General features: G+C 72.3%; 47 protein-coding genes and 1 tRNA gene (1 of these 48 running past the window's edge). 33 read left to right on the top strand and 15 right to left on the bottom strand.

Annotation, left to right across the window (positions count from 1 at the left end; genetic code table 11):
• The 7 genes from AB0I91_RS29565 to AB0I91_RS29535 all read right to left on the bottom strand — a co-directional run.
• On the bottom strand, positions 1 to 166 hold the start of the coding sequence (locus AB0I91_RS29565; RefSeq protein WP_498780867.1) for a class I SAM-dependent methyltransferase. The gene continues 569 nt to the left of window position 1, outside the view; 166 of the gene's 735 nt are visible here — the first part of the coding sequence; its start codon is at positions 164 to 166; its stop codon lies beyond the left edge, outside the window.
• A 56-nt stretch (positions 167 to 222) separates the two neighbouring features.
• Positions 223 to 861, bottom strand: coding sequence for an alpha/beta fold hydrolase (locus tag AB0I91_RS29560; protein ID WP_499639858.1), 639 nt, complete (start codon positions 859 to 861; stop codon positions 223 to 225).
• Positions 858 to 1,814, bottom strand: a complete 957-nt coding sequence (locus tag AB0I91_RS29555) for a phosphotransferase family protein (RefSeq protein ID WP_499608711.1) — start codon at positions 1,812 to 1,814, stop codon at positions 858 to 860. Before AB0I91_RS29555 ends, AB0I91_RS29560 begins: the two co-directional genes overlap by 4 nt.
• A 112-nt stretch (positions 1,815 to 1,926) precedes the next feature.
• Positions 1,927 to 2,505 (bottom strand): ClpP family protease, encoded by a 579-nt coding sequence (locus AB0I91_RS29550; RefSeq protein ID WP_499639856.1) that lies wholly within the window; start codon positions 2,503 to 2,505, stop codon positions 1,927 to 1,929.
• A gap of 130 nt (positions 2,506 to 2,635) precedes the next feature.
• A complete protein-coding gene (locus tag AB0I91_RS29545; RefSeq protein ID WP_499639854.1) occupies positions 2,636 to 5,818 on the bottom strand; it encodes a LamG-like jellyroll fold domain-containing protein in 3,183 nt (1,060 codons plus the stop codon).
• Positions 5,819 to 6,057: 239 nt separating this feature from the next.
• On the bottom strand, positions 6,058 to 6,489 hold the full coding sequence (locus AB0I91_RS29540) for a hypothetical protein (protein ID WP_498780860.1): 432 nt from the start codon (positions 6,487 to 6,489) through the stop codon (positions 6,058 to 6,060).
• A gap of 117 nt (positions 6,490 to 6,606) precedes the next feature.
• Entirely contained in the window at positions 6,607 to 8,301 is a 1,695-nt protein-coding gene (locus AB0I91_RS29535; RefSeq protein WP_499639852.1) for an HAL/PAL/TAL family ammonia-lyase, read from the bottom strand.
• Positions 8,302 to 8,561: 260 nt separating this feature from the next.
• Between AB0I91_RS29535 and AB0I91_RS29530 the strand changes: the two genes are divergently transcribed.
• Both AB0I91_RS29530 and AB0I91_RS29525 read left to right on the top strand, forming a co-directional pair.
• Positions 8,562 to 9,029 (top strand): nitroreductase family deazaflavin-dependent oxidoreductase, encoded by a 468-nt coding sequence (locus AB0I91_RS29530; RefSeq protein ID WP_499639850.1) that lies wholly within the window; start codon positions 8,562 to 8,564, stop codon positions 9,027 to 9,029.
• A 121-nt stretch (positions 9,030 to 9,150) separates the two neighbouring features.
• A complete protein-coding gene (locus AB0I91_RS29525; protein ID WP_499608728.1) occupies positions 9,151 to 10,620 on the top strand; it encodes a cellulose binding domain-containing protein in 1,470 nt (489 codons plus the stop codon).
• Positions 10,621 to 10,629: 9 nt separating this feature from the next.
• Here AB0I91_RS29525 and AB0I91_RS29520 read toward each other — a convergent pair whose 3' ends face one another.
• A complete protein-coding gene (locus AB0I91_RS29520; RefSeq protein WP_498780853.1) occupies positions 10,630 to 11,154 on the bottom strand; it encodes a hypothetical protein in 525 nt (174 codons plus the stop codon).
• A 23-nt stretch (positions 11,155 to 11,177) separates the two neighbouring features.
• Entirely contained in the window at positions 11,178 to 12,080 is a 903-nt protein-coding gene (locus tag AB0I91_RS29515; RefSeq protein WP_499639848.1) for a hypothetical protein, read from the bottom strand.
• Between the two features lie 200 nt (positions 12,081 to 12,280).
• Here AB0I91_RS29515 and AB0I91_RS29510 point away from each other — a divergent pair, with 200 nt between their 5' ends.
• The 17 genes from AB0I91_RS29510 to AB0I91_RS29430 all read left to right on the top strand — a co-directional run bounded on the left by AB0I91_RS29510 (position 12,281) and on the right by AB0I91_RS29430 (position 29,777).
• The gene (locus AB0I91_RS29510) at positions 12,281 to 13,099 is read left to right on the top strand and encodes a cupredoxin domain-containing protein (RefSeq protein ID WP_499639846.1); all 819 of its coding nucleotides are present in this window, start codon (positions 12,281 to 12,283) and stop codon (positions 13,097 to 13,099) included.
• Complete coding sequence (locus AB0I91_RS29505) at positions 13,092 to 14,438, top strand: multicopper oxidase family protein (protein ID WP_499639844.1); 1,347 nt, start codon at positions 13,092 to 13,094, stop codon at positions 14,436 to 14,438. Before AB0I91_RS29510 ends, AB0I91_RS29505 begins: the two co-directional genes overlap by 8 nt.
• Positions 14,439 to 14,549: 111 nt before the next feature.
• Positions 14,550 to 16,043 (top strand): discoidin domain-containing protein, encoded by a 1,494-nt coding sequence (locus tag AB0I91_RS29500; RefSeq protein WP_499639842.1) that lies wholly within the window; start codon positions 14,550 to 14,552, stop codon positions 16,041 to 16,043.
• 63 nt (positions 16,044 to 16,106) lie between these two features.
• Entirely contained in the window at positions 16,107 to 16,883 is a 777-nt protein-coding gene (locus AB0I91_RS29495) for a DeoR/GlpR family DNA-binding transcription regulator (protein ID WP_499639840.1), read from the top strand.
• Positions 16,880 to 18,061 (top strand): MFS transporter, encoded by a 1,182-nt coding sequence (locus AB0I91_RS29490; RefSeq protein ID WP_499608739.1) that lies wholly within the window; start codon positions 16,880 to 16,882, stop codon positions 18,059 to 18,061. Before AB0I91_RS29495 ends, AB0I91_RS29490 begins: the two co-directional genes overlap by 4 nt.
• 161 nt (positions 18,062 to 18,222) lie before the next feature.
• Positions 18,223 to 18,873 carry a response regulator transcription factor gene (locus AB0I91_RS29485; RefSeq protein ID WP_498780843.1) on the top strand — a complete coding sequence of 217 codons (651 nt, stop codon included), beginning with the start codon at positions 18,223 to 18,225 and terminating at the stop codon, positions 18,871 to 18,873.
• 82 nt (positions 18,874 to 18,955) lie between these two features.
• Complete coding sequence (locus AB0I91_RS29480; RefSeq protein ID WP_499639838.1) at positions 18,956 to 19,336, top strand: ATP-binding protein; 381 nt, start codon at positions 18,956 to 18,958, stop codon at positions 19,334 to 19,336.
• A 54-nt stretch (positions 19,337 to 19,390) separates the two neighbouring features.
• Positions 19,391 to 20,872: a PAS domain-containing sensor histidine kinase gene (locus AB0I91_RS29475; protein ID WP_498780841.1), complete on the top strand. Its 1,482-nt coding sequence runs from the start codon at positions 19,391 to 19,393 to the stop codon at positions 20,870 to 20,872.
• A complete protein-coding gene (locus AB0I91_RS29470) occupies positions 20,869 to 21,288 on the top strand; it encodes a response regulator (protein ID WP_498780839.1) in 420 nt (139 codons plus the stop codon). Before AB0I91_RS29475 ends, AB0I91_RS29470 begins: the two co-directional genes overlap by 4 nt.
• Before the next feature lie 52 nt (positions 21,289 to 21,340).
• A complete protein-coding gene (locus AB0I91_RS29465) occupies positions 21,341 to 21,721 on the top strand; it encodes an STAS domain-containing protein (RefSeq protein ID WP_499608748.1) in 381 nt (126 codons plus the stop codon).
• A 306-nt stretch (positions 21,722 to 22,027) separates the two neighbouring features.
• The gene (locus AB0I91_RS29460) at positions 22,028 to 22,141 is read left to right on the top strand and encodes a keywimysin-related RiPP (RefSeq protein WP_498780837.1); all 114 of its coding nucleotides are present in this window, start codon (positions 22,028 to 22,030) and stop codon (positions 22,139 to 22,141) included.
• 16 nt (positions 22,142 to 22,157) lie between these two features.
• Positions 22,158 to 23,990 (top strand): asparagine synthase-related protein, encoded by a 1,833-nt coding sequence (locus AB0I91_RS29455; RefSeq protein ID WP_499639835.1) that lies wholly within the window; start codon positions 22,158 to 22,160, stop codon positions 23,988 to 23,990.
• A gap of 12 nt (positions 23,991 to 24,002) precedes the next feature.
• The gene (locus AB0I91_RS29450; protein WP_498780835.1) at positions 24,003 to 24,260 is read left to right on the top strand and encodes a lasso peptide biosynthesis PqqD family chaperone; all 258 of its coding nucleotides are present in this window, start codon (positions 24,003 to 24,005) and stop codon (positions 24,258 to 24,260) included.
• Positions 24,257 to 24,703, top strand: a complete 447-nt coding sequence (locus AB0I91_RS29445; protein WP_498780834.1) for a lasso peptide biosynthesis B2 protein — start codon at positions 24,257 to 24,259, stop codon at positions 24,701 to 24,703. Before AB0I91_RS29450 ends, AB0I91_RS29445 begins: the two co-directional genes overlap by 4 nt.
• Positions 24,700 to 26,415 (top strand): ABC transporter ATP-binding protein, encoded by a 1,716-nt coding sequence (locus AB0I91_RS29440; RefSeq protein WP_499639833.1) that lies wholly within the window; start codon positions 24,700 to 24,702, stop codon positions 26,413 to 26,415. The genes AB0I91_RS29445 and AB0I91_RS29440 overlap by 4 nt, the downstream gene beginning before the upstream one ends.
• A 202-nt stretch (positions 26,416 to 26,617) precedes the next feature.
• Positions 26,618 to 28,486: a hypothetical protein gene (locus tag AB0I91_RS29435; protein ID WP_499639831.1), complete on the top strand. Its 1,869-nt coding sequence runs from the start codon at positions 26,618 to 26,620 to the stop codon at positions 28,484 to 28,486.
• Between the two features lie 160 nt (positions 28,487 to 28,646).
• Positions 28,647 to 29,777 carry an NHL repeat-containing protein gene (locus tag AB0I91_RS29430; protein ID WP_499639829.1) on the top strand — a complete coding sequence of 377 codons (1,131 nt, stop codon included), beginning with the start codon at positions 28,647 to 28,649 and terminating at the stop codon, positions 29,775 to 29,777.
• A 4-nt stretch (positions 29,778 to 29,781) separates the two neighbouring features.
• Here AB0I91_RS29430 and AB0I91_RS29425 read toward each other — a convergent pair whose 3' ends face one another.
• A complete protein-coding gene (locus tag AB0I91_RS29425; RefSeq protein WP_499639827.1) occupies positions 29,782 to 33,771 on the bottom strand; it encodes an nSTAND1 domain-containing NTPase in 3,990 nt (1,329 codons plus the stop codon).
• 518 nt (positions 33,772 to 34,289) lie between these two features.
• Between AB0I91_RS29425 and xynA the strand changes: the two genes are divergently transcribed.
• The 5 genes from xynA (at position 34,290) to AB0I91_RS29400 (ending at position 37,610) form a co-directional block, all read left to right on the top strand.
• Entirely contained in the window at positions 34,290 to 34,967 is a 678-nt protein-coding gene (gene xynA, locus AB0I91_RS29420; RefSeq protein WP_498780826.1) for an endo-1,4-beta-xylanase XynA, read from the top strand.
• Between the two features lie 106 nt (positions 34,968 to 35,073).
• Positions 35,074 to 35,544: a YbaB/EbfC family nucleoid-associated protein gene (locus AB0I91_RS29415; RefSeq protein ID WP_499639825.1), complete on the top strand. Its 471-nt coding sequence runs from the start codon at positions 35,074 to 35,076 to the stop codon at positions 35,542 to 35,544.
• A gap of 13 nt (positions 35,545 to 35,557) precedes the next feature.
• A complete protein-coding gene (locus AB0I91_RS29410; RefSeq protein ID WP_498782383.1) occupies positions 35,558 to 35,869 on the top strand; it encodes a type VII secretion target in 312 nt (103 codons plus the stop codon).
• Positions 35,866 to 37,110: a CdiA C-terminal domain-containing protein gene (locus AB0I91_RS29405; protein ID WP_498782381.1), complete on the top strand. Its 1,245-nt coding sequence runs from the start codon at positions 35,866 to 35,868 to the stop codon at positions 37,108 to 37,110. Before AB0I91_RS29410 ends, AB0I91_RS29405 begins: the two co-directional genes overlap by 4 nt.
• A 20-nt stretch (positions 37,111 to 37,130) precedes the next feature.
• Positions 37,131 to 37,610 (top strand): SitI3 family protein, encoded by a 480-nt coding sequence (locus tag AB0I91_RS29400; protein WP_499608765.1) that lies wholly within the window; start codon positions 37,131 to 37,133, stop codon positions 37,608 to 37,610.
• Positions 37,611 to 37,830: 220 nt separating this feature from the next.
• Here the strand turns inward: AB0I91_RS29400 and AB0I91_RS29395 are convergent, their stop codons facing one another.
• Complete coding sequence (locus tag AB0I91_RS29395; protein WP_499639823.1) at positions 37,831 to 38,847, bottom strand: alpha/beta fold hydrolase; 1,017 nt, start codon at positions 38,845 to 38,847, stop codon at positions 37,831 to 37,833.
• 67 nt (positions 38,848 to 38,914) lie between these two features.
• On the opposite strand from AB0I91_RS29395, the gene AB0I91_RS29390 reads away from it, so the two are divergent.
• The 7 genes from AB0I91_RS29390 to AB0I91_RS29360 all read left to right on the top strand — a co-directional run bounded on the left by AB0I91_RS29390 (position 38,915) and on the right by AB0I91_RS29360 (position 48,892).
• On the top strand, positions 38,915 to 40,696 hold the full coding sequence (locus AB0I91_RS29390) for a glycosyltransferase (protein WP_498782395.1): 1,782 nt from the start codon (positions 38,915 to 38,917) through the stop codon (positions 40,694 to 40,696).
• 42 nt (positions 40,697 to 40,738) lie between these two features.
• Positions 40,739 to 42,184, top strand: coding sequence for a class I adenylate-forming enzyme family protein (locus AB0I91_RS29385; protein ID WP_498782374.1), 1,446 nt, complete (start codon positions 40,739 to 40,741; stop codon positions 42,182 to 42,184).
• Positions 42,185 to 42,262: 78 nt separating this feature from the next.
• Positions 42,263 to 43,444, top strand: coding sequence for a hypothetical protein (locus AB0I91_RS29380; RefSeq protein ID WP_498782372.1), 1,182 nt, complete (start codon positions 42,263 to 42,265; stop codon positions 43,442 to 43,444).
• Positions 43,445 to 43,532: 88 nt separating this feature from the next.
• A complete protein-coding gene (locus AB0I91_RS29375; protein WP_499639821.1) occupies positions 43,533 to 44,492 on the top strand; it encodes a calcium/sodium antiporter in 960 nt (319 codons plus the stop codon).
• Between the two features lie 195 nt (positions 44,493 to 44,687).
• Entirely contained in the window at positions 44,688 to 46,172 is a 1,485-nt protein-coding gene (gene nhaC / locus AB0I91_RS29370; protein WP_499639819.1) for a Na+/H+ antiporter NhaC, read from the top strand.
• Between the two features lie 13 nt (positions 46,173 to 46,185).
• Complete coding sequence (locus AB0I91_RS29365) at positions 46,186 to 47,625, top strand: basic amino acid/polyamine antiporter (protein WP_498782366.1); 1,440 nt, start codon at positions 46,186 to 46,188, stop codon at positions 47,623 to 47,625.
• A gap of 16 nt (positions 47,626 to 47,641) precedes the next feature.
• Entirely contained in the window at positions 47,642 to 48,892 is a 1,251-nt protein-coding gene (locus AB0I91_RS29360; protein ID WP_499639817.1) for an arginine deiminase, read from the top strand.
• Between the two features lie 911 nt (positions 48,893 to 49,803).
• Here AB0I91_RS29360 and AB0I91_RS29355 read toward each other — a convergent pair.
• On the bottom strand, positions 49,804 to 50,046 hold the full coding sequence (locus AB0I91_RS29355; protein WP_499639815.1) for a hypothetical protein: 243 nt from the start codon (positions 50,044 to 50,046) through the stop codon (positions 49,804 to 49,806).
• 348 nt (positions 50,047 to 50,394) lie between these two features.
• Between AB0I91_RS29355 and AB0I91_RS29350 the strand changes: the two genes are divergently transcribed.
• Positions 50,395 to 50,477: transfer RNA gene (locus AB0I91_RS29350), tRNA-Leu, on the top strand.
• 29 nt (positions 50,478 to 50,506) lie between these two features.
• On the opposite strand, the gene AB0I91_RS29345 is transcribed toward AB0I91_RS29350, so the two are convergent.
• The 3 genes from AB0I91_RS29345 to AB0I91_RS29335 all read right to left on the bottom strand — a co-directional run bounded on the left by AB0I91_RS29345 (position 50,507) and on the right by AB0I91_RS29335 (position 55,947).
• Positions 50,507 to 52,390, bottom strand: coding sequence for a recombinase family protein (locus AB0I91_RS29345; RefSeq protein WP_499639812.1), 1,884 nt, complete (start codon positions 52,388 to 52,390; stop codon positions 50,507 to 50,509).
• 278 nt (positions 52,391 to 52,668) lie between these two features.
• Positions 52,669 to 54,609: an ATP-binding protein gene (locus AB0I91_RS29340; RefSeq protein WP_499639810.1), complete on the bottom strand. Its 1,941-nt coding sequence runs from the start codon at positions 54,607 to 54,609 to the stop codon at positions 52,669 to 52,671.
• A 360-nt stretch (positions 54,610 to 54,969) separates the two neighbouring features.
• The gene (locus tag AB0I91_RS29335; RefSeq protein ID WP_499639808.1) at positions 54,970 to 55,947 is read right to left on the bottom strand and encodes an AfsR/SARP family transcriptional regulator; all 978 of its coding nucleotides are present in this window, start codon (positions 55,945 to 55,947) and stop codon (positions 54,970 to 54,972) included.
• Between the two features lie 541 nt (positions 55,948 to 56,488).
• Between AB0I91_RS29335 and AB0I91_RS29330 the strand changes: the two genes are divergently transcribed.
• Complete coding sequence (locus AB0I91_RS29330; RefSeq protein WP_499639806.1) at positions 56,489 to 57,595, top strand: HesA/MoeB/ThiF family protein; 1,107 nt, start codon at positions 56,489 to 56,491, stop codon at positions 57,593 to 57,595.
• Positions 57,596 to 57,671 lie beyond the last annotated feature (76 nt).

Genomic DNA, 57,671 nt, shown 5'->3' with positions numbered 1-57,671 from the left:
CGAGGATCCGCCGCCCGGCCACGTCCCCGACCAGGTCGAGGACCGCGGGCAGGGTGTAGTAGGCGTTGAGGAGGCTGGTCTCGTTCTCCGCCGCGTACGCCTCGGCGAAGCCGTCGTAGTCGTTCTCCACGGCCACGCCGGCGGAGCTCTCGAGATTGGCAGGCATGGACCCATACTGCCGGCGGTTCCCGACGACCCGCTCCACCCGGGACACCGCGCCGGCTAGAGGTACGAGACGAGCCTCTCGGCCAGCTCCACCGGGTGGCTGACCGGGACGCAGTGCGGCCCGTCGATCTCGTCCGGCTCCAGGCCGAGCCGCTCGCGCGCGACCCGCCGTTGGAACTCCGGCGGGAAGAACCGGTCGTCCCGGCACAGCAGCACGCGGGTGGGCACGTCCGGCAGCGCGTCGAGCGGCCACGGCTCGGAGGACTCCGCGCTGACCTGCGATCGGCCGTGCGCCTGGGCCCGCGCCACGACGTCGGCCGGGACGCCGTTGAAGAACACCTCGGTGTCGTCGAGGCCCTCGGGGTGCTCGAAGCCGGTGTTGTCCCACCAGTCGCCCGGCTTCTCCCCCGGCGCGGGCACCATCCCGGCGAGGAACACCAGGAGCCGCACGGGCAGCCGTGCGCACACCAGCGGTGCGGTGAAGCCACCGTAGGAGTGCCCCACCACCACGAGGTCCCGGCGGTCGCCGATGGCGTCCACGACGGTCTCGGTGAACTCGGCGAGCCCGGCCGCCGGGTCGTCGATGGGCAGGTCGGGGGCCACGACGTCGTGGCCGCGCACGCGCAGCTCGGGTTCGAGGCGCTCGAAGTCCCGACCGCTGCCGCCCCCGCCGTGGACCAACACGAAGGTGCTCATGGCCACACCCTGCCACCCCGGGTCGCCCCGCTCCGGAGAAGGGCGGCGCACCAGTGGAAGTGGCCGTCGCCGCCATCGGCGGAGAACAGGTCGTAGGTGGTGAGGGCGTACACGGCCTGGTAGAGCGCGAGGGTCTTGACGGGGTGGCCGAGCTCGTCGGCGAACAGGCGGGTGAGGGTCGCGGTGTGGTGGTCGGCGTGGGGTCCGTACATGTCCCAGACGGCGGCGGTGACGGCGGCGTCGAACGCGGGATCGCCGGCGGTGGTGAAGAAGCCGAAGTCGAGCACGGCGGTGGGGCGGCCGGTGTCGTCCACGTGGATGTTGGGCGGGACGAGGTCGCCGTGGACGACGCTGACGGGCGGGTCGGGCAGGGCCGTGAGGGCGGCGAGGACCCGTGCCACCGTGGCGTGCAGGTCCGGGACGTGGGAGGCGAGCAGGTCGCCGTGGCGGCGGGCGGCACGGCGGACGAGGGCGGCGAGCGCGTCGGGGAACCGCGCGTGCCCGTGCCAGAGGGGGCGGTCGTCGCCCTGGACGGTGAGTTCGCGCATGGCCTCGGTGCCGGGCACGGTGGCGAGGCCGCGCAGGACCGTCAGCAGCGCGGTGGTCTCGGTGGCGGGCAGGTCGCGTTCGGCGGAGGTCATGACCGGGTCGGCGCGGAAGGGTGTCCCGGTCAGCTCCCGTTCGTAGGTGACGAGAACGCCGTCGTGGACCTCGGTGTCGAGGATCTCCGGCGTGGCGAAGGGCAGCCGGTGCCGGGCGACGTCGACGTAGACCCGACGCGTGAGGTCGAGGTCCGCCGGCGGCCGGCCGCTCCACACCTTGGCGACCAGACCCGCGTCGAGCCGGTAGACCGCGCCCTCGACCCCGGCGGCCAGCGGGCGCGGCGCGCGGTGGCCCCGGCGGACGAAGTGCGCGACCCACTCGTCGGTGTGACGCTGACGGTGTTCGACCATGACGGGAGTACACCCGCCCTCCCCCGTGCCCGCACCCGGATTTCACGGCCGACCAGTCGAGCCGCGGCAGCGCGAAGCCTCCCCACGCCGAGCCGCCCACGACCCCGGCGGATCACTGCGGGTTGCGGCCCAGCCGGTCGCGGATCCCGTCGACCAGGCCGTAGGCGAGGGCCTCCTCCGCGGTGAACCACCTGCCCGCGGCGGCATCCGCGGCGACCTGCTCGACGGGCTGACCGGTCTGCGTCGCGACGATGGCCGTCATCTCGTCGGTGGTCCGGGCGAGCATGTCGAGCTGCGCCGGGGTCGGGTCGGCCGGCCACGACGGCTTCATCATCATGATCTTGGCGTGCGGCAGCGCGTACCTCTTGCCCGGCGCGCCGTTCGACAGCAGGACCGCGGCGATGCCGGCGGCCAGTCCGGCGGCCCAGGTGACCACGTCGGGGCGGATGTGCCGCATCGTGTCGAAGATCGCCATGCCCGCGGTGACCCCGCCGCCCGGCGAGTTGAGGTAGAAGTGGATGTCCGCGGTCGGATCGGCCTGTTCCATGAGCAGGAGTTGGCCGACGACCTGGTCGGCGGCCGCGTCGTCGACCTCGGAGGTCAGCAGGACTATCCGTTCCCGCAGCAGTCGCTGAGCGCGGTCGACCACGCCGTGCCCGCTCACCACGGCTTCAAGGGGAAGATCATTCACCCACCTTAGGGAGCGACGGGCAACCGGCAGGACCTGTGACCTGAAGCTGTCACGCCCGGCAGAACACGCTGGTCGAGCACGGAGGGCTGCGGGACCGTCATCCCGCAGCCCTCCGTCCTCACGTGCCCGGTCAGCGCGCCGCGTGCTGCTCGGCCACCTCCGCGTCGGTCAGGGCGCGGTCCACGGCGCGGACCTCGTCGACCGCGCCGTGCCAGAAGTCGCCGCGGACGCCCGCGTACTTGGCGCGGCCGACGGCCAACGGCCCGGTGCTCACCTCGTCCGGCCCGATCGGGATCGCGGCCGCACGCACGCCGTCGACGTACAGGCGCGTCTCGCCCGCCGCCTCGTCACGCACGCCGACCAGGTGGTACCAGCGGCCGAGCTCCGGTGTGGCGGCCAGCGTGGCCCGCCGGCCGCCGGGCACGCTGAACGCCCACCGGCCCTGCCCGTACTGGAGGTAGAACGGGTTCTCCACGCGCCGGCCGTCCTGGCTGACGGCGGTGGCGTAGTTGCCGGGCAGCGAGTCCATCCGCACCCACGCCGACACCGAGTACGAGCCGGTGGTGTCGAGCACCGGTCCGGTGGTCTGGGCGTAGTCGCCGTTCCCGTCGAACGTCAGCGCCTGCCCGCGCACGCCGGCCGTCCACGCCGCGTCCCCGGTGAGGGACAACGGGTTCGGCGCGCCGCTCGTGTCGTCGCCGTTGCCGTCCAAGGACCAGGAGCCCTTGCCGTCGTACGTGCGCTCGGCCGCCGCGGCGCCGGCCGCGACCACCCGCCTGTTGATCTCACGCACCGGCCCCGGGTCGACCTTGATCTCCCGCCGGTCGTAGGTCCACAGGCCGTTCAGCTCGGTCTCCACGTCGGTGATCTGCGTGTAGACCGACCCGGACAGCTCCGCGCCGGCCGCGTCGAGGTAGAACGTCTCGGTGTTCGACACGTACTTCGCGGTCAACGCGGCCTTGTCGGGCACGCCGCTGTAGATCACGGCCGGCGCGCCGGGCCACTGGTGGCCGGGCGTGCGCAGGGTGAACCCGCCGTGCTCGCCGTCCATCGCGACGCGGGTGGCGTCCGGCCAGGCCGGGTCGGTGTTGTTGTAGTCGTGGTGGTCGATCACGTCACCCTTGCCCGAGTCGCCCTTCGACGCGCAGCAGTTGACGCCGCTGTGCGCGTTGACGACCCGGGACGGGTCCGCGGCCTTGACCGACTCGGTGATGCGGCCGGTCTCCTCCCGGTTCCACTCGCCCCAGCCCTCGTTGAACACGACCCAGCCGATGATGGCGGGCGAGTCGTGCAGCTGCTCCATCGCGCGCCTGCCCTCGGTCAGGAACGCCTGCTGCCCGGTCTCGTCGGTGACGTTGACGTTCACGAAGTCCTGCCACACCAACATGCCGAGCTGGTCGGCGTGGTAGTACCAGCGGGCGGGCTCGACCTTGATGTGCTTGCGCAGCGCGTTGAACCCGAGGTCCTTCTGGGCCTTGATGTCCCACGCCAGCGCCTCGTCGCTGGGCGCGGTGTTGAGGCCGTCGGGCCAGAAGCCCTGGTCCAGCATGGCCAGCGAGAACACCGGCTCGCCGTTGAGGACGAGCTTCGGGAAGCCGGCCACGGTGCGCACACCGATGGAACGCATGCCGAAGTAGCTCTCGACCTCGTCCTTGCTGCGACCGTCCTCCAGGGTCACGTCCAGGTCGTACAGGTACGGGTCGTCCGGGCTCCACAGGCGCGGGTTCGGCACCGGCAGGGTCAGGTCGGTGTTCGGCGCGCCGGTGACCGTGCCGACCTTCGTGCCCCGCTTGTCTCGGGCGGTGGCGGTGACCCTGGCGTTCGCCGAGGCCGTCGAGGACGACACGTGGACGGTGAGCGTGCCCTTGGTGATGTCCGGCGTGGTCTTCACGTCGTCGATCGCCTTGTCCGGCACGGGCTCCAGCCACACGGTCTGCCAGATGCCCGAGGACGGCGTGTAGACGATGCCGCCGGGGTTGCGGGACTGCTTGCCGATGGGCTGGTTGTCGCCGGTGGTGTCGGTGACGGCGACGATCAGCTCGTGCCTGCCGCCGCCGCGCAGGGCGTCGGTGATGTCGGCGGTGAACGCGGTGTAGCCGCCGGTGTGCTCGGCGACGAGCGTGCCGTCCACCCACACCCTGGCGTGGTGGTCGACCGCGCCGAAGTTGAGCTTGAGCCGCTGGCCGCGGCCGACGCGCCAGTCGCGCGGCACCTCGAACTGGCGGCGGTAGAACATGTGGTCCTCGTGGCGTTCCAGCCCGGAGAGCTGGGACTCCACCGGGAACGGCACGGTGATCCGCTCGGGCAGCGCGCGGCCGAACGCGGGCTGCTGCCCGGCGGTGGCGGCGGAGAACTCCCACCGGCCGTTGAGGTTGAGCCACTCGTCGCGCTCCTGCTGGGGGCGCGGGTACTCGGGCAGCGGGTGGTCCTCGTCGAGTTCCTCGCCCCAGTCGGTCAGCAGGCGTTGGGTGGAGGTGTTGGTCGCGCTGCGGATGATCCGCGGCACCGTTTCCGCGCCCACGACCAGGCCGCCGCTGCCGTCGTAGGTGACGCGCACGCGTTGCGGCTTCTGGATGGTCGCGCCGAGCTTCACGATCACCTTGGTGCGGTCGCGCCGGTCGACGGCGGCGGACTCGATCGGGAACGGCACGGTGTCGACCTCGACCTTGAGGTGCGACTTCAGGTCGCCGAGGGCGGTCACCGGCTGGTCGAAGGCCGCCTCCAGCCGCCGGCCGTCCGGTGACACGGTCAGGCCGACCGGGTAGACCGGGAAGTCGGCGGGCGGGAGGAACGCCGTTTCCGGCACCGGCTGCTTGGCCAGCGTCGGCGTCGACCAGCGCAGGCGCAGGTTCGCGCCGCCGACGTCCTGGAACAGCTCCATCCGGAAGTCGTGCCGCTCGCCCGCGACGAGGTGGACCGGCGCGCTGTGCTGCTCGACGTCCCAGTCGCCGACCCAGTGGTCGATGACCGGCGCGCCGTCGAGGAACAGGCGGAAGCCGTTGTCGCCGATGGCGTGGAAGGTGTAGTCGCCGGTGGCGGGCGCGGTGAGGCTGCCGGTCCAGCGGGCCGTGGTGTGCTCGGTGCGGCCGGTGAGCTGCTGGAACGTGCCGGTCAGGTCGGCGAAGTCGACGTTCGGGTCGAGGGTGGCGCCGCCGGACTCGGCGAAGTCGCGGGCGCCGGGAGCGGACATCCGGAAGTACTCGCCCTTGAGGCCGTGCGCGGGCGGCGCGGCGGCGGTCGCGGTACCGGCGAGGACGGGGGTGAGCAGGAGTGCCAAGAACAGGGCGGACAGCCGTCTGGCGGCACGGGGCATGGAACTCTCCTCGGGGCTCGACTATGAGGCCCATCACAAACGCCGTTCATCTATCCACAAACCCCCGCAGAAGACAACAAGAAGCCTCACAGTTGGGAGCGCTCCCACAGCGTCACCGCTCAATCCCGCACAAAGGTCCGAACCATCGCGGACCTCCCGAGCCGGCTGGAGGCCGGCGTTCGGCGGCACTCCCTGTTATCCGAGGCGGCCTCGGTCCGGCTCCGAGCGGAAGGCCTGTCCTAGTAGTCCAGTTCGAAGTCGCGGTGGTCGTCGGGGTCGACCGCCGCGACGAGCTTGTTCCCGGGCCTGAGGCTGGGGTGGTACCCGGCGTCGTGCTCGATCTCGAACTCGGGCACGTCCGGGCCGCTGATCCGCAGCCGGACGCGAATCGTGGAGTCCTCGCTGATCGGCTCCATCGACAGGACCTCGGCGGTCGCGGGCAGACCTACCTCGTCCAGGCGCAGCAGCCGCCGCTTGGCGCGTGCGATACCGCGCCACACGGCGATGCCCAGCGGCAGCAGCACCACGGTGAGCACGATGCCGACGGTGCCGCCGTCGTTGGCCGCGTAGACGATCGGTCCGGTGACCATCAACGCCAGGGCGAAGAGGTGCAGGATCACGTTGTTGCCCCGGTTGGCCCCGCGTACCTCGACGAACCCGTCCTCCGCCATCCCCGCACCTTAAGCGGGCCGTGCGGCGCGGTGGGCCGGGTTGGGGCGAGTGCGGCCGGACGGCGGAGGGCGCGAGGGGACCAACACCGGTCGGCTAAGCCACCGCAGAAACCCTTCCTACGCCGCGCACTTCTCCTGCCCCGGCGAGAGAGCAGCCCGCACCTCCCGGCTCAGTTCGCCGCTGCGCACGAGTTCCGTCGCCTTCTCCAGGTCCGGGGTCAGGTAGCGGTCGTCGACCAAGGGCGCGATGTGCCGCCGCACGGCTTGGTGCAGCCGGTCCGTGCCCCGGCCCAACGGGAACGCGGCCATCTTGTCCTTGATCAGGTCGATCCCCTGGGCCGCCATCAGCACGTGCACCGCCAGCACCGTCTCCAGGCGGTCGAGGTTGGCGTGCAGGGCGCGGACCGAGGCCATCGCCATCGTGTTGTGGTCCTCCTGCCCGAACTTCGCCGGCCGGGACAGCGTGCCGGCGGGCGTGGCCAGCTGCTGCATCTCCGGCACCAGCGCCACCGCGACGGTCTGCGCCTGCACCATGCCGGAGTTCAGCCCGATCTCGCCGCCGGCGAGGTTGGCCGGCAGGTGGTAGCTCCACTTCTCGGACAGCAGCCGCGCGGACAGCTCCTGCGACAGCACGCCGAGGTCGGCGATCTGGGCGTTGAGCGAGTCGATCTCGTGGCCGAGCAGCGCGGCGTCCCAGTTGCCGCCCATGACGAACTCGTGGCCGCCGCCCGGCTTGGCGAACACCAGCGGGTTGGACGTGGACGCGTTCGCCTCGCGTTCGACGTGAACGCGGGCGTCGGTCAGCCGTTGCCGCAGCGCCCCGACGATGTGCGGGGTGGCGCGCACCGACACGGCGTCCTGGATGCGCGGACCCTCGTCGCTGATCGCCTTGCGCCCCTCCTCGGTCATCCACCCCGTGCCGCAGATCAACGCCCTGGTGACGCGGGCGGCCTCGACCTCGGCGGGGATGCGCCGCTCGTCGTGGGTGCGGGCGTCGAACGCGCCCTGTTCGGCCCTGGTCGCCTCCAGGAACAACGCGAACGCGCCGTCATAGGTGTCGAGCAGCCGTTCCGCGCGCACGACCGCGTCGACGTACCGCGCGGTGACCACGCTGCTCCCGCTGATCAGCGGCAACGCCTCGCCCTGCGCCAGCTGGAACGTCGGCGCGACGCCGGCCGCGGCGAGGATCTCCGGCGCGGGCGCTTCCCGGCCCTGGAAGCGGGCGGGCGCGGGCTCGCCGGTGAGCACCAGGCCCGCCGCCGCCATCGGCTGGAGGTCGCCGGTGCCCAACGACCCGATCTCCGGCATCCGCGGCGTGACGCCGGCGTTGACCAGTTCCAGGATCCGGTCGACGAACTCCGGCCGCACCCCCATCGTGCCGCGCGCCATCGTGTTGGCCCGCAGCACCAACGCCAACCGCGCCACCCGGTCGTCCAGCGCGGGACCGACACCGGCGGCGTGCGAGCGCAGCACCCGGCGCTGGAACTCCACCCGGTCCGCCTCGGGCAGCGGCTGGTCCTTCAACGGGCCCAACGCCTGGTTCCACCCGTACACGCGCTGCCCGGCCGCGAGCGCCGCCTCGGCGCCCTGCCGGGTCTTGACCATCTCCTGGCGGGACTTCAGGCCGAGGCGGACGGTGACGCGGTCGGCTTCGAGCACCTCCACCAACCGCGACCAGGTCAACGAGTCGCCGTCCAGCTCCAGCGCGGGCGCGTGCTGCCGGGTCGCCACGTCGGCCGGCGCGGCGGCCGTGCTCGACACCGTGACGGCGCCGACGGCGAGGACGACCAGGAACCGCCACGGGACCTGCATTCGCGCTCCTACCTCGTTCGAGGACCGGGTTCTCGCCCGGGATCCTGGCACCGGAGGCGTTCCTCGGCCGGGCGTGCGCGCACGAACCGAACGATCGGGTGATGCCCACGACGTGCACCGCTGATCACCCGGCACCTCACAGCAGACGGGTGCGGACGCTGGTGTCCCGGCATATCTTCGGGACGGGGAACCCGGCGCGGAACCGGCAGTCCGCGCCACGACCGGGTCCTGCGGCACGAGCAATCAGCTAAGGAGCACGGGTGAGCATTAAGGCCAGCGAGAAGGTTCCGGCACCGGACGCGTCCCGCGAGGAGGTCTTCGCGTGGAACGCGGCCGTCCTGGAGGAGTACCGCGCCAACGGCGGCCAGGTCGGCGGCGCGATGGCCGGCATGGACCTGCTGCTGCTGACCACGACCGGTGCGCGGTCGGGCAAGCCGAGGAGCATCCTCACGCTCCACCACCGCGACGGCGACCGCTACCTGGTGGTGGCCAGCAACTTCGGCAAGCCGCGCCACCCGGACTGGTACCACAACCTGGTGTCCACCCCCGAGGTCACCGTCGAGGTGGAAGGCGAGCGGTTCGCCGCCGACGCGGTCGTCCTCGACGGCGCGGAGCGTGATCGGGCGTTCGAGACCGTGGCCCGTCGGTACCCGTTCTACGCGGGCTACCAGGCCGGCGTGACCCGCACGATCCCGGTGGTCGCGCTGACGCGAGCCGATCGGGCCTGACACCAATCGATACGCTCCCCGGCCCGATCCGCGCCAGACCTTCTCGCTGCGCAACTTCTTCGCTACGGTCGCCCGGGAGCGTTCCCAGGCCCAGCGTCGGACCCGGATCGTGGAGGAACAGGTGCACACCACCCGCTATCGGTCGGCGATCGCCGGCGTGGCCGTCGTCGGCGTGACCGCGGCCTTGACCGCCGTCGCCGTCACCGCACCGGCCCAAGCGGCCGTCGGCTGCAAGGTCACCTACCAGGTGACCAACCAGTGGTCGGGTGGTTTCGGCGCGAACGCGAGCGTCACCAACCTCGGCGACCCGGTCGCGAGCTGGCGGCTGACGTGGTCGTTCGCCGCCGGCCAGAAGGTCACCCAGCTCTGGAACGGCACGGTGAGCCAGTCCGGCGCGCGGGTCCAGGTCGACAGCGTGAGCTGGAACGGCCGCCTCGGCACCGGCGCGAGCGCCGGGTTCGGCTTCAACGGCTCGTGGACCGGCTCGAACCCGGCGCCCACCGACTTCGCGCTCAACGGCACCCCGTGCACCGGGACCACCGTCACGTCGACCACCACCACCACGACGACGTCCACGCCGCCGGTGTCCGACATCCTCGGCCGGACGCACACCGTCGGCCGGGTCCGGGCCACCGCGGACACCGCGCGGTACACGTGGCCCGGCATCTACTTCGAGAGCCGCTTCCGCGGCACCGGTGTCGGCATCGTGCTCAACGACGCCGTCAACGACTACGACGTCCAGGTCGACGGCCGGACCGTCGCCACGCTGGTCACGCCCGGCCGGGTCACCCGGTGGATCAACGGCCTGACCGACGCCGAGCACACCGTCCGGTTGGTCAAGCGCACCGAGAGCACCTGGGCCAGCGGCGAGTTCGGCGGGTTCCTGCCCGCCGCCGGCGGCGAGATCCTCGCCAAGCCCGCCGCGCGCACCCGCCAGATCGAGTTCATCGGCGACTCGCTGACCGCGGGCTACGGCAACACCTCCACCACCCGTGACTGCTCGGCCAACGGCGGCGTCGACCGCAACACCAACACCGACCTCGCGTTCGGCCCCCTCACCGCCCGCGCCCTCGGCGCCGACTACCAGGTCAACGCCCACTCCGGCCGCGGCATGGTCCGCAACTACAACGGCGGCGACCCGGACACCACGTTCCGCACCTACTACGACCGCGGCCTGCAGAACGTGGCCGGCGACGTGTGGCGCAACCCGGACACGTGGCGGCCCCAGCTCGTGGTCGTCGGCCTGGGCACCAACGACTTCTCCACCGCGATCAACCCCGGCGAGCCGTGGACCCCCGACAGCCTGACCGCCGCCTACCGGACCGCGTACCTGGGCTTCCTCGACAAGCTCCGCGCCCAGTACGGCCCCGACACCGTCATCGTGGTCAGCGCCACGGACCTGTTCGCCGAGGCCGCCCGGCAGGTCGTCACCACCCGCAACGCGGGCGGCGACGACCTCGTGCGCTTCTGGAACTACGAGGACCCGAGGCTCGACCGGCTCGGCTGCGACTGGCACTTCTCCCTCAACGACCACCGGCTCATCACCGGCCTGCTCACCGACTACGTCGCCACCCTCCCGCTCGACTGGTGACCGGCGCGGCTACGGGCGGAAGACGGTCAGCGTGGTCGGGCCGGTGAGGCTGGAGATCCCGGCGCCGGCGCACTGCAGGACGTCCGGGGTCACCAGCACGGCCACCTGTTCCGCGCTCGCGCCCGCGAACGTGCCGCTGGTGATCAAGCCGGTGTTGGTGATCACGGCCTGGCCGGCGACGTCGCTGACCGTCCAGTTGTAGGTGAACGTCGTCGGCGCGGCCAGCGGGTTGGTCCACGTGTACGTGCGCGACGCCGCGCCCGCGGTGAGCAGCGTCGCGCACGACACCGTGTCGGTGAACTCCTGGCCGTAGAACCCGCTGGGCGCGGCCGGGTTCGTGCACGTGGGGAAGACCCCGGTGAGGTTGCCGCGCACGACCTGCGGCGTGTTGGTGATGGGCGGGTCGTAGGTGACCGCCCACGTGCCGGCGCAGACCTGCTCCACCGTCACCGCGTTGGCCGCGCCGGCCGTGGCCGCCACAGCGCCCGCCACGACCACCACCAACGCCAATAACGAACCGAACCTCCGTGACATGACACCTCTCCCTTTCCGGACGCCTACTCGCAGCCGACGCCGTCGTGGTCGGCGTCCAACTGGTACTCGTCGGGACCGATGACCTTGATCGGGCCGGTCACGTACGCGGGGCCATTGCCCTTGCCGGGCTTGCAGTCGACGTCGCTCGCGATGGGCACGCACGGCTCGTAGCTCGGGTGGCAGCCCTGGTTCGGCGCGGGCGGTGGCGGGGCCAGGGTTTCCGGCTGCGGCTGAGGTTGCGGCTCCGGATTAGGCTGGGGCTTCGGGGCCGGCTCGGCAACGGTCGTCGTCGTCGTCGTGGTCGTCGTGGTCGTGGTGGTCGTGGTGGTGGTCGTGGTGGTCGTGGTCGGCACGGTTGTCGTCGTGGTCGTGGTCGGCACGGTTGTCGTCGCGCCGGTCGCGGTCGTGCTCAGCGTGGCGGCTGAGTCCGTTGTGGACGGTTGCTCGTCGGCGAGAGTCCCGATGACGACGAACAGGAGCACCACCGCCCCGGCGGCGATCCACATCGGACGGCGGGACTTCCGCTTCACCGGCGGGGCGAAGGCCCCTGTCGGGACGACCACGGCCGACGGGTCGCGCGGCAGCTGGACCACGATCTCGTGACCGCGCTCGCCGACCCGGATCACCGCCTCGCAGCCCGGCCTTCCGCCGGCGTCGATCACCTGGCCCATGATGTCCGCGTACCGCCGTGACATCAGGTACGTCAGCTCACCGACCCGCTGCCCGTCCAACCGGACCTCGATGGCGTACTGGCCCAGGTACTTGCCGGAGTTGATCGTGCACCACGCCAGGGCGACCACGACGCGCCAGCTCCCGCCCGGCGCGACGGGGTACCTCGCCAGCCAAGCCTGGTGGTCCTCCTCGCCGGTGACGACGACCGGAACCTCGGCCTTCAGCATGAACAGACCTGCCGCAGGGTCCTCCATGAGGCACCCCCTCTAACACCGAACGTATGTACGCAGGTCATCGACGCGGTTCTCGACGCCGTTACCAGATCCACAAGAGTGACTGAACACTCACCAGTCGAAACCGACCACACTCTCAGCATCGCTTGACAGAAGACCGGCCCGCGCGGTGAGCTGTAGACGTAGTGAGTGACTAACCAATCACACGCCCGGGAGTTGTCATGACCGCCCCTGCCCTCGACCGCCGAACGCCCTCGCCGACCACCGCCCTCACAGCCTCCGCAGTGCTGGCCGTGGCGAACGCGATCGCCTTCCTGGTCCTCGCCGGCCAACCCAACCCGGGCATGGCCGCCCTCTCCGCCCTCCCCCTGGCCGCCGCCGCACTGCTGTGGCGACGGGTCCGGGTCGCGCCGGTCGTGACCATCGCCGTGGCGGCCCTGGTCGTGTTCATCCGGCCGGTGGACCTGGCGTTCGACCTGGTCCGCCCCGGTGACGTGCCGCCGTTCGCGGTCGCGGCGGTGCTCGTGGTGGCCGCCGGGGTCGCGATCGTCTCGTCGCTGGTGCTGATGCTGCGACCGGGCACCGGCCACGGTGAGCGGCTCGTCGGGCTCGGCGGTGGCGCGGCCGTCGGGGTGGCGTTGGCGGCGACCTTGATCGTCGCGTGGCCGCAGTCCGACGACACCGGGTCCCTCACCGACGAGCAGCTCGCCGCGCTGCCGACCGTGGACCTGACGAACTTCAAGTTCTCCCCCGCCCAGCTGCGCGTCGGTCGCGGTCAGCCGGTGGCGTTCAAGTTCACCAACGACACCGACGACAACCACACGTTCACGATCACCGAGCTGGGAGTGGACGTCGAGGTGCCCAGCGGCCGGACCCGGATCGCCGTGGTGAACGCCCGACCTGGCCAGTACGCGGTGCACTGCGCGGCCGGTGACCACCAGGAGAAGGGCATGATCGGCCGGTTGACCGTCACCGAGGGCGCGTTGACCCCCACCACGACCGCGACCGAGACGCCCTCCGGAGCGCACCACCATGGCTGAGCGGAAGATGTCCCGGCGGAGCGCGCTGATCGCGGGCAGTCTGACCGCCGGGGCGTTCGTCGCCGGCGGTGTGCCGCTCCTGCGCGCCACCCTCGCCGCGCCAGGGCCGGCCGACGGCCCGCCACTCCCCGAGCACACCACCCTGTCGCTGCACGCGGGCGCGGACGGCGTGCTGCGCGGCGAACTGGTCGCCGCCGCGTCCGGGGACTCCCTGCGCTACAACGGTTCCGCGCCCGGTCCGCTGGTCAAGCTCCGCGAGGGCGACCGGGTCCGACTCGGTTTCCGCAACGACCTCGACGCCGACAGCAGCCTCCACCTGCACGGCCTCCCGCTCGCACCCGCCGTGGACGCGCCGCTGACCCACCTGCCGCCCGGCGCGACGGGCACGCAGGAGTTCGCCGTGCCCGAGGGCGTGGCCGGCACCTACTGGTACCACCCGCACGCGCACGGCGACGTCGAACGACAGCTGCTCGCGGGCCTGGCCGGACCGATCGTCGTCACCGGCGCGACCGACGAACTGCTGAAGTCGTGCGACGACCGGCTGCTCGTGTTCACCCGCACCGGCCAGGACATCAGCGTCAACGGCGCCGTGCGGCCCGTGCTCGCGCCCACCAGCGGCCGGACCCGCCTGCGCCTGCTCAACGCCACCGCCGGCGACCACCTGCTGGTCGGCGTGCTGCGCTCGGGTGAGCGCACGCCCCTGCACCTGGTCGCGACCGACGGCGGTTTCGTGGCCGAGCCGGTCGAGCTGACGGAGGTCCTGCTGGCGCCCGGTGAACGCGGCGAGGTGCTGGTGGACACCACCGTCGCCGGTCGCCTGGAACTCACCGCGCTGCCGTACTCGGTCTACGGCGAGGGCGGTGCGGCGAGCGCCGCGTTCCGCCTGGCCGCGCTGGACGTGCCACCGGGCCTGCCTCCCGTCGCCCTGCCCGCACGGCTGCGCGACGTGGAGGCGCTCGACGAGGCGAACGCCGTGCGCCGCCGCCGGATCGCGTTCGACGGCACGGGAACCGACCACTTCACGCTGGACGGCAAGACCTTCGACCACCACCGCGTGGATCTCCAGGCGCGCCTGGGCACGCTGGAGGTCTGGGACGTCGTCAACGACCACACCACCGACCACCCGTTCCACCTGCACAGCTACTCGTTCCAGGTGCTGTCCCGCAACGGCGCTCCCGAACCGCTGCGGGCGTGGCGCGACACCGTCAACGTCCCACCGGGCGGCACCGTCACGATCGCCGTCCCGTTCCGCGGCGAACCGGGCCGCACGGTCTACCACTGCCACATCGCCTCCCACGAGGACCTGGGCATGATGGGCGTGCTGGAGGTCGTTCGGTGACCGCCCCCGGGCGGTAGCGGTGGGGCGAGCGGATGACCGGGTCGGCGGATGGTGGGCGCGCGGTGCGAACGGGAGCGTTGCGGTAGCGCAAACCTGGGGAGGTTCTCGTCCATGAGACGCACAAGATCCATCGCCGCCACGCTCGCCGCCCTGCTCGTCGGCGCCGCGCTCGCGGCCGTCGCACCACTGCCCGCCGCCGCGGCGCCCACCGACGACACCGTGATCAACCAGAAGCTGCAAGCCCTGGTCCAGCCGGTGCTGACCGCCTCGGCCGACAGCCGGCTCCGCGCGCTCGTGCGCTACCTCGCGAGCACCCGGTCCCACGGCGACACCGACGCGTTGTTGCGGGAGGTCGTCGAAGCCGCCGAGGACTCCTACGTCGTCAACCCGTACGAGCCGTGGTGGGTCGAGCTCAAGACCGCCGTCGCGGGCTTGCGGAGCGTCAACGGCTTCGCCTACGACGCGCAGATCCACATCCCCGATGCCGACGAAGGGGTCACCACCGGTGACGACGTCGTGCTGACCGTCGCGCCCGCCGACGAACGGGCCACCAGCGCTCTCGGCTACGTCCTCTCGCCCACCGGCGGCGTCCGACCACTGCCGAACGCGATCGACGAGGGCTACGCCGCCGTCAACGAGGTGTGGGTGCTGTCGGTCCACGAACCGACCTCCGCCCTGCCGGCCCTCCAGGCGGAGGAGGTGAGCGGGCAGGCGGTGTGCGACCCGACCGGGTCGCGCCGCGACAACGGCTTGGAGCACCTGCACCAGTGGCGCGTGCCCGACCGCGCCGCGTTCGGCAGCTGGTTCGAGGGCGAGCGGGAGATGCGGGTGCTGGTCGTCACCACCACGGGAACCGTCCTGCGCCGGATCGCGCTGCCCGGCGTGGCGCAGGACGACATCGGCTCGTGGCAGTCGTCCGGGGTCTTCGTCACCGCGTGGGACCGCTCGGCGCTCGGTGACGTGCTCGCCTACCAGTGGTACGAGGAGGACGGCGGTCCGCTGGTCGACGTGCCCCTGTCCCTCCCGACCCCCGGCGGCACGATCGACGCGAACGTCACCTGGCACCGGCGCGACGACGACGCCGGCCACGCCGTGGTGCGGTTCGCCGACTCCGCGCACCGCGAGTACGACACCGGCTCGGTCCGGTTCACCTCGTGCAGCCAGGGCGGCGACGGCACGACCGGCAACCTGGCGTGCGCGAGCACCGCGTCGGCGTCCAGCACGCACCTCGGCTACTCCCCCGACCGCGTCAACGACTGCGTCCGCGACACCCGGCCGGGCGGCGCGCACAGCTGGGCCAACGCGCCCGGCACCTGGCCGCCGGGCAGCCCGGAGTGGGTGCAGGTCGACTTCGGCAGCGCGAAAACGGTCCGCCGGGTCGTCGTCCACACCAGCGAGGGCTATCCGATCCGCGCGTTCCAGGTGCAGGTCTGGGACGGCGCGGCGTTCGCGACCGTCGCGGAGGTCGCGGACAACGCGTCGCTGAGCGTCTCCCTCACCTTCCCCGCCCGGACCTCGCGGCTGGTCCGGATCAGCGCCTCGCAGGGCCCCGCGCACCAGCCCGGCTACGTGCGGGTGAACGAGCTGGAGGTCTACTCGACCTGACCGACTGCGATCGTAAGCACAATTCACTTGTTCGAACGCACATGATTTGCGACGGTTGCTCATGTGAAGAGCGCCGACCGCCACCGGGTGATCGTCGAACGGCTCCGCTCCGGCGCGCAGGTCGCCGTGGCGGAGCTGGCGGCGGCCACCGGCGCGTCGGAGATGACCATCCGCCGTGACCTGGACCTGCTCGCGGCGGGCGGCGTGCTGCGCCGGGTGCACGGCGGCGCGGTGCCGCTCAGCCCGGCGGGCGTCGAGCCCCCGTTCACCGCGCGCACGGCGACCGCGAACGGCGCGAAGCGCGCCATCGCCGCGGCGGCCGTCGAGCTGATCCGCGACGGCGAGACGATCGTGCTGGACAGCGGCACGACGGCGGTCGAGGTGGCCAAGCTGCTGCGCGGCCGCCCGGTCACCGTCATGCCGCTGTCCCTGCACGCGGTGCGCGAGCTGCTCGACGCGCCCGAGGTGCGGCTCCTGTTGCCCGGAGGCGAGCCGAGGCCCGGTGAGCTGGCCATGGTCGGCCCGCTGGCGCTGGCGTCGCTGCGCGCCCTGCGGTTCGACGTCGCCGTGCTCAGCCCGTGCGCGTTCGACCTGGACGCCGGGCTCACCGCGCACAACCTGGCCGACGCCGAGGTCAAGCAGCAGGCGATGGCCGTGTCCGGCCGCACGATCGTGCTCGCCGACGCCACGAAGTTCGACCGCACCGCGCTCGCCCACGTCTGCCCGGCCGACCGGCCGGACGTGCTGGTCACCGACTCGGACACCCCCACCGACGTGCGCCACGAGCTGGCCGCGCGCGGGGTGCTCGTGCACGTAGCCGAACGACTGGAGAACCTGTGACGACCCCCCTGCCGCGCGCCGCACGCGTCGCGACGTGGATCTACTTCACCATCAACGGGTTCGCCGTGGGCCTGTGGGTGGTGCACATCCCGAACGTCGAACGCGCGACCGGCATCTCGCACAGCACCCTCGGCGGGTTGCTGCTCGTGCTCGGCGCGGCGGCGTTCCTCGGCATGCAGGTCGCCGGTCCGCTCGCCGACCGGCTCGGCCAGCGCAAGCTGCTGCCCGCGGCCGGGGTGCTCCTCGGCGTCGCCCTGTTCTTCCCGGGCCTGGCCACGTCGTGGTGGACGCTGGGCCTGGCCCTGGCGTGCTTCGGCTTCGGCAACGGCACGATCGACGTGGCGATGAACTCGCACGCCGTGGTCGTCGAACGGGCCTACCCGCGGCCCATCATGGCGTCGTTCCACGCGATGTGGTCGATCGGCGGCGCGATCGCGGCGGTCGTCGGCGCGGTGACGTTGAACGCCGACGTGCCCACGACGGTGACGTTGAGCGCGTGCGGCGTGTTCACCATCGTGGTGTCGCTGGTGACCGGCCGGTTCCTGATGGACGGCCGTCCCGAGCCGGCAGAGGCCTCGTCGGCCGCGCCGTCGGCCAAGCCGTCGACCAAGCTGGTGTGGCTGCTGGGCGCGATCGCGTTCGCCATGATGCTCGCCGAGGGCGTCGCCAACGACTGGGCCGCGCTGCACGCCGAGGACGTCCTCGGCACCTCCACCAGCACGGCGGCGTTCGCCTACGGGTCGTTCGCGGTGGCGATGACCGTGGGCCGGTTCGCCACCGACCGGGTCGCCGCGCTCGTCGGGCCCGTCGCGATCGTGCGGTACGGGGCGGCGCTGGCCGCGTTCGGGCTCCTGCTCGTGGTGCTCTCGCCGTGGGTGTGGGCGGCGTTCGCGGGCTGGGCGCTGTTCGGCCTGGGCTTGTCGGGCAGCGTGCCGCAGCTCTTCTCGGCCGCGGGCAACCTGGACAAGCGGTCGTCGGGCGCGTTGATGGCCCGGGTCGTCGGCCTCGGCTACGTGGGGCTGCTCGCGGGTCCTGCGCTGATCGGCGGTCTGGCCCACTGGATCCCGCTGAACGTGGCGTTCCTCGTGCCGGTGGCGTTGTGCCTGCTGGCGGTGGGTTTCGCGGGCGTCCTCGCCCCGCGTCCGGCACCGGCGGAGGAGCAGGTCGGGTCGCGCTGACCACCGTCGCCTGAACGCCGCCAGCCACCCGGTCCCCGCGATGCCGCTCGCCGCGGCCCCGCGTGCGATCACGGTGCCGATCTTCGAGCGTGGTGATCGGACCGGGTGGTACCGGAAGGTCTAGGGTGGGTGACCGGACCAGCGACGAGGATCTGCACAGCATGGCGCACTCACCCCACCCGTCCCGACCCGTCCGCGCGGTCCTGGTGGAGGACCACCACTTGGTGGCCGAGGCGATCCGGCTGGCCTGGGCGGACTCGGGCGAGGTCGAGGTCGTGGCCACGGTCGGCTCCGTGGCCGACGCGGTGGCCGAGGTCCGCAGGCACCGGCCCGACGTGGTGCTGCTGGACCGCCGGCTGCCCGACGGCGACGGCCTGGACGCGATCCCCGGCTTCGAGGAGTGGGGCGCACGCGTGCTGGTGCTGACCGGCGAGGCGACCGTGTCCGTCGCCGCCCGCGCCGCGGAGTCCGGCGCCGCGGGCCTCGTGCTCAAGTCCGCCCGACTGGAGGACCTGACCGACGCCGTGCTGCGGGTGGCGGCCGGCGAGGTCGTGTTCGACGGCGGGCTGCTCGCGGGCGTGCTGGACAAGCTCACCGGCCGCGCCAAGGACAACGGGGTGCCGCTCACGGTCCGTGAGCGCGAGGCGCTGCTGCTCATGGCCGAGGGCGCGAGCACGGAGGAGATCGGCGAGCGCATGGGCGTCGCCCGCAACACCGTGCGCAACCACGTTCAACGGGTGCTGGAGAAGCTCGGCGCCAGGTCGAAGCTGGAGGCGGTGGCGATCGCCCGCCGCGACGGCCTGCTCGACTAGTGCAGCTGCACTAGACGCGACGGTGACGGTGCGTCTGGGCACCGACCGCTCGATACCGCAGAGTACGACCGTGGACGTCTCGGTGTCTGGCCCGGTCGCTGAGTTCAGCGCGCCGATCGACCGGGGAGCGGCGGGCCTGGCCCGCGATTTCGTCCGCAAGACCCTCACCGACCTCGGCTACCTGGGCGACCACGGCGACGTCGTGCTCGTCGCCTCCGAACTGGTCTCCAACGCCCTGCGGCACACCGCCACCATCCCCGTCATCCGGCTGGCGGGCGACGCGCGCCGGCTCCGGGTCGAGGTCGAGGACGGCAGCCCGGTCCTGCCGCGCGCCCGGCTCTCCGCCACGGTCGGCGGGTGGGGCCTGCAGCTCGTCCAGCACCTGACCACGGCCTGGGGCGCGCACGCCGAGCGCGGCGGCAAGGTCGTGTGGTGCGAGATGGCCGCCGACGCGACGTCCTGAGGCCGGGTGCGCAGGCCCGTGGCACCGTGGCAGAGCATCGTGCACAGTGACGCCATGGCCGCTGATCACTCCTCCCACCCCGCGCTCGAACAACCGCCGGAGGACGCGTACCGCCTGCTGGTGGACAGCGTGGTCGACTACGCGATCTTCATGCTGGACCCCACGGGCCGGGTGATCAGCTGGAACGCGGGCGCGGAGCGGATCAAGGGCTACTCGGCCGAGGACATCATCGGCAAGCACTTCTCGACCTTCTACCCAGCCGAGGACCTCGAGGCGCGCAAGCCCTGGTACGAGCTGGAGGTGGCCGCCGAGGTCGGCCGGTTCGAGGACGAGGGCTGGCGGCTGCGCAAGGACGGCACCCGGTTCTGGGCCAACGTCATCATCACCGCCCTGTTCGAGAAGTCCGGCCGCCTGCGCGGGTTCGCCAAGGTCACCCGCGACATGACCGAGCGGATGCGGGCCGAGGAGGCGCTGCGGGCGAGCGAGGAGCGGTTCCGGCTGCTCGTCCAAGGCGTGCTCGACTACGCCATCTTCATGCTCGACCCGACCGGCCGGGTGATCAGCTGGAACGCGGGCGCGGAGCGGATCAAGGGCTACTCGGCCGAGGAGATCGTCGGCGAGCACTTCTCGCTGTTCTACCCGCCCGAGGACCTGGTGGCGCGCAAGCCGTGGCGCGAGCTGGAGGTGGCCGCCGAGGTCGGCCGGTTCGAGGACGAGGGCTGGCGGCTGCGCAAGGACGGCACCCGGTTCTGGGCCAACGTCATCATCACCGCCCTGACCGACGACGCGGGCCGCCTGCGCGGGTTCGCCAAGGTCACCCGCGACATGACCGAGCACCGGCGGGTCGAGCGGACGTTGACCGAGCAGCGCAGGCTCGTCAGCCACCTCGTGGAGGCCCAGGAGCTGGAGCGGCGCCGCATCGCCTGGGACGTGCACGACGATTCGATCCAGTCCATGGTCGCCGTCGGCATGCGGCTGCAACTGCTGGCCAACCGGCTGCCCGAGGAGGACGCGGCCGTCGTGCGGCAGCTGGACGAGGCGGTGCGGTCGTCCATCGGACGGCTGCGCAACCTGGTCTTCCGGCTGCGCCCGCCGGAGCTCGACCGGCACAGCCTGGTGCAGGCCCTCGACCACTACCTCACCGACGTCGCCCAACCGTGGGGCATCACGTACCGGCTGCGGCACGAGCTGGACCGCGAGCCGCCCGCCGAGTCGGCGATCACGATCTTCCGCATCTGCCAGGAAGCCCTGGTCAACATCCGCAAGCACGCGCGGGCGTCCGCGGTCGAGGTGTCGTTGACCTCGACCGGCGGCGGCACGCTGGTCGAGGTCGTGGACAACGGCGTCGGTGTCGGAACCGGCGTCGGCGCCGACCCGGGCGCGCCGGGCGACCGACCGGCGTTCGACCACTTCGGCATGATCGAGATGCGGGAGCGCGCGGAGACCGCGGGCGGCTGGTGGTCGGTGGGACAGGGCCCCGACGGTGGCGCGGAGGTGCGGTTCTGGATCCCGGACTCCCCCGGCGGTGAGCCGTGACCGACCGCAAGCTCAGCGTGGTGATCTCGGACGACGACCCGATGATCCGCGAGGCGTTGCGCGAGGTGCTCGACGCGGAGCCGGACTTCGAGGTCGTCGCGGTGGCGCGGGACGCGGACGAGGCGATCGAGCTGGTCGAACGCCACAGCCCCGCCGTCGTCGTGCTCGACGTGCGCATGCCCGGCGGTGGTGGTGGCCGGGCCGCGCGGGAGATCAGGCTCCGGTCGCCGAACACCGGGATCCTGGCGCTGTCGGCCTTCGCCGATCGGGAGGCCTTCCACGAGTTCACCTCGGCCGGCGTCGGTGAGCACCTGGTCAAAGGCGTGTCGAACAGCGACATCGTGGCGGCCGTCCGCCGGTTGGGACGGCCGGGGCACGGCGAGCGCAGGGGTGCGTCGCCGCTGCCCAGCACGTAGCGTCGGCCTGGTACAACTGTGGTTCGACACCGCATCACACCCGGGAGACGTCGTGGCCGAGCCGATGGGGCAACCCTCACCGATCCTCGACATCCGTGTCACCCGAGCGGGCGACGTCCTCGTCATCGGCGTGGCCGGTGAGGTCGACATCGACACCACTCCCGAGGTCCGCGCCGCCGTGCTGTCGGGCCTGGCCGAGCGCCCGTCCGCCCTGGTCCTCGACCTGTCCGGGGTGAGCTTCTTCAGCTCCGCCGGCTTGTCGCTGCTGCTGGAGACCCGCGCTCGCGTCGACACCCTCGCGGTCGTCGCGACCGCGCGCGCCGTGCTCAGGCCGATCCAGCTGACGTCCCTCGGGTCGCTGCTGACGGTGTTCGGCTCGGTCGACGAGGCGCTGGCGTCGGTGGCGTTGCCCCAGGGCGCCCGCCGGAGCTGAGCCCTCCCCCGTTCCGGTCACGCGTGCCGGAGACCCGACGGCGGCACTCCCGTCGGGCACCACGCCGACGGAGGTCGACCGCGGGCATCCGTCGAAAGTGGGGAGCGCACACCCGTTCGACTGCCTCCACGCTGGTCACGGGCGGTCTCTCGCTCGTCCGAGTGGTCCTCTCGGGGATCAGCGTGCGGTGGCCGCCGCGGGTTACATGACGAGGCGTGGCCGCCGCCGAGTGCGCGCAGTCGTCCGTCGGCTCGTGAAAGCACCGGGCGGCGCCACTCGAAGATTCCTCACGAGAAGGGACGCACGATGACCAAGCGCGTGTACGAGGCACCGGTCCTGATCCGCTCAGGCGCATTCTCGAAGGTGACCGGCTTGCTGCAACGCAACGGCCGCGACCGCCTCATCTTCAGCAAGAACTGACGCCGCCGACGCGTTGATGTCGGCGCCGAATCGCACGCCGGGCCACGGCGACGTCGGCTTCGTGGTCCTGCCGGACTGCGAGGGCGCGCTCGCCGTGGCCCCCTTCCGGGGCGCGGCCGACCTGAACGTCACGCACGCCTCGGGACGGCCGTGGCTGGTGGCCCGCCGCCCCGGCGGCGAGATCACCGTGGCCGAGACCGGGCGCACCAGGCTGGCGGTGATCGGGTGCTGCCCGGTGACGGCGGCGGAACTCACCCGCGAGGCCGAGCGGGTGCGGGACGTGGCCGACCTCGACCGGTTGGCGCGCCAGCTGCCCGGCAGCTTCCACCTGGTGGCCTCGGTGGACGGGCGGCTGCGGGTCCAGGGCAGCGCTTCCGGCATGAGGTTGGTGTTCCACGCCGTCGTCGCGGGTGTCACCGTCGTCGCCGATCGCGCCGACCTCCTCGCCGGGTTCGCCGGGGCGGAACTGGACGAGCAGCAGGTCGCGGTGCGGCTGCTGTTCCCCGTGCCGCACCCCTTGGCGGACACCCCGATGTGGCGGGGCGTGCGTTCGGTGGCGCCCGGGGACTACCTGGTGGTCGAGCCGGACGGCGTCCGCACCCGCCAGTCCCGCTGGTGGCACCCGCCCGAGCCCTCGCTGTCGATCGCGGACGGCGCCGTGCGGGCGGGCGAGGCGCTCGCGGAGGCGGTCGACGCGCGCACCCGGCACGGCGGCGTGGTGAGCTGCGACCTGTCGGGCGGCCTGGACTCGACATCCGTGTGCTTCCTCGCCGCCCGGGGGAACGCCGAGATCATCGCCTTCACCTGGCCGGGCCTGGACGACGCGGACGACGACTTCGCGTGGGCCCGCCGCGCCGCCGCGCACCTGCCCGGCGTGGTCCACGACAGCCTGCCCGCCGAGCGGTCCCCCCTGGTGTACGCGGGTTTGCGGGACATCGACGACGCCGTGGACGAGCCCACCATCGGCGTGATGGACCAAGCGCGGTTGTCGGCCCACCTGCCCCGGCTCGCGGCCAAGGGGGCACGCCTGCACCTCACCGGCATCGGTGGCGACCACGTCGCCTGGTGCTCGGACGCCTACCACCACACGCTGCTGCGCCGCCGACCGCTGTTCGCGCTCGGGCGACTGCGCGGTTATCGCTCCTTGTGGCACTCACCGTGGTTGCCGATGATCCGCGCGTTGGCCGACAACCGGCCCTATCACGCCTGGCTGGCCGACGCCGCAGACGACCTGCGATCGCCCCTGGCCGACGTCGCCACCACCGGTCTCGGGTGGGGCATGCCGCCCCGGCTCTTCCCGTGGGTGACGGAAGAAGCGGTGGGCCTGGCGCGGGAAGCCCTGTTGGCCGTCGCACCGGACGCACGACCACTGGCGCCGACGAGAGGGCTGCACGCCGACCTGGAGCAGATCCGGAGCACCAACCGCATCATCCGGCACTGGGAGCAGATCACCGCGAACGCCGGGCTGCCCATCACCTCACCCTTCATGGACGACCGCGTGATCGAGGCCTTCCTGTCCGTGCGGCCGGACGACCGCGTCACCCCGTGGACCTACAAGCCCGTCCTGAAAGAGGCGATGCGGGGCGTCGTCGCCGACGAGTGCCTGGAGCGCAGCACCAAAGCCCAGTCCGCCCTCGACGACGCCGCGGGCCTGCGCGAGCACCGAGGCGATCTGCTGGCGTTGTGGGAGGACTCCCGATTGGCCGACCTCGGCCTGGTCGAGGCGCGACAGCTCCGGGCGCTCGCCGTCCGACCGTCCACACCGGACCTGAGCCGGGCCACCCTGTACACGACCATCGGCTGCGAGGTCTGGCTGCGCGCCCTGGCTCGCTCCACCACGCCCGCATGAAGGGAGATCGGCATGCCCCTCCGGATCCGCGACGGTGTGTCCACGGCGGACACCGAGTACGGCACCGTGCTGCTCGACGAGCGCACCGGTGACTACTGGCAGCTCAACCCGACCGGCGCGGAGGTGGTGCGCCTGCTCCTGGCCGGCCGCACGCCCGACGAGGCGGTGCAGGCGCTGACCGAGCAGTTCGAAGTGGACGAACCCCAAGCGAGGAGCGACGTCGAGACGTTGCTCGACAGCCTGCGCTCGGCCGACCTGGTCACGCCGTGACGTCCCCCGGCGCGATCACCCGGCCCCCTCGGCGGGGCATCGCGCTGCCACGACGGGTGGCCGCACGGCTGGCGGTCGCGGCGGCCGGCCTGATCGCGCGGTTGTCACCGGCACGCCTCCGCGCCGTGCTCACCGTGCTCCGGCGCGGCGCCCGACCCGCCACCTACGCCCAGGCGAAGAAGGCACGCGACGCGGTGCTCGCGGTCAGCCTCCCGTGCGCCGGGCCGCAGGGGTGCCTGCCCCGCTCGCTGGCCACGGCGCTGTTGTGCCGCCTGACGGGCACCTGGCCGACGTGGTGCACCGGCGCGCGGAAGAAGCCGCCGTTCGGCGCGCACGCCTGGGTCGAGGCGGACGGTCGGCTGGTGGACGAGCACCTGCCCGCCGACTACTTCATCCGCCTCATCGTGGTGCCACCGGCGCCCTCGCGGAGGTCCGCGGGATGAAATCCGGGCCCGGCGCGCGGGTCAGGGACCTGCTCGGGCTCGTGCGCGGCCACCGGCGGGCCGTGCTGCTCGCGGTGCTGCTCACCCTGGTGGGCGCGGTCCTGGGCCTGGCGCAACCGCTGGTCGCGCGGGAGGCCATCACCGAGGCGGGCGCGGGCCGGACGGCGTGGGAACTCGTCGCCGCGCTCGCCGCCCTGTTCGTCGCCCAGGCACTCCTCGGCGCGTTCGGCCGGTTCCTGCTGGAGCGCACGGGCGAGGGCATCGTGCTGGGACTGCGCCGGTCGCTGATCGGGCACCTGCTGAAGCTGCCCATCCCGGTCTACGACGAGCGCCGGATCGGCGACCTGGTCTCCCGGACCGGCGCCGACACGACCGTGCTGCGCGACGTGGTCGCCCAGTCGTTCGTGGACCTGGTGACCGGTGTCCTCACCACGGCCGGGATCGTGGTCCTGATGGTGTGGCTCGACGTCACGCTGTTCGTCCTGGTGTTCGTGACCGTCGCGGCCGGTGCGCTGCTGGTGGTCGGCGCCGTGCGGGGGATGCGCGCGGCCAGTGAGCGGACCCAGGCCAGTGTCGGCGCGATGGCGGCCGACCTCGACCGGGCCCTCGGCGCCATCCGGACCGTGCGGGCCAGCCGCGCGGAGCAGCGGGAGACCGAGCGCATCGGCCGGCAGGCCGACTCCGCCTACCGCTCCGGCGTGCGCACCGCGAGACTCGCCTGCATCGCCGATCCCGCCGTCGAACTCGCGGCCAACGGCACCCTCCTGCTCGTGCTGCTCGTCGGTGGCGTCCGCGTCGCGCGTGACGCCGCCTCGCTGGGTGATCTGGTGGCGTTCCTGCTGTACGCGAGCTACCTCGCCGTTCCGCTGGCGTCGGCGTTCCACGCCGTGACCACCATCCAGCGCGGCATGGGCGCGTTGCAGCGCGTGTGGGAGGTGCTCGCCCTGCCCGTCGAGGAGAACCGGGAGAGCTCTCCCGACGTCGTGCGGCCGGCTGCGGCGACCGCCGTGCTGGAGTTCCGGGACGTGCGGTTCGACTACCCCGACCGCCCGGTGCTGCGCGGTGTGTCGTTCACCGTGCCGCCCCGCTCCCTGGTCGCGCTCGCGGGCAGGTCGGGAGAGGGGAAGTCCACGATCCTCGCCCTGGTCGAGCGCTTCTACGACCCGCAGGGCGGGACGATCCTGCTCGACGGCCGCGACGTGCGCGAGCTGAGCCGGGCGCAGTGCCGGGCGCGACTGGCTTTCGTGGAGCAGAACACCCCGGTGCTGCACGGCACGTTGCGGGACAACATCACCTACGCGGACCCCGACGCCGACGCGGCCGAGATCGACCGCGTGGTGCGCCTCGCCGACCTCGGCGACCTCGTCGACCGCCTGCCCGCCGGGCTGGACACGGAGGTCGGCGACCGCGGTTGCGCGCTGTCCGGCGGGGAACGCCAACGGGTCGCGCTGGCCCGCGCGCTGCTCACCAAGCCCTCGTTGCTGCTGCTGGACGAACCCACCTCGCAACTCGACGCGATGACCGAAGCCGTGCTGGCCGAGACCGTCGCCCGCGTCTCCGCCGAGTGCGCCCTGCTCGTCATCGCGCACCGGCCGTCGACGTTGCGCAGCGCGGATTGCGTCGTGCTGCTCGACGGTGGCCGGGTGGCCGCACGGGGAACGCCGGCGGAGTTGCTGTGCGACAGCGAGCTGTACCGGCGACTCGCGACGTGAGCCCGGCGGTGGGGCCGACTTGCGACGTGAGCCCGGCGGTAGAGCCGTGCCGCCGCACGCTCGTCCACCTCCCCGCCGTGCTGCTCCGAAAGGCGTCGCCGGAGTTGACGTGAACAGGCCAACCTCGGCCGAACCACGACCCCCTCGCGCTCCCGCACGCTTTGCTGGCAGTTCCGGACATCCCGGGAGCCAGGGGGAAGCAATGACGAAACGCGCACTCGGCGCGCTGGCGGCGGGGGTCGCCGCCGCGCTGCTGTGGGGCGGGCAGACCGCCGCCACCGCCGAACCGCAGGCCGTGCCGGTGATCCAACCCGATCCGGTGCTGATGTTCCCGTCGAAACCGGCCGAGACCGACTGGGCAACGGTCGCCCGCACCCGCGAGGCCAAGGCGCAGGCACGGCGGCACCGCGTCGGCGCGCAAGCGGCCCGGCCGTACCAGGAACAGGAACCGGTCGGCGTCACCGGCGCCAACGACACCCCGACGACCGCCGAGCACATCGCGGGTTTCGGCACCCGCGCGCCCGCCGACTCGAAGATCGCGCTGACCGGCGACATCAGGCTGGACGACACGATCCCGGTGCTGCCGCCGCTCCCCGAGCCCGACGACGCGATCGGGCTCGCCGGCGACACCGGCTTCCCGGTCACCCGGCGCGCGGTCCGCACCAGCGGCGTCATCGGCGACGGCCCGCACGGCAGCGCCGGCGACGGCACCGGGGACTTCGACTTCTACCGGCTCGACGGCGGCGCCACCGACGTCACGTTCTCCGCGCGCACGTCGACGCCGACCGGCGACCTCGACCCGGTGCTCGCGCTGTGGGACACCGACGGCGGCCTGTGGACCGTCAGCGGCGACAGCGGCGGCTCGACCGACTCCGCCATCACGTTCACCATCCAGGCCGGCCGCACCTTCTACCTCATGGTGGGCTCCGACCCGTTCGCGCTGCCGCGCGACCCCCTGACACCGGGCACCGGCCCGGGCGTCGTCACCGAAGGCCCGTACGACCTGCTGATCACCAGCGGCAAGAGCGGCGGCGACCTCGACTACTACTCGTTCGACCTGCGTGCGGGCGACGTGCTCGGCGCGGCCGTCGCGGGCGGCGGCACCCGGATCGCGGTGCACGACCCGGCCGGTCGCGAGGTGTTCGGCTCCTCGCAGGACCTCACGTACTCGTTCGCCCAGGTCTCGCCGATGCCCGGCGGCGGCAACGCGGTCGTGGACTTCGTGGCGCCGGCGGCCGGCCGGTACCGGCTCGGCGTCGAGGCGGGCGAAGGTCCGTACGACATCAAGCTCGAAGCGTTCCGCCCCGGCACGGAGACCGCGCCACGTGGTTCCGTGCACACCATCTTCCTGGACTTCGACGGCGCCAGGGTGAACACGGCGATCTACGGCGGCGGCGGTGGCCTGCGCGACCTCTCACCGCTGGCGGACTTCCTGCCCCGGTGGGGACTCGCCGCGGCCGACGAACGCGCGTTGATCGCGGCCATCACCGCCACCGTGCGGGAGAACCTGGAACGGGACCTGATCGCCAAGGGCCTCAACCCGCGCTTCGCGGTGCGCATCCTCACCAGCCGCGACCACGTCGACCCGTGGGGGCAGCCGAACGTCAGCCGGGTCGTCGTCGGCGGCACCATCGCCGAGACGGGCATCTCCACCGTCGGCATCGCCCAGTCCATCGACGCGGGCAACTTCGGCCGCGAGGAGACCGCGCTGGTGCTGCTCGACGAGATCAGCGCGCCGGCCGGACCGGTGTGGTCGCTGAACACCTACGTCGGCCCGGCGAGCGACGAGATCGCGTTCATCGGCCGCGCGGTCGGCAACATCACCAGCCACGAGGTCGGGCACATGTCGGGCAGCTGGCACACCGACCGGCTCAACGACGCGCACGGCATCATGGACCCCGGTGGCGACCCGGCCGTCATGTTCGCGGTGGGCCCGGACGGCGTCGGCGGCACGGCCGACGACCCGGACCTCGACTTCACCGAGGACGAGCTGAGCCCCGCCGAGGGGTTCACCGGCACCGAGGACACCGTCACCCGCACCGCCTGGGCGTTCGTCCGGGGCGCCGGCTGACCCTGTCCGGTGGGCGCGGCGCTGGTCGGCCGCGCCCACCGACGTCCCCGTGAAGGGGCAATCCGTTCACCCGACGCGGGCTCGTCCGCGTCGTCGGGCGGTGGCGGACCGCCGGCGTGCCTACGGTGGGGCCGACCCGGTTCCCGTCCGAGGAGGCCCGATGGACCGGCGCGCGTTCCACCGATCCGTGCTGCTCACGAGCATCACCGCGCCGCTGCTGACCGCCGCTCCGGCCCAGGCCCGACCACCGCGGGGCGTGCCCCGCCGCTCGGTGGTCGAGTACGGGTTGCCACACGCCGAGCAGACGCACGAACTGGTGCGGGTCCCCGGGCTGCCGCTCGTGCTGGTGTCGCAGATGTCCAACAGCCACCTGGTCAAGGTCCGGCTCGACCCGGCGGGCGAGCAGGTCCAGGCGGCGCGGGCGCACCCGTTGGGCGAAGCGCACTCCATGCTGCACGGCCTGGCGGTCTCGCAGCGCCACCCCGGCCTGGTGTGGGCCACCCACGAGGGCGACAACCGGCTCCTGCTCGTCGACCCCAACGGCCCGGACGTCGACGCGCCGCCCCGCGTGGTGCGCACGATCGACGTCCCCGGCGGCGGGCAGGGACCGCACTACGTCGGCGAGTACGGCGACCAGCTGTGGGTGAGCCTGAAGACCAGCAACCACGTGCTGTCGATCGACCACGCCGACCCGTCCCGGTTCCGGCTCTACGAGGCGCGCCCGAACCCGATCTTCGTCGCCCGGCACCCCGCGTCCGGCGAGTTCTACGCCAGCCAGGACGACGCGAGCCAGGTCCTGCGCATCAACCCCCTGACCCGGGACACCACCCAGCTGGACGTCCCCGACCGGCCGGTGGGGCTGGTGGCCGGTCCGGTCGGCCTGTGGGTCGCGCTGCTGGGCTCCAGCGACCACGGCACCGGCACGTTCGGCCGCATCGACGCCGACGGCGCCACCACGTGGTTCCGGTTGCGGTCCTCCGAGGTCGCCGACGCGGGCCTGCTGCACATCGCGTTCGACCCGGCGGGCGGGCCGAGCGCGTGGCTGCTGGGGTCGTCGATCGTCTCCGACGACGTGCTCGACGTCGTCGTGCGGGTCACGTTCGACCCGGACTTCACCCGGGTCGTCGGCGAGGAGGTCACCGTGCTGCCCACCCAGCACTGCAAGGCCCACCGCCTGCTCCCCCTGTCCCGCAGCCTGCTGGTCACCGAGCTGACGAGTTTCACCCTGGCCCAGCTCACCACCGAGTCGTGGGACCGCCCGACCGACCCCACACCGGGCGACCCGAGCTGAACCGTCACGCGCAGGGGTTGCCCCGGTCCACCCCCGGCGGCAGTCTGTCCACTTCGGACTCCGTGTAGTCGCGGCCGGCGGCGGCGCACAGGGCCGCGAACCAGTGGGACGGGTCGAGGTCCAGCGAGACGAAGCCCCGCTTGTTCGCGGCGATCAGCCGGGAGCCCGCCATCACCGGTCCGACCGTGTCGTCGGGCAGCCGGAACTCGCCGAGCAGGCGTGCCGTCCCCGGGTCCCACACCTGGATCAGCTCGTCCTCGCCGGAGGCGAGCAGCTTCCCGTCCGGGGTGAACCCGAGGGGCGCCACGTGCGCGGTCAGCGGGATCGCCTTCGACGTGGCGCCGGAGTCCAGGTCGTGCACGTAGGCCCGGCCCGACGAGTACTGGATCGCGATGTCCGGGCGGTGCAGCGCGGCGGCGAGCATCGTCGAGTCCGGTTCGGGTGCGATCTCGTCGCCCGCGGTCCGGGCCGCCAGGTCCCACCACCGCTGGCCGTGCGGCGTGTTGACGAGGACCCGGTCGGGATCGGGGGTGCGCAGCACGACGCCGCGTTCCGCCGCCTCCAGCAGTTCGCGCGCGGTGTCGCCGACCGGCAGCGGCTGGCCGACCGGCGAGCCGCTGTCGAGGTTCCACCGGGTGAGCAGCCCCGCGTACAGGGTCACCGCGGTGCGGTCGTCCACGGCGGCCACCGAGCGCCGCCACCGGCGGTCCTCCTGGTCGCCGAGCTCGGCGGGCCGGGGCAGCCGGACCCGGCGCAGCTCCGCCAGGTCGCGGGTGTCCAGCACGAGCAGCTCCGGGCCGTCGAACAGCAGCAGGCGCGCGTTGTCCGGGGTGAACTGCAGGAACAACCGGCCCGGTGGCAGCAGGTCCGGCACGTGCGCCAGCCGCCGCCGGGTGCGGGTGTCGACCAGCGACAAGCCCGGCACCCGGTCGCTCGCGCCCTCGACCACCGCCATCAGCGAGCCGTCCTCGCTGTAGGCCGGGTTGAGCAGGTCGGTCGTGCCCGCGTACGCCGACTGCTGGGAACCGACCTCCTCCACCGGGCGCGGTGGTCGCATCCGCACCACCGCCCGGCCGCGCACGTGGCGGATGTCGGGCGTGCCGTCCGGCGACCGCAGCACGACCGTGCCGCCGCCGACCTCCTGGTCCTCGGTCAGGTCCGAACTCGGCGTCGAGGACTGGTAGGCCCGGCCGTCACGCGGGTCGAGGTACGTCACCAGGCCGAAGCTGCCCGACTCGACGCCCGGGTCGAAGGCCAGGTACTCGCCGGTGAGGTCGGTGGACACGTCGCCGCAGTCCGGCGCGGCCCGGCGGAACACCTCCGCGCCGCTGAACACGTCCCGCCCGGAGAACACGTCGTGCGCGCACGACAGCACCATGCGCCCCTGGCGGGCCGTGGTGGACAGGCCCGGCGTCGACCGCACCTCCGCCCCGGTGTCGAGCGACCGCACGGCGAACACCGTGCCGTCGGCCCGCGCTTCCAGCAACGCCACCGCGCCGAGCTCGTCGTCCACCGCGGCGACGCCGAGCACCTCGCCCGGCGGCGGCGCGAACCCCTCCACGCGGGACCGCCGCGCCACGTCCCACACCTCCACCCGCGACTTGTTGACCAGGACGACGTGCCCGCCGGACGGGGAGATCTCCAGGCCCGCGTCCTCCAGCGGATCCGGCTCCGCGGCGGCGGGGCGCACCAGCACGGGTTCGCCGCGCTCGCGCAGGTCCCACACCCGGATCGCCGACGCCGTGTCGGCCACCGCGACCCGCGTGCCGTCGTCGCTGACGCGGATGCCCTCCACCCCGTCGACCGTGCCGAGCGGCCACGACCGCGGCGCGTCGCCCCACGGGTCTCGCCACGCGGTCAACGCCCCGGACGCGGTGGCGGACACGGCGACGTGGCCGGTCGGGGTCGTGGCGATCACCTCCATCGGCACGGCGAACCGGTCCACGTCCACCTCGGCCACGTCGTAGAACACGGCCTGCTGTCGCACCAGCGCGCCGTAGCCGACCGCCGGGTCGTGCCGCCAGGACGCCAGCGCGAACTGCAACGCGCTCATCGCGGAGACCCCGGCCTCGCGCTCGGCGAGGTCGTGCAGCAGCTGCGCGCCCTGCCGCCGCACGGTGGTGTCCAGCTCCTGGTTGGCCGAGACCGTGCGGGCGGTGAGCAGCCCCGACACCAGCAGCAGCACCGCCATGGCCGCCACGGCCGCACGCCTGGTCCTGGTCGACCGGCGCCGCGCGGCCTGACCGGCGGCCACGTAGTCGTGCTCGCGCCGGTCCACGTCGGCTGGGCGTTGGTCGAGCCACTGCCGCGCGGTGGCGAGCTGCCCGCCGCGCAGCACCAGGCTCCGGTCGCGGCCCTCGCGCTCCCACTGATCGGCGCGTTCGCGCACCTGCGCGTGCCAGGCCAGGAACTCGCGGTCGGCCTCCAGCCACCCGCGCAGGGTCTGCCAGTTGCGCAGCAGGGCTTCGTGGGCGAGCGCGAGCACCGGCGGCTGGCCCGGGTCCTCGCGGACGAGGAGCAGCCGTGCGCCCAGCAGCACGTCCACCACCCGGCGCAGGTCGTCGGGCACCTCGTCCACCCTGACGGGGCGCAACGCGAAGCCGTCGTCGGCGGGTCGGGCCAGGCGCACCAGCAGCCGCCGCACCGGTTCCCGCTCGGCCGGGTCGAGGTCGCGGTAGAACCGCTCGGCGTGGCCTGCCAACGCGCCCGCGACACCGCCCAGCTCGTCGTAGGCCCGCAACGTGAGCCGACCGGCCTCCTGCGCCTGCCACAGCTCGGTGAGGGTGAACTCGACCAGCGGCAGCAGGCCCGTGCCCGCCCGCGCGTCGACGAGCACGCGGTCGACCACCCCGTCCTGGTAGGCCACGCCGGGCGTGAGCGCCACGGGCCGCTCCACGGCTTGGCGCAGCCCGTCCCCGCTCAACGGCGCGAGGAACATCGTCGCGTCGTCCAGCGCGGGCACGCCGCCGGTCGCCAGCAGCCCGTCCAGGGAGCCCGCGCGGAGGGTGAGCACGACCCGCGGCCCGCCCGGCTCGGCGGTCAGCTCCTCCAGCAGCCGCAGCACGTCCCGCGCGGTGCCCGGGTCGGTGGTGACGACCTCCTCGAACTGGTCGACCACCAGCACCGCGCCGGGTACGGCGACCGGGCGCAGCACGGCCAGCAGGTCGTGCGCCGACTGGCCGGGCACGGGCCGGACCAGGGCCACCGGCGTGCCCGCCGCCTCCAGCCGCGGCCGCAGCCCGGCGTCCACCAACGACGACTTGCCGCAGCCCGACGGCCCGACCACCAGCACGATCCGCTGCCGCGCCACCCGTCGCGCGAGCCGGTCGATCTCGTCGTCGCGGCCGAAGAAGTACCGCGCGTCCTCGGCGCGGAACGCCCGCAGGCCCCGGAACGGGCACGGTGGCGCCAGCTCGCCCGCGACCTCGACCAGCGTCTCGGACGGGATCAGGTAGGCGGTGCCCGAGCCGCGTTCGGCGGCCACCGTCATGCCGATCACCGCCGCCAGGTCCTCGCTCCACACCGGCGAACCGCTGAAGCCGCGCGCGATGCGCGGCCCGTCGTCGGCCTGCACCTGCACCCACCCGGTGCCCTGCCGCTCGCGCAGGCTGCCGCCGACCCACACGCCGTCCTCGTGGCCCGCCGGGAACCCGGGCACGCGGAACCGTTGGCCCCACGGGTTCTCCGCCGCCCCGAGCGCCAACGTCGCGAAGCCCTCCGGCGGCGGCTCGGTCAACCGCAGCAGCGCGATGTCGCCGCGACCGTCCGCCAGCACGGGCCGCCACGCCTCCACCACCGCCGTGCGGGCCGGCGCGCCGGGCAGCATCGGGAAGTCCACCCGCACCGGCCCCGGCGGCGGCACGGTGCCGTCGCCCACCACGTGCGCGCACGTGCACACCAGGTCCGGCGCGACCAGGAAACCCGCGCCCACCACCGATCCCCGACCATCGCGCACCCGCACGACAGCCGCGGGCAACGCACGTGCTGACTCCATCGGCTTATCCCCCCGGACTACCATCCCCAGGGCCATTCTCCCGAACGCGCACGCCCGAATGCCACGCACGATCGGGTGATCTTGAAGGGCCGCCGACGCCGACCGACCACCGCCGCGCACGCCCGCCGAGTTCGATAGGTTTCCGAAACTTTTCACCGACCACCGGGGCCGCATCGGACCGGAAATCCCGGCACCAGTACCGATGCATTTCAGCCATACCCGCGCCGGACGTACTTGCGCAATTTTACGATAAGGTTTTCGCAACCTTACGAGAATCGTTGACAGCACGCCGGAGTCGGCCGAACACTGTCTGCATCGACAGACCCTGGACCGATGTCGATCGGGTCACCCCCGCGACTCCGGCAACCGACCGTCAAAAGCGATAGGGCGGTCGAAAGCCTGATCGCAGTGTACGACCGGGAGCGCCGCGGCCGCCATTTGCGGCCACCGACCGGACTGCCGGTCCCGCCGCACGCCGGGTGGCCCCTCGCTGGCCTCAACGAGGAGGAAGCACACCAATGGAAGACAACGCCCCTGCGCACCCGATCAGCCGCAGGACGTTCATCGGCGGCGCCGGAGCCCTGGCGCTCGGCTCCGGGCTGATCCTGCCCGGCACCGCCCACGCCCAGACCGTCACCACGAACCAGACGGGCAACCACAACGGCTACTACTACTCGTTCTGGACCGACGCCCAGAACACCGTCTCCATGACCATGGGGTCGGGCGGGCAGTACAGCACCTCGTGGCGGAACACCGGAAACTTCGTGTGCGGCAAGGGTTGGAGCAACGGATCCCGCCGGACCGTGCGCTACTCGGGCAGCTTCAACCCCTCGGGCAACGGCTACCTGTGCCTCTACGGCTGGACCTCGGGCCCGCTGGTCGAGTACTACATCGTCGACAGCTGGGGCAACTACCGGCCCACGGGCACGCACCGGGGCACGGTCACCAGCGACGGCGGCACGTACGACATCTACCACACGATGCGCTACAACGCCCCGTCCGTCGAGGGCACCAAGACGTTCGCGCAGTTCTGGAGCGTCCGCCAGCAGAGGAGGGTCGGCGGCACCATCACCACCGGCAACCACTTCGACGCGTGGAGCCGGGCCGGCATGCAGCTGGGCAGCTTCCGCTACTACATGATCATGGCGACCGAGGGCTACCAGAGCAGCGGCAACTCGAACATCACCGTGAGCTAGCACCCCGGACCCGGTGGCGCGACGGCAGCGAAGCCGTCGCGCCACCGCGCTGTCCGACGCCATTTTTTGCGCCCACAGACCGGGTTCCGGCGGTATGGTCGTCGGCATGACCGTGCCGGGTGACTTAGTCGGCGGCGACCCAGCCGAGGTCGAACGCGGTCTGGACGCGTGGGTCGCCACCTTCGAGCACAAGGCCGAGCGGTACCGACAGCTCCAGCAGCGGGTCGAGGGCGTGCGGATCAGCGCCACCAGTCCCAGCGGCGTCGTCACCGTGACCGTCGACGCCGACGGCGCGCTGGTCGACGCGACGTTCACCGACCAGCTCGCCCGCACCACGCCCGAAGATTTGAGCCGGCAGCTGCTCATCGCAGTCAGGCAGGCGAAAGCGCAGATCACCCCGCGCGTGCGCGAGATCGCCGGTGACACCCTCGGCGAGGACGGCGCCGAGCGGATCGCGGGCTACTACGCGCAGAAGTTCGCCGCGTCCGACGAACCCGACCCGCCCGCTGGGCCACCGCGGCGCGGGCCGACCGACCAGGACGACTTCGGTGAGGACTCCGTCTTCGACCAGAGCTGACCGAGGGGAGATCATGGCCGGTTTCGAGGTGATCGGCGGCGACCTTCGCGCCCACGCGGGCAAGGTCGACGCCCACGCGGCGAGCCTGGGCACCGCGGCGGACGCGGCGGCGCAGGTGATGCCCGACGGCGCTTACGGCGTCATCTGCCAGTTCCTGCCACCGCTGTTCAACGACGTGGAAGCCCTCGCGCACGAAGCCCTCAAGGCCGCCCGCGACGGCCTCGGGACCGTGGCCGGGAACCTCCGCGACACGGCCGACGCCTACGACTCCGAGGACGTGGCCGCCGTGCGCGGCTTCACCGCCATCGAAGCCGGCCTGCGGTGACCGGCAACCCGCTGGTCGCGCCGGAGCGCGCTTCCACCCGGTCCTACACCGGCATCGGCATCGCCGAATCGGTCGACGACCTGGTGCGGGGCATCGAGAGCGGCGACTGGGTCGACATCGGGCTGGGCGCGGCGGGCACCGGCCTGGAAGCGCTGAGCATCGTCATGGACCCGTTCGGCTCGGTGGCGTCCAGCCTCGTCTCGTTCATCATCGAGCACGTCGGCCCGCTGCGGGAGGCGCTGGACAAGCTCGCGGGCAACGCCGACGCCGTGGCCGCGCACTCCCGGACGTGGAAGAACATCGCGACCGCCGTCGGCGAGGTGCACACCGCGTACGGCGCCGAGCACTCCGCGGACACCGCCGCGTGGTCGGGCAAGGCCGCCGACGCCTACCGCGCCCGCGCCGCCGACCTCGTCGCGGTGATCGGCGCGGCGGCCCGGGCCGCGTCGGGCCTCGGCAGCGCGGTGGAGCTGGCCGGCGTGGTCGTCGGCGTGGTCCGCGAGACGGTGCGCGACCTGATCGCCGACCTCGTGGGACGCCTCGCGGTGTGGGCGGCGGAGGCGCTGACCATCATCGGCCTGCCCGCCGCCGCGGTCCAGGCCTCGGCCGCCGCCGCCAAGTGGGCGGCGCGGATCGCGCAGCTCGTCAAGCAGCTCGTGCGCACGATGCAGAAGCTGATGCCCCTGCTGCGCCGCCTGGGTGAGCTGTTCAAGCAGATCCGCAAGAAGATGGACGACCTGCGGCGCGGCGGCGACGGCGGCAAGCCGCCGGAGGGCCCTGGCAAGAAGCCGACCCCCGGCGGCGACGGGCACACCGGGCCGTCCCGCTCCCCCGACCCGGACGCCCAACCCGGCGGGACGCGCACCGAGATCGACCCGAAGCACGACGCGGACACCAAGCGGTCGCTGCAACGGGAGAACGAGTCGGCGACCACCCTCGCCCGGGCCGGGTACGACGTCGAGCAGAACCCGGTCGTCCCGGGGGCCAAGAACCCGGACTACCGGATCGAGGGCCGGATCTTCGACAACATCGCGCCGGTGACCGGCAGCCCCCGCAACATCCACAGCCGGATCGCGGAGAAGGTCGAGGACGGCCAGACCGACCGGGTCGTGGTCAACCTCGCCGACAGCCCGGTCGACGTGGAACGGCTGCGCGCCCAGATGCGCGACTGGCCGATCGAGGGCCTGAAGGAAGTCATCGTCATCGACAAGAACGGCGCCGTGGTTCACTTGTACCCGTAGCCCGCGACAGAGGATTGCCAGTGTCCATTTCGTACGGTCTCGCGCTCGCCACTCCGCAACCGGTCGGGCAGGTCGCCGACGCGTTGCGCGACGTCGGCGTCGCCGCCGGGCTGCTCGACCCGGCCGTCACCGGCCGGCGCCTGCTCGGCGAGGACGCGGTGACGACCGGCGGCACGTGGCTGCGCGTGGTGCAGGACAAGCCCAAGCCGTGGAACCCGGTGCTGGACGTCCTGGGCGTCGCGCCCACCACGCGCGTCGCCTACCGCTTGGCCAAGACCGACATCGGGCGCCAACAGGGCGACGTCGTCCGCCTGACGGCCGGGCTGCTGGAGAAGGTCCCGGGTAACGCGGTGCTGCACCAGGACTTCGAGACGATCTGGCTGCTGCGACGCGGTGGCGAGCTGCTGCTCAACGACCGGGACGACCTCTGGCCGCCCGACCGCCTCGCCCTGCTCGGCCGGCCCTACCGCCGCGAGACCACGGTGTTCCCCGACGAGTGAGCCGTCGGTAGCAGCGCGGTGATGTCGAGGCCGCCCGTCGGGCGCGCGGTGTTGGGTTCCGCCACACCGTCACCGACGGCCGGCGGGTCGTCGGGCACTCCGGCAGCGGCCCCGGCACGGCCACCGGCTGGACGCCACCCCGACCTCCGCTGGGTGGCGATCGTGCTGAGCAACTACGACATCAACGCCAACCCGATCGTGGGTCTGGCCCGGCAGCTCATCACGGCGTGGTCCGGGCAGCGGCGGGCCCGTCGAGGAAGTCCGCGAGCAGCCCGTCGAGGACCTCGGCGAACGTGCCGGGCCGGACCAGCGGACCCAGGTGGTCCAGGCCCGGCACCTCGCCCACCCGTCCCGCGGGCAGTCCGGCGCACGCCGCCGCGAGCGAGTCGCCGCTCACCACCACCGACTCGCCGCCGCGGAGGAACACCGTCGGGCACCGCACGGACGGCAACGCCTCCCGCCACGGGCACGAGATGGCGGTCCGGAACAGCTGCGCCTCCACCTCCGGCGCGCACCGCAGCCGCACCCGGCCGTCCGGCTCCTCGGCCAGCCCCGAGTCGACGTAGTCGGCGAGGACCTCCGGCGCGAGCCGGGACAGCGGCGGCCGCGCGGACCACCGGGCGAGCGCGTCGGCCCGGGACCCGAACACCGCGCGCCGCCGGGCCGCCGCCTCGGCGAAGGCCGGGTCGTGCCGGGTCGCGAGGATCGGCTCGAAGCAGACCAGCAGGTCGAACGTGCCCGGCGCCCGTGCTTCGGCCAGCAGCAACGACGTCGCGCCCAACGAGTGGCCGACGCCGATCAGCGGACCGGCGCCCAGCGCGCGAGCGGCGCGGAGGACGTCGTCGGCGAACACGCCCCAGCCCGCGTCCTCGGCCAACGGCGGCGCGCCACCGTGGCCGCGCAGGTCCAGAGCGGCGGCGCGCAACGGCGTCCGCAGATTTTTCACACACGACCGCCAGACCCGGCCGGTAAAGCCCGCCGCATGGCAGAACAATGCCGTCCGAATGGGCTCACCCGATTGTTTCCGATCATTGAGGAAGTACGGCCCGGAACCGGATTTCGCGAGGTCGGCGACGTCGTCCACGGTGTCCCTTCGGAAGTCCGAGCCACGGGCTGGCGCACCCGCCGAACACCCTCTACGATCAGCGCCGGTAACGATCCAGTTCGCCGGCAGGCGGGTGATCGTCACCGTTTTCGGCACGACCACCACTGATTCACCGCGGTCCGATTCCACCATAGTGGAAGCGACGACCGACGAGGTGGTCGGCGGCGACACCCCGCCGCGCGCGGGCACCACCCCACCCATGTCGTGCTCGACCGGCGCAGCGCGGTGCCGCGTCGTGGCGATTCCCGTCGGTGAAGGGCGCAGTGTGAACCCGACCCCGGTACCGGGCCTGGTCTCGGTCGTCATGTTGGTCCGCAACCGCCTGGAGTACACGCGCCGGGCGCTGGCGTCCCTCGCCCGCGCGTCCGGCGAGTTCGAGATCGTGGTGGTGGACAACGGTTCCGACGACGGCACCGCAGAGTACCTGGCCGAGCTGGTGCACCCCCGCGCGCTCACGACCCTGCGCCACGAGGACGACCGCGGCGGCAGCGAACGGCGCAACGTCGGCGCGGCAGTGGCCCGCGGCGAGTTCCTGCTCTTCCTGGACAACGACGTGCTGGTCGACGACCCCGACGTGGTCGAGGTGCTCGCCGCCGAACTGGCCGCCGATCCCGGTCTCGGCGCGGTGTCGCCGTTGCTGCTCTACCCCGGCGACCGGGAACTGGTGCAGTGCGCGGGCGGCGCGTCCACTGTCGACGGCCACATCGGACCCGTCGGGCGGGGCAAACCCCTCGGCGCGGAGCACCGCGAGCACCGCGAGCAGTCGTGGGCGCCCACCGCCGCGCTGATGGTGCGGCACAGCTCGTTCCGCCGGGTGGGCGGGTTCGACGAGTCGTTCGACCCGGTCTCGCTGTGCGAGGACGTCGACCTGTGCTGCCGCCTGCGCGCCGACGGCGAACGGCTGCGCTACGTCGGGTCGGTGGCGATGCGGCACTTCGAGGGCACCACGTTCAACCACGTCGGCCACGACAAGCTGCCCATCTGGAAGCGCCACATGCGCGTGATCCGCAGCCGGTGGGCCGAGGTCTTCGCGGCCGGACCGGCGCACCGGGCCGCGGACCTGGCGTGGGCGCCGGTCGAGAAGGACTACACCGACCTCGACCGGCCGCGCGTGTCGACGCCGCGCGACCCGGATCCGGCCTCGGCCGACCTCAGCTTCTTCGCCAGCGACCGCGCGCTGGCCACCGCCGAACCCGCCGACGTGCGGGTCCTGGTCGTCGGCACGGACGCGGTGCCGGCGGTGCGCGGCGTGCGCGTGGTCGGCGTGGCCGATCCCGACGTGCGCGCGTTGCTGCCCGCCGCACGCGCGCACAATGCGCCGTGGGCGTTGCGCGACGGCACGCGGCTGGTGCAGACCGTCCCCGCCGAGGGTGTCGTGGTGGAGGTGCCGGACACGGCGGCGGCGCTGACCGCGTTGCGCCGGGGGCTGCACGTGCTGCTGGGCAAGCGCGCCGTGGAGGACCTGGCCCGGCTGGTCGAGGCCGCGCGGCAGGCGCCCGGCCGGTGTTCCGTCGACCTGCCCTGGGCGCACCACCCGGAGCTGGTCGAGCTGGGCAAGGCCGTCGCCGCGGGCGGCGCGGAGGGCTTCACGGTGCGCCTGTACCGGCCTGAGGGCCACGACGTCGTCACCGAGCTGGGCCCGGACGCGCTGGACGCCGTCGAACGCGTGCTCGGCGTGCCGGTGACCGACGTGCGGACGGTGGAGGCGACCCGGTCCCGGGTGCGGGCCGCGGCCGTGGCGGGCGGGGTGACCGGGACGGTCGAGCTCGGCTGGGGCGAGCCCCGGTTCCACTTCGCCGTCACGGGCACCGCACTGGCCGCGGACCTGGTCGCGCCGCCGGTGAGCGGCGCGTACGCGGACTTCGTCGGCGCGCTGCGCGGCGGGCCGGCGCCGTTGACCGAGCTGGACGCCGTCGCCGGCCTGTTCGACGTGGTGCTGGAGTGGCGTTCGGAAGTGGCCGCGCTCCGCCCGACCCCGTGACGTCGCCTGCCCTCGGGCGGCCCGAGCAGGAAGAGCCCTGGGATGAACCTGGTCGACGCGCTGAGAGCCGGAGCCGACGCCGGAGGGTGGCTGGACAGGCCCGCGTACGAGGTCGACGGCGCCATGCTGACGCACGCCGACGTGTACACCGGCGCGGGCCACGTCGCCGGGGCGCTCGCGGGTTCGGGCGTGCGGCCCGGTGACCGGGTCGCGCTCGTGCTCGACGACGGGCCGGACTTCGTCCTGACCTTCCTCGGCGCCGTGCACGCGGGCGCCGTGGCCGCGCCGGTCAACCCCCGGCTGCACCCCGACGAACTGCGCCAGGTGCTGCGTGCCGCCAGGCCGGCGCTGGTCGTGGGCAGGCCGGGATTCTCGGCGGCCGGGTTCCCGGTGACCACCTTCGCCGAGCTCGACGGCGCGGAGCCGATCCCCGTCGTGCCGCGTGCCGTGGACGACCCGGTGTACGCGACGTTCACCTCGGGCACCACCGGCGTGCCGCGCCTGTGCCCGCAGCTGCACGGCGACCCGATCATCCACCACCGCTCGTTCGCCGTGCCGGCGCTGGAGCTGGGGCCCGACGACGTCGTGCACTCGGTGTCCAAGATGTACTTCGCCTACGGCTTGAGCAACTCCCTGTTCTTCCCGCTGCTGAGCGGCAGCCGCGTGGTGCTGAACCCGGAGGCGCCGCTGGTGGACGACGTGCTCGCGATCGTGGACAAGTACAGCGTCACCGCCCTGTTCGCCGTGCCGACGTTCTACGGCAGGCTCATCGCCCACCCCGGCAGCGACCGCCTGGCGAACCTCCGCATCGCCGCCACCGGTGGCGAAGTCCTCTCCACCGCGCTCGAAGGGCGCTTGATGGAGGTCCTCGGCGACCGCCTGCTCAACGGCATCGGCACCACCGAGGTCGGCCAGGCGTTCACCCACAACACCCGTTCGGCGCGCCGCGTCGGCACCGCGGGGCGTCCCCTGCCGCCGTTCGACGTGCGCGTGGTGGACGACCGGGGCGATCCCGTCGAACCGGACGTGATCGGCCGCCTCCAGGTGCGCGGCCCGACGATCACGCTCGGCGTCCACGAGGACGGCACGGCCAAGCGCACCGACGACTGGTACGCGACCGGAGACCTGGCCTCGATCGACCACGACGGCTACGTGACCGTCACCGGCCGCCTGGACGACGTCGAGAACGTGGGCGGCATCAAAGTCCACCCGCTGGAGGTCGAGCACCTGCTGGCCGGTCACGACCTGGTGCGCGAGGCGGCGGTCTGCGCGGTCGCCGACGACGACGGATCGGTCCGACTGCGCGCCTACGTCGTGCGCGCCGACGGCCCGCTCGACGACGCCGAGCTGGCCGACGCGCTGATCTCCCTCGCCCGCCACCACCTGACCGCGTACAAGGTCCCGCGCCGGATCGTCTTCGTGCCCTCCCTGCCGCGCACCGGCTCCGGCAAGCTGCGCCGCCACGTCGTGCGGACCTGGCGGCCCTGACCCGGGATCGGGTGTCACATTCGTCGCCCCCGCGACGACCAACCACGTGTACACCCCGGGCAGGAAGGTCGGCCATCCATGACACGAACCAGTGGCGACGTGCGGGCGCCCGGCGGCGTCCCGCCCACGGTCGAGGACGTCGACCGGATCGCCGCGCACGCCGACCCCGTCGTCCGCAACCTCCGGATCACCCACTGCTACCACGAGCTGTCGCGGGCGCTGGCCGACCGCACCGGCGGGTCGGCGAACTGGTGCACGTTCGCCGTGTGGGCGTCCAAGCAGGTCGGCCGGACCATCCGGCAGGAGGACCTGGCCCGCACGCTGGAGCGGATGCTGGAGTCCTCGCCCGACGCGGCCGCCGCGGTCGACCTGCTGGTGCGCGGCCTGCGGCGGGCCGTTCCGCGCCAGGTCCTCGACGACGCCGAGCGGTTGGTGCGCCAGGCCGTGCTGAGCACCGCCCGGCTCGACGCGGCCGGTGACGCGGCGGCGCGCGGGAACCTGAAGGTCTTCGAGGAGATCGCCCGCGAGTTCGCCCGCTTCCTGGTCGCGTCCCCCGACGACCTCGACGGGTTCTACGGCGCGCTGCGCCCCGGCGAGCCGCCCGAGGGCCAGCGCTACCTGCGGCAGGCGTTCACCCGCTACCACCAGGCGACGTCCGCGGTCGACGCGAAGGAGCGGGCCGAGCTCCTGCTGCTGGCCAACGTCGAGGTCGGCCTGCACGAGCAGACCCGCCTGCAACCGGAGATCACCGCCGCGCTGCAGGCGCCGGTCATCGACCCGCGCGAGCTCGAACGGCGGCTGCTCGACCTGCTGCTGCCCGGCAACCGCGTGGTCAAGTGGCTGCGGCGCGTGCTGCTGACCGTGCTCGGCCGACGCACGCCGGTGCGCCTGGCCGTCGAGCACCTGGCCGAGCACGCCCGCGCGCTGGTCCGGCGAGCGGTCACCGAGCACCTGATGACGCTGGCCCTGCCGGGCGGCGACGTGCTCGACCTCGGCGAGGACCTCCCCGCCGAGTTCCCGCCGCTGCTCGCCCGGCTGTCGCACCCCGAGCTGCTCGCGCTGCTCGCGCTCGTCGACCCGACCTCCGACAGCCTCCTCGACACCGCCGCCCGCGACTGGTCCGACCTGCCCGACCGGATGCACTACATCGCCGACATGTTCCGCTGCCACGCCCTCCGCGCCGACCTGCTCGACCCGCCGTTCACCCCCGAGCAGGTCGCGGACCTCACCAACGGGCGTCGCCCGACCGGGCCGCTCTAGGTTCGTCGCAGCGGTTGCGGGTCGCGGCCCGGCCGCCGACCATCTGGCACGGGCCGGTGACGCTGTCGAGCGGGCCCGGGAGGGGTCCGTGGCGACTTCCGCGGCGGCGCTGCTGGCGGGCCTGGCCATGCTGATCGCGGGCGCCGAGCTCGTGGTGCGCCAGGGCACCGCCCTCGCCTCCCGGTTCGGCGTCAGCCCGCTCGTGGTCGGCATGACCGTCGTCTCGCTCGGCACCAGCCTGCCCGAGCTGGCCATCGGCATCAACGCCGCCGGACAGGGCAACGCCGGTCTCGCGGTGGGCAACATCGTGGGCACGAACCTGGTCAACCTCCTGCTCATCCTCGGGTTGAGCGCGCTGATCCGACCCGTGGTGTTCGAAGCCAGGACGCTGCGGTTCGACCTGCCGATCATGGCCGGCGCGGGCGTCCTGCTCCTCGCGCTGGCGCTCGACGGCTCGCTCTCGAACGCGGACGGGGTGTGGCTGTGCGCCTACGGCGCCGCGTACCTCGGGCTGATGGTCGTCCACACCAGACGGCAGGCGGCGGTGTCGCACGGCGAGCCGGCGGCCACGACGAGCGCCCGTGCCCGACCGGTGGGCCCGCAGGTGCTCCTGCTGGTCGCGGGACTGGTCGTGATCGTCGTCGGGTCGGAGTTCCTCGTGGACGGCGCGGTGCGGATCGCCCGCATCTGGGGCGCGAGCGACACGTTCATCGGCCTGACCGTCGTCGCGATCGGCACCTCGGCGCCCGAACTCGTCACCACGATCGTGTCCACCGTCCGCGGTGACCGCTCGCTCGCCCTGGGGAACCTGCTCGGCTCCAGCGTGTTCAACATCGCCCTCATCCTCGGGCCGACCGTCCTCGCCGCGCCGGGGCCCGTCCCGGTGCCCGACGACGTGCTGGCGCTGGACATGCTCCTCATGGTCGCGACCGCCCTCGTGTGCGTGCCCGCCTTCTTCACCCGCAGACGGCTGAGCCGCGTCGAGGGCGGCGCCTTCGTGGCGGCCTACGTGCTGTACACGGCCTGGCTGCTCACGACGCGGCTGTGAAGCGCGCGGCGGTGAGCCGCCCGACGCGTCACCCGATCGGGGCGTTTGGTGTCGGTGCAGGTAGGACCCTTTTGCGCGCCCACCGACCCCGACCTACCGTGGTTGAGCCATGCCGGATTCTGCGCGGGAAGATCATCGGCCGCGGGTGCCGCGACCGGAAGTCCCCGTGCTCGGGCCCGGCCCACCGAGGCGCACGTGACCGACACCGGCGGCCACCGAGACGTCCGCGCACCGTCGCTCGTGGACGCGACCGTGCCCCTGGTCGCGCTGGTGGCGCTGATCGGCGGCTCGCTGGCCCTGTTCGGGACGGCCGCGCTCGACGGTCCCGTCCAGGTCGCGCTCGTCCTGTGCGCGATGGTCGCGACGCTCGTCGTGCTCAAGAACGGCCACCGGTGGGAGGAGGTCGAAGCCGCCAACCAACGCGCGCTCACCTCGATCACCAGCGCGGTGTTCATCCTGCTGGCCGTCGGCGCGCTGATCGGCACGTGGAACCTGTCCGGCACGATCCCGACGCTGGTCTACTACGGGATCCAGGCGCTCTCACCCACCTGGTACTACGCGGCGACCGCGCTGATCTGCGGGATCGTCGCGATGTCGATCGGCAGCTCGTGGACGACCGCCGGCACGATCGGCGTCGGCCTGGTCGGCATCGCCCTGATGCTCGGCCTGTCGCCGGGTATCACGGCGGGCGCGGTCATCTCGGGCGCCTACCTCGGCGACAAGCTCTCGCCGCTGTCGGAGACCACCGTCCTCACCGCGCAGCTGGCCAAGGTCGACGTCTACGAGCACATCAAGCGCCAGGCGTGGACCTCGGTGCCCGCGTTCGGCCTCGCGTTCGTCCTGTTCGCGCTGATCGGCCTGTTCTGGGGACCGGCGCCGACCGACGCGGGCGACACCGCCTCCGAGCTGACCGCGCTGGGCGACATCTACTGGATCACCCCGCTCAACCTGCTGCCGCTGGTGCTCCTCGCCGTCCTGTCCGTCCGCAAGGTCCCCGCGTCGCTCGCCCTGACGGCCTCGGCGCTGTTCGCCGGGATCCTCGCCGTGTTCACCCAGCACGACGTGGTGCGGGCCTTCGTCGCCGCACCAGGCCTCGACCCGGTGCGGACCGGGATCCAGGCCGTGTGGCAGGCGCTGGCCACCGGGTTCACCATCGACTCCGGGATCGGCGACATCGACCGGCTGCTGTCGCGCGGCGGCATGGACAGCATGCTGCTCACCCTGTGGCTGATCATCGGCGCGGTCACGTTCGGCACCGTGCTGGAGGAGTTCGGGCTGATCAACCGCCTCATGGACCCGATGATCCGCGCGGCGAAGGGCACCGGGCGGCTGTTCGTCGTGGTGTTCGCGACCGCGTTCGGGCTCAACGTCGTCGCGGGCGACCAGTACATCGCGCTCGTGCTGCCGTCCAAGGTCTTCCGGGCCGAGTTCGCCAACCGGGGACTCGCGCCGACCAACCTGTCCCGGCTGGCCGCCGACAGCGGCACGGTCACCTCGCCGCTGGTGCCGTGGAACTCCTGCGGCGCGTTCATGAGCGCGGCGCTGGGCGTGTCGACGCTGCTGTACCTGCCGTTCTGCTTCTTCAACATCGCCAGCCCGTTGCTGAGCCTGGTCTACGGGTTCACCGGCTTCCGGATCGAACGAGTGCCACCGGCCGGTCGCGAACCGGCCGACGCGTGAACAGGTGACGACGATGACCGTGACGGAAACCAAGAAGTCGCAGAAGATGCCGCTGCTGACGCTGACCGCGATGGTGGTCGGCTCGATGGTCGGCGCCGGCGTGTTCTCGCTGCCCCGCAACTTCGCCCAGGCCACCGGCGTGTTCGGCGCGATCGTCGCGTGGGCGATCGCGGGCGTCGGCATGCTCATGCTCGCGTTCGTGTTCCAGGCCCTCGCGGTGCGCAAGCCCGAGCTGGACGCCGGCGTGTACGCCTACGCCAAGGCCGGGTTCGGCGAGTTCCCCGGCTTCTTCTCCGCGTTCGGGTACTGGGCCAGCGCGTGCGTCGGCAACGTGAGCTACTGGGTGCTGATCAAGTCCACCCTCGGCACGGTCATCCCCGGGCTCGGCGAGGGGAACACCCTGCTCGCGGTGGCGATCTCGGCCGTCGGCGTGTGGGCGTTCCACTACATGATCACGCGGGGCATCAAGGAGGCCGCGGCGATCAACCGGATCGTCACGGTCGCCAAGCTGGTGCCGATCCTCGTGTTCGTCGCGATCATCGCCGTGACGCTGAAGGCCGACGTGTTCTCGGCCAACTTCTGGGGCGGCACCGAGCCGTCCGCGGGAGCGCTGTTCGAGCAGGTCCGGTCCACGATGCTGGTCACGGTGTTCGTCTTCCTCGGCGTGGAGGGCGCGAGCGTCTACTCCCGGTACGCCCGCAAGCGCTCCGACGTCGGCCGGGCGACGGTGCTCGGCTTCCTCAGCGTGCTCGCGCTGTTCGCGTCGGTGACGCTGCTGTCCTACGGCTCGTTGCCCAAGGACGACCTCGCCGGGCTGCGCCAGCCGTCGATGATGGGCGTGCTCGAGTCGGTCGTCGGCACGTGGGGCTCGGCGTTCATCGGCATCGGCCTGATCGTCTCGGTGCTCGGCGCCTACCTGGCCTGGACGCTGATGGCCGCCGAGGTGCTGTTCGTCGCCGCGAAGGACGACGACATGCCCCGGTTCCTCAAGCGCGAGAACCGCCGCGGCGTGCCGATCGCGGCGCTGGTCATGTCGAGCACGCTCATCACCGCGGTGCTGTTCGTGACCCTGTTCTCCGACGACGCCTTCACGTTCACCCTCAAGCTGTGCAGCTCGCTGTCCCTCATCCCGTACCTGCTGGCCGCCGCGTACGCGTTGCGGATCGGGGTGCGCGGCGAGACCTACGAGCACGACCGCGGCAGGCGTGGCAAGGAGGTGGCGTTCGCGGCCGTCGCCACCCTCTACACGGCGTTCCTCATCTTCGCGGCCGGCATCGAGTTCCTGTTGCTGTCGTTCATCATCTACGCGCCGGGAACGATCCTGTTCGTGATGGCGCGCCGGGAACAGGGCAGGCGCGTGTTCTCCGCCGGCGAGCTGGCGCTGTTCGTCCTCGCGGTCGTGCTGGCCGTGCTCGGCGTGCTCGGCCTCGCCACCGGTCTGATCGTCATCTAGCGAGAGGGGCAAGGACATGACCGACACGGCCCAGCGACCGTCCGCGGCGTACGGCGTGCACTCCGAAGTCGGCAGGCTGCGGAAGGTGCTCGTCTGCGCGCCGGGCCTCGCCCACGCCAGGCTCACCCCGACGAACTGCGACGCGCTGCTGTTCGACGACGTGATGTGGGTGCAGAACGCCGTCCGCGACCACTTCGACTTCATGGCCAAGCTGCGCGACCGCGGGGTGGAGGTCGTGGAGCTGCACAACCTGCTGACCGAGACGCTCGACGTGCCGGGCGCCAAGGCCTGGCTGCTGGACCGGAAGATCGTCGCCGACGAGGTCGGGATCGGCCTGGTGGAGGACACGCGCGCGTTCCTGGAGGGCCTGGAGCACCGCAGGCTGGCGGAGTACCTGATCGGCGGGCTGTCCACGGTCGACCTGCCACCGGACTTCCGCCCCGGCTACCTCGCCCTCGCCCGCGAGTCGACCGGCGTGCCCGAGTACCTGATGCCGCCGCTGCCCAACACGCTCTACACCCGCGACACCACGTGCTGGCTCTACGGCGGCGTGACCCTCAACCCGCTGTACTGGCCGGCTCGGCACGACGAGACGTTGCTGATGAAGGCGATCTACGAGTTCCACCCGGACTTCGTCGGCTCGACCGTCTGGTGGGGCGATCCCGAGCGGCGGTGGGGCCTGTCCACGTTGGAGGGCGGTGACGTGATGCCGGTGGGCAACGGCGTCGTGCTGGTCGGGATGAGCGAGCGGTCCTCGCGGCAGGCGATCACTCAACTGGCTTCCGCGCTGTTCGAGCGCGGCGCCGCCGAACGGGTGATCGTCGCCGGCATGCCGAAGCTGCGCGCGGCCATGCACCTGGACACCATCTTCACCTTCGCCGACCGCGACTGCGTGACGACGTTCCCGGACATCGTGGACGGCATCCACCCGTTCACCCTGCGCCCCGGCGACCCGATCGAGGTGACGGAGGAGAAGCAGTCGTTCGTGGACGTGGTGGCGGACGCCCTCAACCTGCCCAAGCTGCGCATCGTGGAGACGGGCGGCGACGCCTACACGGCCCAACGCAGCCAGTGGGACAGCGGCAACAACCTGGTCGCCGTCGAACCCGGCGTGGTCATCGCCTACGACCGCAACACCGACACCAACTCACGGCTGCGCAAGGCGGGCGTCGAGGTCATCACCATCGTCGGCGCCGAACTCGGCCGGGGTCGCGGCGGCGGCCACTGCATGACGTGCCCCATCTCCCGCGACCCGATCGACTACTGACTCGGCGCGCGCGAGGCCTTCTCCCCGATTACGCCCTGCTCCGGGATCCGGCGGTGTTACCGACTCGCACTGTCGACGAGCCCGCCGACCGTCGACAGGATGGAGCACGGGCGCGACGGAATCGGGTGGCGAATGGGCTCCGACAACGACCGCCCCCTTAATCCGCGAGGAACAGCGGAATACCGCATCCGACCCCCTGAGCCCCAATACCACGATCACCAGACTCACCCACTTGTCGCCGATCGCGTCGAGTAACCGCCGACTGGGACGGGAGGCGGTGAACGCATCGAAATCGTGCCACCCCCGCCACCAGTGCCCATGACGAACCTCCGGCTGCCTGCCCCACATGAAAGTGACTGCTTCCCAACTGAAAGTAGGTCACCGATGGCGTGTGCGACCCATCCACCGAAAAGACTCCACCATGACGCTCGCCCTCATCTCCCAACCCCACACGACCTCTTCCCCACACGACCTCTTCCCCACTCGCCGAAGCCGCACTCCCGCCCCTCGGCCCACACCACCTGCGCGTCCGCGTCACAGCGGCCACCGTCGACCCCATCGCCGCCGTGCATCCCGACTTCACCGCCCCCTGTCCGCGCCCACGCCGAGGAACCGTCCTGCCGACCGCAGCCACCCTCGGCGCCGTCCTCCACACGACCGCCCTCGCCGCAGTCCGCGACCACAGCACGTTCGTCGGAGTCCCATCAGCCTCCCCAGCGACGCCCGAAAGGGTCATCGACATCGGCATCGTGAGCATCACCCCCGACAACACCCCACCGACCACCCTCCTCACCCAAGCCCGCCACGGGCGGCCAACGCGCCGCCGACTCCTCGTGCCGCAACAACAAACCACCTAACACGAACCGGTCCCGTGTTCACCCGAACACGGGACCGGCCGACACAGCGCCCGATTAGGGTTTTTGCCAGTCCGTATTCGCCGCTCGCGCGACCAGAGCGCTGGCCGCAACGTGAGCCCGGTCGAGGCCCACGGCGAGCAGCGTGGCGCGAATAACCGAGACGGGAACGCGGTTCCTCAGGACCAGCGCGGTGCGCTCGGTCTCGATGTCAAGCCGAGTCGCGACGTCGGCCGGAAGCATCACCGGCACGAGATCCGTCACGTCGTCGTAGATGAGAGGTGGAACATCATTAGTCACCGCGTCAGCGTCGCCGTTCGGATCAACAAATACCAGTGCCCAATAGGCTGACGATGAACCCAATCGTGACCCCAGGTCCCACCCCCCAAGCCCTCAACGTCCACCGACACCCCAACCGCCCACCCCCACCGGCCCAACCCTCTCCCCTCCCCCACCACCGCCACCGAAGCACCCGCCACCCCACCATCACCGAGTCGACCAACCGACCTCCACCGCCACCCCGAACCGCACCACTCCACCGACACCCCTGTGACCAGCACAAACACTTCCAACCTGACAACCAGGGACCCCGATTTGGACCACGGAAGACGATCATGTAATCTATGCGCACACCACGGCGAGAGCCGAGTCCGGGTGGCGGAATGGCAGACGCGCTAGCTTGAGGTGCTAGTCCCCGAAAGGGGGTGGGGGTTCAAGTCCCCCCTCGGACACATAATTTGCCCCGCGAGATATTTCCAGGTTAGCTGGAAGGCTCGCGGGGCAAAGTGTTTCCCGACGCTGCTTCGACCCTACCTGATGGTCGCTGTTCGTAGGGTGTCTGCCGGTGCGAGGGCCGGAGCAGTTGGCGGCGGCTGGCTCGTCGTCCCAGGACCTGTCGACCGCGTTCACAGCCGTGTTCGCCCGGCGGTGGGTACCCCGCTACCCTGACCCGAGATGCATCCCGCGAACCGGTGGCGCCGAGGGCGACCTGGAACCCGGTCTTCCGGTGCCGACGCTGGAGCGCTGCGGGGCGGATCGGTCGCCGGAGAGGCTGGCGCGTGAGGCGAGTTCTGTCAGCCAGTGCATCGACCCGGCCTGCGGGCGCGTCGGGCTGATCCGCCGCCGAAGCCGTCGCACAACTCAACGCCAGCAGGAGTTGTTCGCCTGCTTTTCCACGATCTTCGGTTCCGAGTCTTCCATGGATGGGCTGCCGTGCCAGGCTCCTGCGTGGTGTGCGCGCTCGCCCGGTGGTGCCGGGGTCGAGCAGCTCGACGCTGGCGGCGTCGCAACGGAAGACGAGTCCGAGTTCGTCGACAAGCCGTGCGGTTTGCTCCGGGCCTGGGTTGTCGGCGATACCCACGGCGGTGAGGTGGGCGGCGATGCGGCCGAGCAGGTGATCCTCGCGCAGATAGAGGTTGCCCGACGCGCCCTCCGGTCGGGTTCGGGCGCTGGTGTGACCGTGACGGCAACGGTAGGCGGCACGGCTGTGGGAACGATGGGAGTCCATCTTCCGCCCGCACACCCCGCATTGGAGTCGGCCCGCCAACAGGTAGACGTGCTCACCGCCATCTGTGTCGGCCTGGCGGGTGCTGTTCCTGGTGGCCTGGATGGTCTGGGTAGTGACGAAGTCCCGCTCGGACACCAGCGGGGTGTGGGCGATGCGGGTCGAGATCGCCCAGGTGTGCTGCTCGTTGCGCATGCTGGTCCGACGCCCGCTCGGCGAACGGGTGGCACGGTCGGCACTCGTGCGATTCCACACCTGACGACCGGTGTAGCGCGGATTGCCCAGGATTTCCACCACCGTACGCAGCGACCAACCCGCATCGACCCGACCCCGGTCGCATTCCGCGTCCGAGCTCGACGGACTGGGCACGGACTGCTCGTTGAGGTGGCGGGCGATGCCCGCGGCACTGTGCCCGGCCAGACGTAAGGCGAAGATCAGCTTCACGGTGGGTGCTGTGGTCGGGTCGGGCACGAGCCGCTGCTGCCGCACCCCGCGCCGCGCCAACGCCCGATTCGGGTGCGGCCCGGCGTCCTCGAGACGGTAGCCGTACGGCGGCCTGCCGCCCAGGTAGCGCCCCTGCTCGACCGTCTGCATCCGCATCGCGGTGACGACCCGGTGCCGGGAACGCAGCACCTCCGTGAGCGAACGCTTCGCCAGCAACGCCAGCAACGCCTCGTGGGCAGGGTTGTCGAAGTCCACCGGCCCTTCGGCCTCCGGCAGCCACAACTGCACCCCGTACCGCTCCAACACCGCACGCAGCTCCCGCACCTGGCTGGTACCGAGAAAGGCGCGCTCGTACTCGCCCACCACCACCGCGTCGACCCGGTCGGAGTTGGCCGCGATGTAGCGCAACATCGCCGCAGCCCGAGGCCGCAGATGCCATGGCACCTGACGGGAACACCCGACCTCGAAATACTCTCCCACGATCACACCGTGCCCGCCGGTGAGCCTACGGGACACATCCAGCTGCCACGCGCGCGACGTGCGCGGGTCCTGGTGCTCACGAGTGGAAGCCCGACCGTAGAACAGAAACCGCAGACTGCCGACAGGAGTCGCGTCCATGGCCGGGATGCCCGGCGGGACCGTGGCGGCGATCCACTCGGCAAGAGTGGTCGGACGGGACAGGGCGGACACCGACATGGCGCGGTCCTCGACATCGGAACGGGGGTTGGACGCCGAGGTGACGAGGCGCCTTCGCCACGATGACAAGGAACTCCACATATACGCCCAATCGGAGCAGCCCGAGCCGCCTGTGCTTGTCTGACTGAACAGCTGCGGCATACGCCGATCTGACCGTGCCTGGTGGCGTAGATACCCACGGCAAGTCGCTGCTCGATAGCGCGGAACCGCGCTGCCGCAGGCTTGACGTCGGCTTCGGTCTCTCGCGCACCGACGCCGACCTACCCCAGGTCGACCGCTCAACCGCTGTCCGGATTGGCGCTGGTGAAGTGGTCGAGATTGTCGAGCTGCCGTTGGACGCGTTCGGTGTCGGCGTCGCGGCCTTGGTCCCGGTACAGCTGCAGCGCCTCCCGCCACACCGTGCGGGCCTGCTCGTACCGGCCGAGGGCGGCGTGGGGATGACCCACGCCGTCGAGGGTGTCCGCGACCTGGTAGGCCTCGCCGAGGCCGCGGTACAGGGTGAGGGCCTGATGGTAGTGGTCGAGGGCCTGGTGGTGGTCGCCGGTGTGGTGGGCGATGTAGCCCAGGCTGTCCAGGGTGGCCGCCTCGCCGCCGGGGTCGTAGTGGTGTCGGTGCAGGGTGAGGGCGGCCTGGCAGTGCTCGCGGGCGGTGTCGAACCGGCCCAGCCGCGCGGCGAGCCAGCCCACCGCGTTGAGCGCATCGGCTTCCCACACCGGCTGGTCGAGGGCGCGAAAGAGGTCGAGGGCGTGGTGGGAGTGCTCCAGGGCCTGCCGGTCGTCCCCCCGTCGTTCCCAGGTGATCGCGAGCACCTGGTGGGTGTGGGCCTGTTCGGTGGGGTCGTGGTGGCGCACGGCCAGGTCGAGAGCCTGCTCCAGGTGGGTGGTGGCCTGCTCGTGCAGGCCCAGCCGGGAGCAGGCGAGGCCGAGGTGCCGGTGGGCGCGGCTGCGGGTGGCGGGGTCGGGCAGGTGGTCGGCGGCGTCCAGTGCGGTCCGCCACGTGGTGATCGCGTCGTGCAGGTGTCCTCGCCGCTGGTGGAAGGTGTTCAGGTTCCAGGCCAGGTGCCAGACGGTGTGGTGGTGGCCGAGGGTGGCGGCGGTGCGTTGGGTGGCCAGCAGGGTGGCGTGCTCGGCCCGCAGCCAGGCCAGCGCCGCGGCGGCGTCGGGCAGCGGGTGCGGGTGCACGCCGAGCGCGGGCGGCTCGGGCGACAGGAGCTCGCGGTGGGGGTCCAGGAGGCGGTCGGCGGCGTGGGCGGTGTGCAGGTGGAAGTCCACCACCCGTGTCAGGGCCGCGTCCCGCACGTGCTCGGGCAGGGTGGTGTGGGCGGTGTCCGTGGCGTAGCGGCGGACCAGGTCGTGCATGGCGTACCGGCCGCCCGGCCGCCGTTCCAGCAGCGAGGCGTTCTCCAGCCCACTCAGCGTCCTGCGGGCGGTGCGGTCGGGTAGACCGGTGAGGGCGGCGGTGGCGGGCGGGGTGGTGTCCGGGCCGGGGGCGATGCCCAGCAGCGCGAACACGGTGCGCTGGGTGTCGGTGAGGTGGCGCAGGGACCAGGACAACACGGTGGGCAGGCTGGCGGCCGGGTCGGTGTCATGGTCGAGCGCCTCCAGGCCGAGGTCGCGCAGTTCGGCGGCGGCCTCGGCCAACGGAACGTCGGGGTGGGGCTCGGCGGTGCGCGCGGTGATCGACAGCGCCAGGGGGTGGCCCCCGCACAGCCTGATCAGCTCGTCCACGGCCTCGGGTTCGGCGGCGACGCGGTCGGTGCCTAGGCGGGCGGCCAGCAGGCCGCGGGCCTCCTCGTAGGTGAGGGCGCCGAGGGGGAGGTGGCGAGCGCCGTGCCGGTCGATCAGCGAGGCGAGTCGGTGACGGCCGGTGACCAGCACGGTGCAAAACGGCGAGCCGGGCAGCAGCGGCACGACCTGCTCGGCGGTGGCGGCGTTGTCCAGCACGATGAGCATCCGCCGCCCGGCCACCAGGCTCCGGTACAGCGCGGCCTGGGCATCGAGGTCGGCGGGGATGCGGTCGGGGTCGACTTCGAGGGCGTCGAGGAAGCCGCGCACCGCCACCGCCGGGTCCACCGGGTCGCTGGCGGGGCTGAAGCCGTGCAGGTCGACGAACAGCTGCCCGTCGGGAAACCGCTCGAGGTGCCGATACGCCCACGCCAGGGCGAGCCAGGTCTTGCCGATGCCCCCGGCACCGCCGATCGCCGAGACCAGCACCGTCACACCCTGCCCCGCACCTGCCGGGCCGGTGGTTGGGGCTGCGGTGGTCGGTTCCCGCGCGTTGGTGCCTGGCCCCCGCGGTATAGCGGCGTGGGTCAGGGCGCGGTCCAGACGGGGCCAGTTCCACGGTCCGGCCGGTGAACAGGCCCGGTGCGGCGGGCAGCTGCCGCGGGATGACCGGCGCGGGTCGCGGCGGTGGCGGATGCAGATTCAGGTCGCCGTGCACCACACCAACGGCGGCACCGTGATCGGTGGCGACGAGGTCACCGTGGATGCTCGTTGTCACCCCGGTGCTGGCGGCAGGAGTGGTGTCGGGGTGCGGCGGGTCGGCCGCCGACGCGGTGTGCCCGTGGTCCGCGTCGGCTAGCGAGGGTTGTCCGGTTCTCCCGTCTGGGGCGGTGCGCTGATGGTGAGGTGGTCGCCGGTAGCGGCACCGATGGTGATGCCCCATGCCGCGCCGGTGACGCCACCGTGAATAGTCGTACTACGACCACCGGCCCCGCTGACACCCTCGTGGTGGCTGGAGGCTATGTCCCCGGTGCCGAGGTCGCTGGATTCGCCGTTGGTGCCTGTAGGTGTGCTGTTGTGCGGGGTTGGTGTGGTGGGCCCTGGCGGGTGGGTGACGAGGTGGTGCAAATGGGTCTGGGTGGGAGTCGAGAGTCCGGTACCGCCGCTGAGGTCGCGCATGCGGGTGGCGATGTGGTCGGCCCAGGCGGTGATGTCGACGTGTCGGCCGCTGTGAGCCAGTGCCGCGGCGCCCAGGAGCACGAGTCGTTCGTCGTGGACGATGTCGGCTTCCAGCGGGCCGAGCTGAGGCGGGATCTCGTGGTGTCGACCTTGTTCGAGCAGCAGTTCCCAGAGGATGGCCAGGGCGGTGCGGCGGTGTGCGTGGGCGTGGTGGCGGAAGGTGTCCACCCAGCGTCGGCGCACGTCCTCCAGCGGCGTCCCACGCCACAACGCGAGGGCGTCGTGGAGGCGGTCGGGGTCGCGGTGTTCGCCCGCGACACGGGTTTCGCGCAGGAAGCGGTGGTAGTCGACGGTGCCGGGGTCGATGTCGAGAAGGTAGGCGTTGGCACCGGGGTCGTGGCGTAGCCAGGTGCCGTCTCCTCCCGCTCGTTCCATGGCGTCGCGAATGTAGCCGACGTAGCGGATCAAGGTTTCCGGTTTGGGTTCGCTGCGCCCTTCCTCGACCCAGATCCGGTCGAGCAGCGTGGTGACGGGGACGGGTCGGCCGACCTCGACTGCCAGCAGGCCCAACAGACCCCGTTCGGCGGATCTGGTCAGGGTGATGACGTTGCGGTCGTCGTGGATCCCGACTTTGCCCAGTATCCGGATCTCCACCCATCCCCCCGGCTGTAGCCCTTGCTCACGAGCGCAGTCTGGCGAGATCCGCCCCGTCGTCCAGCCGCAATCACAGTGCTGCACTCGTCCGTAACGCCAGTCCACCCGGATGGGGCAGGTGTCGTCGACCGTGTGTGGCGGCTTTGGGCGTCGGGCCATCCGGTTGGTGTCCGACAACTGCGGACACCACAGCGGACAAGATTCCCACCCGATTGGGGTAGCGATGTCCGCCGCGGTGTCGCGGACGCCGTCCGGGGATCTGTCGCGTGCCGCAACCGACGCTGTTTCCAGCCCCACAAGAGGGAAGCGGGGTGGAACGGAAACCGACGTCATGAGGACGGAATGGACTGGACCCGGGTTCACGCGCCACCACCGGACGAACAGCAGCCACCGTGGTCGTGTCTGGCGTTCATCGCCCAGCGCCGCCTCGGAGCACGCGACGAGGGGGTGAGGACATGATCATCACGTTCATCCCGGTCGACCGGGAGAGGACCTTCAGCACCTACAACGACAACAACAACTAGAAGTAGGAGGGAGTGTCATGTTTCGCCCGTGTGTGAAGTACGAGCACCGGCCGGTCCGCCTCGGCGAGGACCGGGTGCAGATCGGCGGTCGGGTCCACGGTGTGGGCGCGATCATCCCGGACCCGGACGGCTGGGTGTGGGCGTTGCTGACGCTCCTGGACGGCACCCGCACGGTGGACCAGGTGGTCGCCGACCTGGTCCACCACCACCCCCGACACCCTGCCACCGAAATCGCCGACGCCATCGGTGAGCTGTGGCAGGCCGGTTACCTGGAGAACGCCGCCGCACCGGAGCCGCCCGGCCTGAGCTTGGCCGAGCGGGAACGGTACGGGCGCAGCCGGGCGTTGTGGCGGTGGATGGACCTCGCCCCGCGCACGACGACGTGGGACGCGCAGCTGGCGTTGCGGCAGGCACGGGTCACCGTGATCGGGGTCGGCGGTGTGGGCAGCACCGCGGCGCTGGCGCTGACCGCCTCCGGGGTCAGCACCATCCACCTGGTCGAGCCCGACACGGTGGAGTTGTCCAACCTCAACCGCCAGATCCTCTACACCGAGCACGACCTCGGGCGTCCCAAGGTCGACGCCGCCATCGGGCGCCTGCGGGCACACAACCGCGAGGTCACCGTGACCGGTGAGCAGCTGCTCGTGGACGGGCCCGGCGTCCTGCGTCGGCTGTCGGCAGGGTGTGATGTGCTGCTGCTGGCCGCCGACATCCCGCAGGATATCCGGTCGTGGACCAACCGGGCATGCCTGGACACCGGCACCGCGTGGGTCCACGGCGGCTACCACGGCCCCAGGGTCAACGTCGGCCTGTTCCGACCCGACTCCGGCCCGTGCTACGACTGCGCCCGCACCGCCACCGCGGAACGCCTGGCCGCCGAACCACCGATCACCCTCTGGCCCGCCCCGGCCGATACGGAAGGGGTGCACGCGACCAACGCGGTGACGGCCGGGATGGCGGGCAACCTCGCGGCGCACGCGGTGATGAGCCTGATCACCGGTGCCCCGGCGTTGCCGGTCAACCGCGAGTACGGCATCAACCTGGTCACCCTCCAGGACACCTTCGCCCTCGATATCCAGTCGGCCCGGCCAGACTGCCCCGCCTGCGGACCGTCCGCCGTCTGACCCGGTGGGGGGGGGGCCGCCCCGGGGGGGGGGCACCCCCACAGCCCCCTCGCAGGGGCCCACCACGAGGGTGGGC

The organism is Actinosynnema sp. NPDC049800 (assembly GCF_040656635.1).
Lineage (GTDB): Bacteria > Actinomycetota > Actinomycetes > Mycobacteriales > Pseudonocardiaceae > Actinosynnema.
The sequence above is the reverse complement of the archived record's forward strand: the minus strand, read 5'-3'. Positions and strand labels throughout refer to the sequence as shown.

Coding starts and splice junctions, on each gene's coding strand:
- AB0I91_RS29560 (WP_499639858.1), bottom strand. CDS start 861: ATGAGCACCTTCGTGTTGGTCCACGGCGGGGGCGGCAGCGGTCGGGAC.
- AB0I91_RS29555 (WP_499608711.1), bottom strand. CDS start 1,814: ATGGTCGAACACCGTCAGCGTCACACCGACGAGTGGGTCGCGCACTTC.
- AB0I91_RS29545 (WP_499639854.1), bottom strand. CDS start 5,818: ATGCCCCGTGCCGCCAGACGGCTGTCCGCCCTGTTCTTGGCACTCCTG.
- AB0I91_RS29540 (WP_498780860.1), bottom strand. CDS start 6,489: ATGGCGGAGGACGGGTTCGTCGAGGTACGCGGGGCCAACCGGGGCAAC.
- AB0I91_RS29535 (WP_499639852.1), bottom strand. CDS start 8,301: ATGCAGGTCCCGTGGCGGTTCCTGGTCGTCCTCGCCGTCGGCGCCGTC.
- AB0I91_RS29520 (WP_498780853.1), bottom strand. CDS start 11,154: ATGTCACGGAGGTTCGGTTCGTTATTGGCGTTGGTGGTGGTCGTGGCG.
- AB0I91_RS29515 (WP_499639848.1), bottom strand. CDS start 12,080: ATGGAGGACCCTGCGGCAGGTCTGTTCATGCTGAAGGCCGAGGTTCCG.
- AB0I91_RS29510 (WP_499639846.1), top strand. CDS start 12,281: ATGACCGCCCCTGCCCTCGACCGCCGAACGCCCTCGCCGACCACCGCC.
- AB0I91_RS29505 (WP_499639844.1), top strand. CDS start 13,092: ATGGCTGAGCGGAAGATGTCCCGGCGGAGCGCGCTGATCGCGGGCAGT.
- AB0I91_RS29500 (WP_499639842.1), top strand. CDS start 14,550: ATGAGACGCACAAGATCCATCGCCGCCACGCTCGCCGCCCTGCTCGTC.
- AB0I91_RS29485 (WP_498780843.1), top strand. CDS start 18,223: ATGGCGCACTCACCCCACCCGTCCCGACCCGTCCGCGCGGTCCTGGTG.
- AB0I91_RS29475 (WP_498780841.1), top strand. CDS start 19,391: ATGGCCGCTGATCACTCCTCCCACCCCGCGCTCGAACAACCGCCGGAG.
- AB0I91_RS29460 (WP_498780837.1), top strand. CDS start 22,028: ATGACCAAGCGCGTGTACGAGGCACCGGTCCTGATCCGCTCAGGCGCA.
- AB0I91_RS29455 (WP_499639835.1), top strand. CDS start 22,158: ATGTCGGCGCCGAATCGCACGCCGGGCCACGGCGACGTCGGCTTCGTG.
- AB0I91_RS29450 (WP_498780835.1), top strand. CDS start 24,003: ATGCCCCTCCGGATCCGCGACGGTGTGTCCACGGCGGACACCGAGTAC.
- AB0I91_RS29440 (WP_499639833.1), top strand. CDS start 24,700: ATGAAATCCGGGCCCGGCGCGCGGGTCAGGGACCTGCTCGGGCTCGTG.
- AB0I91_RS29435 (WP_499639831.1), top strand. CDS start 26,618: ATGACGAAACGCGCACTCGGCGCGCTGGCGGCGGGGGTCGCCGCCGCG.
- AB0I91_RS29430 (WP_499639829.1), top strand. CDS start 28,647: ATGGACCGGCGCGCGTTCCACCGATCCGTGCTGCTCACGAGCATCACC.
- AB0I91_RS29425 (WP_499639827.1), bottom strand. CDS start 33,771: ATGGAGTCAGCACGTGCGTTGCCCGCGGCTGTCGTGCGGGTGCGCGAT.
- xynA (WP_498780826.1), top strand. CDS start 34,290: ATGGAAGACAACGCCCCTGCGCACCCGATCAGCCGCAGGACGTTCATC.
- AB0I91_RS29415 (WP_499639825.1), top strand. CDS start 35,074: ATGACCGTGCCGGGTGACTTAGTCGGCGGCGACCCAGCCGAGGTCGAA.
- AB0I91_RS29410 (WP_498782383.1), top strand. CDS start 35,558: ATGGCCGGTTTCGAGGTGATCGGCGGCGACCTTCGCGCCCACGCGGGC.
- AB0I91_RS29395 (WP_499639823.1), bottom strand. CDS start 38,847: ATGGTGGAATCGGACCGCGGTGAATCAGTGGTGGTCGTGCCGAAAACG.
- AB0I91_RS29390 (WP_498782395.1), top strand. CDS start 38,915: ATGTCGTGCTCGACCGGCGCAGCGCGGTGCCGCGTCGTGGCGATTCCC.
- AB0I91_RS29385 (WP_498782374.1), top strand. CDS start 40,739: ATGAACCTGGTCGACGCGCTGAGAGCCGGAGCCGACGCCGGAGGGTGG.
- AB0I91_RS29380 (WP_498782372.1), top strand. CDS start 42,263: ATGACACGAACCAGTGGCGACGTGCGGGCGCCCGGCGGCGTCCCGCCC.
- AB0I91_RS29365 (WP_498782366.1), top strand. CDS start 46,186: ATGACCGTGACGGAAACCAAGAAGTCGCAGAAGATGCCGCTGCTGACG.
- AB0I91_RS29360 (WP_499639817.1), top strand. CDS start 47,642: ATGACCGACACGGCCCAGCGACCGTCCGCGGCGTACGGCGTGCACTCC.
- AB0I91_RS29345 (WP_499639812.1), bottom strand. CDS start 52,390: ATGTCGGTGTCCGCCCTGTCCCGTCCGACCACTCTTGCCGAGTGGATC.
- AB0I91_RS29330 (WP_499639806.1), top strand. CDS start 56,489: ATGTTTCGCCCGTGTGTGAAGTACGAGCACCGGCCGGTCCGCCTCGGC.